Genomic DNA, 57,671 nt, shown 5'->3' on the forward strand with positions numbered 1-57,671 from the left:
AATACGAATGCTCAATTCTAATTATTTTGAAGATCAGATTAATGATAATTTAAAGTGGAAAACCGAGGAATCAACGCCATAAATAAAAGGTAAACTCTATATTAGGATTATTATCCCTCACAAACATAATATAGAATTCTAAAGGAAATTAATTTAAGTCAGGTTCTTTTGTAACTCTGCTTCTTATATCACGCCTGAACACTTCAATAGTCCATGCCCATAAAATATGACCTAAAGTTTCAGAAAATAGTTCAGCTGCGGGTAAATTCCAAATGGGTGGTGCCAACTTAAATAAAGGCAATGCAATACCGTGAAAAGCAATAGTGATCACAATACCAAATAATGCCCCCTGCCATAACTTTATTTTTGGACAAATTTCTGCTGCAAAAGCATACAACATCGCAAAAAATATTGAGAACAAGTGGTGAAAGCCACAACCTGCAAAATTAATCACATGGTTTGAGTAAGAATAAACCCAGTTTTGTGCCTGAAATCCAAAATCTTGTAATAATTCAATAGGAGGGCTTGCTCTATCTGCAGTTCTTGGTGGTAATGGAATTTCTGCACCAAATTTAACTAAGCTTGATACATTTCCGCCTAAAAAGCCAGCCCACAAAGCAGCTCCATATCTTCTATCTTTTTTGTTTGTAAAGTTTATCATTATTAATATGACCTATTTAAAGTATGTTATTAGAATTTTAAATCCTTTAAATCAAAAAAATAATTCACTCTAACTTATAAATTTTTTGTAAGGTTAAAGTTTTAAAATTTATTTTGAGGTACCTTAATTTCTTCCCTTATTGTTATATTTATTTTTTTGAGAAAACTATATTTTAATGCATCAAATTTACTGTTTAAGTTTGAAGAAAGACTAAAAAAGATAATGTAAGACAAAAAATTTTAGTATGACTTAGTTAAAGTTACGGAATAAATTAGTGAAAAGTGTTGCTATAAAACCGAAACATCTCAAAAAAAAAGAAAGATACACTATATTATTTGAAATATCAACTTTAAATTTTTAATTGATTTTTAACACCATGATTTTAGATGAGAAATGATTTTTGAAAAAAATTCATTTCATAGGGTTACCGAGCTAAACCCTATGAAACAAATAAAATTATACTATTAAATATTATTAATATTTAAAATAGATGCTGTTTCAGCACGGACTTTTTTACATAAAGCATCATCTTCAATTAATGATTGACCATAAGAAGGAATAATCTCCTTTAATTTTGATAATTGTTGTTCTGGACTAATTAAATCAGAAAAACATTTTTCAAGGACTTTAAGGGCAATCGCTGAAGCTGTTGATGCGCCTGGTGAAGCACCCAACAATGCTAGCAAAGAGTTATCTTTATCACTTACTAACTCTGTACCAAATTCCAGCTTACCACCCTTTTCAGGATCCGGCTTTATAATCTGAACACGTTGGCCAGCAACCTCAACACGCCAATCTTCATTTTTCGCATCTGGGAAAAAAGTTCTCAATAATTCCATTCTTTCCTCATTGCTTTCTAAAACTTGCCCTATTAAATATTTAGTCAAATCCATGTTTTCCCAACCTGCAGACATGAGAGGCATCATGTCTTTTCGATCAAATGATCGAAATAAGTCAAGATATGAACCATGTTTTAAAAATTTTGTAGAAAAACCTGCAAATGGCCCAAATAATAGTGACTCTTTACCATCTATATGTCGTTTATCTAAGTGAGGAACTGACATCGGTGGTGAACCTACTGACGCTTGTCCATATACTTTAGCATTATGTTGTTTACATATTTCTTGATTATCTGTTCTTAACCAAATACCACTAACAGGAAAACCAGCATAAGCTTGACCTTCTGGTATTCCAGATTTATGAAGTAAATTAACTGCAGCACCTCCTGCTCCAATAAATAAAAATTTGGATTTAATTTCTGTAGTATGACCACTTTCTAAATTTTTAACTTTTATTGTCCATGTTTTATCATCATTTTGTTTTAAATCTCTTACTTCACTGTTAAATTCACTATTAAAGTTCTGACTATTTTGAAGTATATTTAATAAAAGATGAGTCAAGGAGCCGTAATCTACATCTGTCCCTGTTTTCATTCGTGTCATAGCAAGTGGCTCGTTATTTTTTCTATTGTCCATAACTAAAGGTGCCCAATCAGAAATAACTTTTGGATCTTGCGTAAACTCCATTCCATAATAACAATGATGGTTTGTTAGAGTTTCATATCTTTTTTTCAGAAATGCTACATCCTTATCACCTCTTACAAAGCTAAAGTGAGGGACGGGATGAATAAAGCGTTGTGGATCGTCTATTTTTTTATTTTTAACTAAATAACTCCAAAGTTGTCTTGATAAATCAAACTCAGTATTAACCTCTAGTGCTTTAGTTATATCAATAGTTCCATCTTCTTTTTCTGGTGTATAATTCAATTCACATAACGCTGCGTGACCTGTCCCTGCATTATTCCATGCATTTGAGCTTTCCTGTGCCGCTTGCCCTAATCTTTCATGCATTTCAATTTTCAAATTTGGGTTTAATTCTTTTAAATAAACGCCAAGTGTTGTACTCATTATCCCAGCACCTATTAAAAACACATCCACTTCTTTTTGATTTTTATTTAAATTGTTCATAATTCAATCTCTCTTTTATCTTAATTTATTTAAAATTATGCGGTCTATTTTGTGAATAATATTGACCCAAATTTTTTATTTTATTTTTATTAATAGAATTTAAAATGTCATCCAATTGGCTCCCATCGTAAATATCAATTAATATTAACTCTTTGTTATGACTTGAGTACCTAACCTCAACGCCATTAATGTTTTCCAAAAATCTCTGTTCTTCAACGTTTTTATTTTCAATAACTAATGATGTTACTTTTTGGCCAGTTGGCTTAATAGAAAAAGAACTCTCTGGTTTACCAAACAAAACAAACTGCATTAAGGCTTCTTCATTTGGTGCTACCATGCTTGTCTTTAAGGTAGATAAATTATATTTTTTACCCGTATTCACGCTTGCTGATGCTGCAATATTTTTATTTTTTAAATCTGAAACCGTTTTTGCCGCTTTCGCTGAGCTGCTATCAGTAATCACTTTCAAGTCGGAGTGTTCCTTAAAAAAAGTCTTACATATTGCTTGTGCATAAGGGTTAACATGGATCGTATCAATATCATCAATATGTGCACCTTCTTGACCAAGTAAAGCAAAATGTAGTGGCATAAACGCATCCAAATAAATTTGTAGTTTTCCTTCATAAAATTGTGATATAAATTCATTACCATTTTTATCACTCAAAAAACCTATACCTGAATTCCACCATGGAAGCCATGCAAAATCCACTTCTCCAGTTTGTATCATAGGGATTAAATCTCCCAAATCTTTTACAAAGATATGATTGAATGAAATTTCTGTTAAAGCTTGTTTCAGCGATGTTTCACTAAAGGTCCCTTCTGGACCGAGCACTGCAATATTCATTATTTAAGTCCTGTCATATTTTTAGGTACTACGATTCGGTCAAACTCAGCTTCCGTTACAATATTTAACTTTAACGCCGCCTCTTTAAGAGTTGTATTATTCTCATCAGCGTAATGAGCAATTTTAGAAGCTTTGTCATAACCAATTTCAGGTGAAAGTGCTGTCACTAACATCAATGAACTATCAACATAATTTTTTATTTTAGGTAAGTTTAAACTCGTACCTTCAACTAGAAATTTGGTAAAATTATTCATACCATCAGACAAAATACGAATATTTTGTGCCATATTATTAATGATAAGTGGCTTATATACGTTCATTTGAAGATAGCCGCTTGCGTTAGACATCGAAATAGCGTCACTATTACTCATAACTTGTATCGCAATCATTGTGAGTGCCTCTGCTTGAGTTGGATTAACTTTTCCTGGCATAATTGATGAGCCAGGCTCATTTTCCGGGATTAATAATTCATGAAATCCAGCTCTTGGTCCGCAAGAAAGTAGTCTTATATCATTGGCTATTTTAAATAAAGAAGCTGCTAAATTTTTTATACTCAGAGATAAACCGTTTAAAGCATCATGTGATCCCTGATATGCAAACTTATTCTGAACCTCTTTAAAAGATAAATTAGTCATCTCAGATATAATTTCGCAAAAATTTTTACCGAATGTTTTGGTCGTATTAATTCCAGTTCCTACAGCGGTTCCACCAATTGTTAAAAGTAATACATCTTTTAGAGCAAAATTAATACGCTCAATGTGCTGTTCTAAAATGAAAGCAAACCCTGACCACTCTTGTCCAACAGTTAATGGTGTAGCATCTTGCATGTGTGTTCGACCAATTTTGACAACTTCCATCCAATCTTCAGATTTTTTACTTATTGCATTTTTCAAATATTCCAACATTGGTAATAACTTTTCTTGAGCATTTTTAACGGTCGCAATATGCATTGCAGTTGGAAAAGTATCGTTAGAAGATTGACTCATGTTGACATGATCATTTGGATGCACTGGAGTTTTACTTCCTAAAGGCGTATTCATAATCTGACAACAACGATTAGAAATGACTTCATTCATATTCATGTTAAACTGTGTTCCACTTCCAGTCATCCAAACGTGTAAAGGAAACATATCATCATGTTTTCCAGCGATAATTTCATCGCATACCTGACAGATTAAATTTTTGTTTTCTTCTGAAAGATGTCCTTCACGAAAATTTGCTTCTGCTGCTGCTTTTTTTAACAAAGCATAAGACTCTACCATTTCATGTGGAATTAAATCATTCCCAATACTAAAGTGTTCCAAGGATCTTTGAGTTTGAGCACCCCATAATTTATCATCAGGGACTAATACTTTTCCTAAACTATCTTGTTCTTCACGCATATTTAATTACCTACAAATAAGTTAATACTAAAAAATTCAATATTATTAATGTTTAATTTATAAACCTAGTTCAAAACTAAGTTTGAGTGACTAAAATTTAACCATAAAATGAATTTGTCTCAATAATTAAAGTGATAAAGTGATAAAGTTGTACACTTAGTGATAAAAGTTATATAAATAATTATGTATTACTATATGATTTATCTATAATTATTTGAAATCACTCTGACCATTGGTAAAGATGTGTCACATAATTTATAATTTATTTTGGGGATTAAATAGATATAAATGGGACAAAATTAGACCAATTTAGGACGATTATGTTTTATAAAAAGATTAAAACAGCGAATGAGGGGAATGGATTGTATCAAATATATAGAAAAAAAGGTTGGAATCTTAATTGGACATTGTGCAATTTATCTTGCATACTATTCTTAACTGGTTGTACACCCACAATTAAGGTTGTGACCGACGATAAACCGATTGAAGTCAATTTAAATGTAAAAGTTGAACATGAAATTAATATTAAAGTTGACAAACAAATTGACTCATTAATGGATAATAAAAATATTTTTTAGAGGAGTATTTATGAGAATTTTTGCCATTATTTTAATCTTGTTTTCACTAAATGTTTCAGCCCTATCCTTGCAACAAGCAAAAAATCAAGGTTTAATTGGCGAAATGAATAATGGGTATGTTGGAGCTGTTCAAGCAAACGTACCTTCAAGTGTTAAACAACTGATTAAGCGTACAAATGATCTAAGAAGACAAAATTTTTCAAAATTAGCTCAACAAAATAATTTATCAATAAATCAAGTTGCGAGTCAGTTTGCTCAAAAAGCCAAGCAGAGACTGACAAGAGGACAATACTATCAATCTGGAAATGGAAGTTGGACAAAAAAATAAGCCTTATTCATTAATTTCCATTTTTCTTTAATATAGATTGTAATTGATTTTTTAAAAAAACCTTGGGTGTTACCCCCAAGGTTTTTTTAAATTGATAAATAAAAGAACTTGATGTTTCATAGCCTAAATCGTAAGCTATATTTGTAACAGAAGTTCCTTCTAAAAGAGCTCTAAATGATAACATCAAATAAAGTCTATTTTTCCATTGGCTATATGTCATTCCAGTTTCTTTTTTAAAGAGACGTGACAGTGTTCTTTCACTCATACCAAAATGATTTGCTAAATAAGCCAAACTTCTTTTTTCATGAGGCGCCTTTATAATCATATCTGTAATTTTCTGAAAGGTTTTATTTTCATATGTTTGCAGACAAAAAGGACTAGATTTACTAATGTTTAATTCGTGGACAAGTAATTCAAATTTTTTCAAACATATCAACTCATCTCGCACTTCTTGATTTTCATCAATTAAATCTTTCATCAAAGCAAGACATAACTCGTTAATTAAAATACTAGTGGGCTTTTTACTTAGAATTGTGTTTGGTTCTTTGAAATATAGATTAAATCCTTTGGTTCCGCCAAACATTTGGCCTTGATGCATGATGCCCCTTGGAACAAATATCGCACTACCGTATGTAGCTATAAATAAAAATTGACCGCATTCAAGGAAAATATTTCCTTCTAAAGGAACAAACAAAGAATCCACCTCGTGAGAATGAAGGTCTTTTTTATGGTCAGAATCGAATGCAAAGTTTCTGTAAGAAAACAAATTTGGAATCATTAAAATAAAGTAAAACAAAAAATTTAAAAAAAATTATATCATAATCAAAGAAAATTAAGGTATTTTTAAAACAAATGGATTGATAAATCTCTCAACGTTAACAAAATATTCATTGTAAATTGTTTATATTTTGTTGGTATTATAATTTTTTATTTAGAAGTAACAAAATTGTCATTTTTTCGATATAAATTGTCATTAAATAGAAAGAATAAAAAACTTCATATTGTTAAAGTTTTCATACTTTGATTTATAGGAGTTTTATAAAATGATTAAACATGATAATAGATTCTTTTTATTCGTTATTGCTTTATTTTGCGCAATGCCATCGCTTTCAGTTTATATTTACTTACCAGCAGTTAAAAATATTGCTGAAAAACTAAATACAACTAGCTCACTTGTTAATCAATCTACATCTTTATTTATGATTGGCTTTTGTTTAGCTATGGTTTTTTGGGGAAGTTTATCAGACAGAATCGGACGTAAAAAAACATTAACTATCGGTTTGTTTTTGACTGTTTTAGGCTCTTACCTTTGTACCCGTAGTAATAATTTAGAGTTTTTTGCCGTTGCAAGGCTTATTCAAGGATTTGGGATCTCTTCAGGCACAATTATTGGCATGTCAATTGTAAGAGACCATTTTAAGGGAAACGTTTTAACTTCTTCTTTGGCTTCTATCATGTTAGTGATTGGTTTTTCTCCTATGCTCAGTCCTAGTATAGGATCAGCCATCATGTACTTTTTTAATAATTGGCATTACATTTATTATGCAATCAGTATTTATGCAATAGTAAATATTTGTTTATGTCTTTTAATTAAAGAAAGCCACCAACCAAGTCAAAACAACAAAACATTTATGGATGAAATAAAGGCTTACTCAGTTCTTTTTAGCAACAATAAGTTTATATTATATTCCTTATGTTCAGGACTCGCTTTTGCATGTTATTTCGCTTATGTTTCTATTTCATCTACAGTGATCATTGGAGTTTTTCATTTTTCAAATAGTTTCTTTTCACTATGCATACCATTTAATATCTGTGGAATGCTACTTTCTAATTTTCTTATTAAACGTCAACTTAAAAAAACAGAGGAAACTGGATCTTTAATAATACTTGGTTTTATTTCATCCATTTTAGGAATTACAATCTGCGCTTCATCTGGTTATATATACTTAACTGTTTACGGAATGATTTTAGGTATGTTATTCATCACCTTTGGTATGTCTTTATTTCAAACATTATTTACATCAAAAGGGTTAAGCTATGTTAAAGAAAATGTGGGAACAGCAAATGCCATTAATAATATTTTTAGATTTGGATTAGCAAGTGTAGGTGCTTTTGTTATCAATCAGTTTGATGGTATATTCTTAATGAAAGCATTACCTACTCTTCATGTAATTATTCTTTGTATAATTTTAACATTATTTTCTATTATTCATAGAAAATCTCAAAAAGTAGATATAATCCTCAATTAAATTCATGCAATATGTGTGACCATTAAAATAGAATTATTAACAATTAAAAACAGCTTAGTTAGGTCTCACTAAGCTGTTTTTAATTTGAAAAAATTATGATACAGAATCAAATTCACTTATAAAAAGATCCGAATCAACATTGTCAAACTCATCAACTATGGGCTCATCAGCATCTAATGGAATAATTCTGTCATTTGAATATACTTCTAATTGTGGGGTATTATTTAGTGAGGGTTTGCTTCTATCTTCATTTAAAATCTGACTATTATTAGCTCTGAGGGAATTATTAATATCTTTTATTTTTAGCTCTGCTAAAACAAACGCGTGATAAATTCCATCTATTTCAACAATTTCTTTTTTAACTATCTCATAATTAGATGCTGATTGTGAGCTATTCTGATTCAGATCATCTGAGGTATAGTTTATGACTTTACTTATTTTTTGCCTCAATTTAATTTGAGCATTATCCTGACTTTCTTCCAAGGCTATTCTCAATTGTTTGGATTCCCCCATCCCAACTGCATAAATTGCTTCCGAAGTTGGTTGGTGTTTAGTCGTCACCCACTTGGGTATATCGTTATTAAACTCTTGATCTGTATTTAATGCATTATTTCGATTAGGGGCTGGCTGATAATCAATTTTATTATTAGTTGTTTTATTGGTATAATTGTTATTAGGACTATCCGGATAACCATAATATTGATAAGTGTGTGAGATTTTTTGTGGACGTGTGTCTTCTGTGGAAGTACAGCCAGAAACAAAAAATAAAAATAATAAAATTGAACTTGTATTAATCCAACTCATAATCCAACCTTAAAAAATACTGTTTTAAATATGATTTAAGGTTAGTTTTCATTTGAATTATCGCTAATATTAACTCCTAAAAATAAAACAGGAGTCAAATTTTTTTGTACACTTTTAAGATACCCTAAATAATTTGAGTATTTTGTTTTGCAAATTTACTTAATTGAATAATTTCTTTTTTAACTTGTCCAATTGTTTTTGCATCCTTTTTAAAAGGAATATAATAAATTGTTTTATATTTAATCCATAAGCCATTTGAATCAAAATAAATTAATTTGATGTTATTTTCATTTATTATGTTAATTTTGAAATGAAATAAAATTAACGCTATGAGTGTATCACGGTGCTCATTATTCATATGATCGACAATCATATTTTGCTCCTCAATATCTAAAAATTGTTTTTTCTTCATCTCAGCCACTTCTAACCAATAAGCTTGTGCAAAGCCACCAATAAATCTAATTTTTTTCATAGAAAATTTATAAAAATTAAAGTCATGAAACTGATCATAAAAGCCACTGCTTTCTGGAAAAAATATTTCATAAACAATTTTTTCTTCAAGAGGATCCTGAATATTATCAATTTCACCCAGAATTGTTACTCTTGCTACTTCTTGTGATAATGTCTCCGTGAGTCGGTCTATAATTGTCAATGATACTCGGTTGTCATTAAGAAAATTTTGAGTATGTTCAGCAATACTACTTAGTAATAAAATAATGTTTCCTTCAAAGTCAAATGCATATCTAACAAATGAGCCAAAAGGATAGCCTGGATCCATAACTGAGTTTGTGTTGAGAGTACCTTGAAGATTTCCTCGAATAAGATTTAAACATTTATAATATGCTTTAGAGTTTTTCATGAACAACTTCCTTAATATTGATTATTAGAATGACTTTCTAATATTGAAAAATGTTATAATTTGAAAATTAAATTATAATAAAATGTACTGGCAATTTCTTTTAAGGTTTAAAAAATGAAAACCCAATGTTTAAAATTTACTTTTTTTATCATTATGTTATGTAACCCTTTAATAGCTATTTCTGAACCATCTAAAGTCGTAAAAAATTCTGAGGTTCATACTGACATTCAAACACATAACATACACAAAGAGCAAGATTTAAAAAAATTTGTTTCAAATTATTATGTGAATTTTTATAACAATCGGTTTAATGTAAAAAATCTAATCCAGGATCAATTAGTTGAAAAATTTGAATACTGTGTGAATGACAATTGTTCACTTACGCAAAGTAACGAACAACTAATCAAACAAATAAGTCTTCATCGACATACACTTTTGAAAGATAAGGCATATATTTCTGGCTTGACAATAAATGAGCACAACAATACGATCGATTCAAAATATTTACTTACAACCTACCATCGCGGAAAGCCCACTACTTTTTTTGTCTCAGACTCATGGTTTTATAATGATAAACATAAGTTTACAAAAGTCATAAAAACTTTTAAAACTATTACAGTAGCAAGTAATTTAAAAAAAAACAGAATGCAGTATCAAAAGATTATAGGTGACTTTTATCAATCTTTTTTTAATAAAAATATCCAAACCAAAACTCTTGCAAAAAAATATTTTTCAACACCCTTTACATATTGTAGTAACTATCAATGTACAACAAGTTATAGCCTTCAAGAACTCTCTAATGAAATTGCTAAAGAAAGAAAAGTTTTCATGGACAAAAAAACTTCCATTATATCAAAAAGTATTTCAATTCATGAGAACGACATTACCTCTATGTTTCTCGTAAATAAAATAATTGATGGAAAGAAAACTAAATTTAAAATTACTGATATTTGGTCTATGGATTCAAATAAAAAACTTATTTCATTGAATCAACATATTATTAATCAAAAGTACGCTAAAAGTATTGGCTTTTCATCAATTAACTCTCGATTAACTCATTTTGCTCAAAATTATTTTGAACAGTTTTATAATCCAAGTGTTAAATCAAATCTTCTATCAAATTACTTTTATGCTGATGATGTGTCGATTTGCAAAAAAGATGGCTGTCAAACAGTTGAAGCATCAAAAAAATTAGTAGACCAGATAGTAAAGGAAAGAAATTTACTTTTTGACAATATGACTCAAGGAGTGATCCAATCAATTACAACAAAAAAAATTATGTCAAAACTATCATTCTTAATACAAAAGTTGAAAATAATAAAAAAGTTAAATCACTCGTCACTTATACTTGGGTAGTGAATGATAATTTGAAAATTGAAAAAGTATCAATCACAACAATAGTACAATAACATGATAAAGATTAATGCAGATATTGGCGAAGGATTTGGATGCTGGAAAGCGAATGATGATGAAAAAATCATCCCATATCTTGACTATGCTAATATTGCCTGCGGTTTTCATGCATCTGATCCCGACATTATGTCTCGTTGTGTTTTTCTATGTAAAAAGCATAACGTCATAATAGGAGCTCACCCTAGCTTTAATGACAAATTAGGTTTTGGAAGACGCTTGATACCTCATAGTATTCATCAAATTAAAAATTTATGTATTTATCAAATTGGTGCATTAAGTTATATTTGTAATTTTCATCAAACAAAATGCAGTTTTGTTAAACCTCATGGCGCACTGTATCATTTAATGATGGAAGATCTATCAGTATTTATAGCTTTAATTGAAATAATTAAAGGTATTGACTCTAACTTAAAATTGATGATATTGAGCGGTAATAGTAACGATAAATATCTAAAAATTGCAGACTCTTTTGGCGTTCAGCTTTTGTTTGAATCTTTTATCGATCGCATCTATTTAAATAATGGAAATTTAAAATCTAGATCTCAAGAAAATGCTGTTATTACTGATGTCGATATCATGAAACAACAATATAGAAATCTATCTGATGGATTTGTAATGTCAGATAACTCTAGAAAATTAACAGTTAATAGTCAAACTGCTTGTTTACACTCAGATAATCCAAACGCTCTTAACTTTTTAAAGTCATTAAAAAAACATAACCTTTGAACAGCCAAGAGCATTTACAAAATTATACTTAAATAGTTAACTTTTCTCATAACGACTCAAAGAGTCAACTACTTCAAGTAAGCTATCTTTAGTCGGATGAGTCTTTAAAGTGCTCAAAAATTCATTCATTTTTCAATTTTAATGTTGGTGGATTGCCCAATTAATAATTTTTCATAACCAGATTCTTTAAGCTCTTCTTTTGAGTAAAATAGTTCCTCATACATTTTTTCGCCTGATCTTAAGCCTGTAAACTCAATATCAATATCTTCATAAGGCTTTTGACCTGATAATTTGATGACTTGTTCAGCAAGCTCTACAATCTTCACCGGTTTACCCATTTCAAGAACAAAAGTTTCTCCTCCTACACCAATCGCGCAAGATAAAATAACTAATAATGATGCTTCTGGTATTGTCATAAAAAAGCGTTCAATGTTTTTATGAGTTACCGTAATAGGTCCGCCTTGCTTAATTTGCTTTTTGAATAATGGAACCACACTTCCCGCTGAGCCAAGAACATTCCCAAACCGAGTTACCATAAATTTGGTGTGCTCGCTCGTTTGAGCATTTACATACAATTCAGCAACACGCTTTGTTGCACCCATTACATTCGTTGGATTTACAGCTTTATCAGTTGAAACAAGAAGAAATCGCTCCACTTTATATTTCATACTTAAGTCTACAACCTGTTTAGTTCCAATAACATTGTTTTGAATAGCTATTTTAGGTTGATTTTCAAGTAAAGGAACGTGTTTATAGGCTGCAGCATGAAATACTATATCAATGCTATTATTGTCAAACACTTCAGTTAAAGCTTTGATGTCTGTTACGCTAGATAAAACAAACTTTAAATTAGCACTTCCTTTATAATTACTGAATTCTTTTTCAATTAGATAAAGATTATACTCACTATGATCTAAAATTATTAGGTTTTGGGGAAAACTTTTATCCAATAATTGACGACAAATTTCTGAACCAATTGAACCAGCCCCACCCGTAACAAGTATCGTTTTATGTAGATAGGATTTTTCCAATTTATTTGAATTTATAAAAATTTGATCTCGTCCTAAAAGATCTTCAATTTTGATTTCTTGAAGATCAGTAACTTTAACACCATTAGTTAAATCTAAATATGAGGGTAAAATTTTTACCGGAAGACCTACCTTAGATATCTCTTGATACAAAGCTTGTAATTCAGCTCTTTTCAGTGATGGAATGGCAATTAAGATTTCATCTGCAGGATAATTAACTAAAAATCTTTTTTGATTAATCATGGCAATAGGCCCAATAATTGTTTGATTATGAACCTTTTTTCCATGTAATGATTTATTGTCATCCAAGATTCCTAAAACTTTATAAGGTCGATTATGTGCATTATTTTCACGTAAAAATAAACTTGCACCATCACCGGCACCAATAATGATAAGTTTTTTTTCATACTTTTTTTTACGACTAGCTATGAATTGTCTGTAAAAAAACGACCTGCTAAACTAATAACTAAAGTTAATATTGGAAAAAAGAAAACTTCGGAGCGAGAAACTGTATTTAATCTATCTACAATAAACTCTATTGCAAAAAAAATGAATGCTCCAACTATTACAGAATAAATGTTACTTTTTAAATCTTCTACGGAAACGGTTTTCCATAATGATGCGTAAGTCCGAAATATTTTAGTAGAGATACTAAATGCAATGATTACAAATAATATTTGTAATATATTAAGGCCAACATGTTTTATTCCAACAAGTTCTTGGACAATAACCCACGAAAGAATAGCCGAAAAAATATCATAGGCAAATACAATCCACGCACTTTTATTTTTGATTAAACTTATTTTCATTGTTATTTTTATTTACTCCCTATTAAAAGTTTCTAAAGTGGAAATTATAGATTAATTATTTGATGGCATCACCACTACCCTTACCCAGGCCTGTCAATACAATATATCTAAAATAAGTTTTGATAGACATATTTTCAATCATATTAGCATCAATCTTCGCAAGTTTCTCAGGCTCTGACATATCAATATTATTAATTTGTGCTAAACCAGTAATGCCAGGTAATACATTATAAACGCCTAGCTCTGAACGCTCATTTATTAATTCTTTTTGGTTAAATAAGTTAGGTCTTGGACCTACAAGACTCATATCTCCTTTTATAACATTAATTAATTGAGGTAATTCATCAAGTTTTGATTTTCGCAAGAAATTACCAAATGTAGTAATTGATGATGAGGATGCAAGATGTGTTGCCACTGACTGAGTTCCGACTTTCATGGTCCTAAACTTCATCAGTATAAATGGCTTTTGTCCTTTACCAACTCGTTCTTGTAAAAAAATAGGTGAGCCATTACTGTAATAATAATTAACAACTAAAATTATTAAAGTAAATGGTAAGGTAACAATAAATATCGGTATCGATAAACACAAATCAAATAATCTATATTTCAACATTAATCTTCTCTTCCTTTTTAAACTTTAAAAGAGTTTGCTCCATAGTGAATTTGGGTTGCCATCCAAGTAAATTTATAGCTTTAGAGCAGTTAACTTCAAAATTTCCAAATAATTGCTCTGTTAATCTTTTTCTAGCAAGAATGAGGCCTAATAACTTAAAAATAAAATAGGAACTGGTAATTGTCTTGTTTTTTTTCCAAAAACACCATTAATTCTATTAGTTAGTTCTTTTGTTGATATTGATTCATTATCTGATATCAAGAAAGTTTGGTTAGCGACTTTATCGTTGAAAAGGCATAGTTCAATAAAATCAATAAAATTTAAAACCGATAAATAACTACGAGAGTTATGAGCCAAGCCAAAAGGTAAAATAGGAAGCTTTTTAACAAGTTTAACAAGGGTTGTAAAGTTACTTTTAACTCCATTTCCATAAACAACTGGAGGCCTAATAATAACAAAATCCATATTAGACTTTAATGCAAGAGATTGTAAACTCTGTTCAGCTTTATATTTAGAAGTAGCGTATGCATTAGCTGGAAATACTTTATCCTTCTCACTGAATGGTTTTTCATTCGTATTGTTCCCATTAACTAAAGCTGTACTTATGAAGATAAATCTTTTAACACCTGCACTAGCAGCTTCTTCAGCAAGTTTCAATGTACCTTTAAAGTTTATCTGTTCATACTCTTCTTGATTGGTTTGTTCACTTTGTGCTATTCCGGCAAAATGGACTACTACATCAACACCATCGAAGGCTCCTTGCCAATTGGTATTGGTATTTAGACCATCAATTTCAAAAACATCATTGAAATTATTTTCTTTATTTTTTCTTACTACGCAACGCAGATCAAATTGAGTGTTTTTTACAAATTCACCACCAATAAAACCTGTTGCGCCAGTTACTAGTATTTTCATTATACACATAACTCCTAAGTTTAATTAAATACCACTGTTTCTAAATTAAATACACTGGTTATGTAACATTAACGAGTATTTTATAAGTTTATTTAATACATAGTTTGGTTGTTCAAAATTTTATTTATTATATGAATTCCAATAAAAAAAACAATTATATTTATTTGAAAATAGTCATTTTCACTCATTCTGAAGATTTATTTGTATCTTAATTAACCACTCTTGAACATAAATAACTTTAAAAAAATATATTTATAACTAACTTTAAATTTTATTAAAAAAAACAACACTCACATATAAATATTCTTTCTTAAATAACTTAGAAAGAATCTTAATCCACTTATTATATTTGTAAATACCATAATCATGGTATGAAATTTTAAGATTTAATTTTGTATAAATTACTTATATTTTATTATAATCAAGTTACGAAATATAAAAAATAACCTTTTTAATGGATCAAAATAATAAGTTACAATTTTATAACTTTGAACAATTATCTGAGAATTCAGTTTTAATAGAATTTTCAACCAACATAACTAAAAATCAATCAATCCTTTTAAATGAACTTTCAAAAAAACTAGTTAAACTATTTCAAACACAACTTGTTGAAATTATTCCTTCTCATAATTCACTTTATATAGAGTATAAACCTTTACTCATTAAAACACAGCTTATAAAAGAAACCTCAATAAAATTATTAAGTAACCTCAAATCAAAAGATAATAAAATTAGAAAGCATCGAATTCCAGTATGTTATGACAGAAGGCTCACAACTGACATAGAAGAAATCAGCAAAGTACTCAAAATACCAACCTGTGAAATTATCAAATTACACCTTTCTCAAAATTACTTTGTTAGTGCCCTTGGATTTATGCCGGGTTTTGCCTATTTATATGGTCTAAATACTAAGCTGAACATTCCAAGAAAAAGCACACCAGCAAGGCAGGTTTATCCTGGCAGTGTTGGCATTGCCAATGACTTCACCGCTATTTATCCAAGTTTTTCTCCGGGTGGTTGGTATATAATAGGGCTCACTCCATTCAAAATAAAATCAATACTAGACGATAAAAATAGTTTTTTTCAAGTTGGAGATGAAATCAATTTTTATCAAATACCATACAAGGAATATAAATATTAATTATAATTATGTACTTATGTCCTATTTATGGAACATTCGACATGTTCTAATGACTTTATAAATCATTTAAATAATTTGATTTATATTTAAATTATATTGTTAAGGACATGATAAAATGAAATATAAAATTATAGGACTTAGTCTATTGTTTGGTTTATCTTTGCCAACATTTTTAACTGCCGAGCAACAAGAGTTAAAGAAAGAACATCAAGAAAGTAACCTGCTTTCTCCTTCATTAAAATCTTATTACGAGTCAATTGAAACTTTACATAAAGGTCTTCACAAAAACCTCTATAATAAAATTTTAAAAAATGAAAGTGTCACCACATTAGCTGTACCCAAAGAAAGAATATGGCCGACAAATGGAAAGATCATGTATGACATCCATGGTAATATCATCGCTCCAAGAGTCCAAGTTCTCATGAGCACTTTGATTGCAACTCAAAATACTACTGATGGCCGAAATGATATCAATAGATTAATGAAGTTAGTAAACCAAAGAAAGTATATTACAGTAGCGCAACTTAACAAACTTGATGGTGGTGCAGTATGGTTGACTGTTGCTGGAAAATTAAAGCAAAGAATGTTAGACAGAAAGTCAACTTGGGATCAAAAACTAAGTAATAAGTGTCAACAAATAAGTCCAAACTCTCATACAAAAAAATTAGATGATAATCCTAAAAACCCATGTAATATAATAGCATCTTTGGTAGGTATGTATAATCCTCATGTAGAAGATGGACAAGATTATAAAGGTTACACTGGATATGTTAACCATGTTATTACATTTTGGATTGATAAAGATGCAGTTGTACGTCCAAATAAATTTCAATCGATAGATAATCCAAATCCAGGTGGATTTGAGGTTGTAGAAAAAAATAACAATCTAAGTCCTCTAAAATTTGATTTTAAAAATTCAAAGATGAATACAAAATGGCTTTCTCCAATCACCCAATCAGTTAACAAAAAATTTGAAAGTTACGGTCAATGGTATCAAAACTGGGCTAAAAACTCATTTGCAAGTCTTGATGAAGATTATGCATGGCCTTTCCCTTGGACGGGATATGGCTTTACTTATGATTGGATACATTCTCAACCAGGACATGATTCATTAAGAAAACAACTTCAAAAAGGTATTGGACTTGCGGAATTTATTACTGTTCCGACTCATAATATTGATGAGCAAGGGACAAAAAATAAAAGTGCTATTGAATTTGCGAAAAGACATTATGTTGTTTTTGCCGATCAAAATGGCCAAGCACTTGTTCAACCTAGACAACAAACATTAATATCAGAATATTTAAAATCGTAAGTTACATTATATTACTTAACTCCTCAATACAAGAAATCTTGGGGAGTTTCTAATACAGAAATTTTGAAAATTCATGTATTTATTCCGCTCATTTATAAACGTGATATGGAATCCACAATAAGTTAAAAAAACTTACATTAAATCAAGCATAAAGCATTTATGGTTTATATTCATATAATGAGTATCATAAAATTTAATAATAATGCACCATTTGTAACCATCAAAGATTTAGGCCGATTTAACTCAGGGAAGTATGGCTATTCTCAATCTGGTGCTTTGGATTTATATTCGTATTGTATGGCAAACTCTCTCTTAAATAACCCTATTAACGCCCCTGTACTTGAAATCACTCATGGCAACTTAAAACTACTCTTTCAAGAAAAACATACACAGATCTCCATTACTGGAGCAGATGTTTCTCCACACACGGATAATACCCCCATAAAAATGTGGTCCAATATGATCATGAAACCTAACCAAGAGTTAACTTTGAACAGCCCTAAACAAGGTCTAAGAACGTATATTGGTATTAAGGGAAGTATTGAAGTCAATAGGATATTGGGGAGTGTATCCACATCAGCTAGAGATAATTTGAATCATTTGATTCATAAAGATATCAATCCATATGGAGCATTTATGAAGGGAGCATTATTAAAAGTTAAGACGACAAGTTTTGCCTCCCTAAAAAAAATAGCACCGGATAAAATACCTACCTATCAAAACCATTGGAAAGTTGGGGTTATTTTAAGAGAGAGCTATCTATCTAAATCTGAATCTTATTCTTTATTTAATTCACAGTTTAAAGTTAGCAATCACTATAATGCAATGTCTATTATACTAGAAGGTAAAAGCATAAAGATTAATCAAAAAATTATCTCTCATGGAATTCCATTAGGAGGGATTCAAATACCTCCTAATGGTCAACCTATTATTTTAATGCATGAACATCAAACCATTGGTGGTTATCCAGTCATAGGTTGTGTCTGTAAATTAGATTTACAAAAATGTGCTCAAGCTAAAACAGGTGACACCATTATATTTTATCCAAAACCTTTAAAACAGGCACAAAAAGAATTCTTAGAATTCCAAGAAAAATGGCTCATGCCTTAATATCTTTATTTATTTGTTTTTTCTTCTAGCTCGAACATTCGATGCTAAGGTCTTCAACAATTTTTCAGTGTCATCCCAACCAATACATGCATCTGTAATACTTTGACCATATTGTAATTCAACACCTTCTTTTACGTCTTGTCTCCCTTCGACAAGGTTACTTTCAACCATGACACCGAAGATATCCTCATTACCAGATGCTATTTGATGACCCACATTTTCTGCAACAGTTAGTTGCTTTTTAAATTGCTTCTCGCTATTTGCATGACTAAAGTCAATCATAATCTTTGTATTTAAACCAGTTTCTTTGAGTTCTTGTGTTATTTTCTGAACATCTTCCTCATAATAATTTGGTTTTTTTCCACCTCTTAAAATGATATGACAATCTTCATTTCCTTTTGTTTCAACAATGGCACAATGTCCAAACTTCGTTACTGAAAGAAAGTGATGCGGTGAGTTTGCAGAGCGAATAGCATCTGATGAAATTTTAATGTTACCATCTGTTCCATTTTTAAAGCCAACTGGACAAGACAGTCCAGATGCCAACTCCCGATGCACCTGTGATTCTGTGGTTCTAGCACCAATTGCACCCCAGCTAATTAAATCATCTAAATACTGTGGCGTGATCATATCTAAAAACTCAACTGCTGTAGGCATTCCTGAATCACATAATTCCAATAATAGTTTTCTTCCAATTTTAAGACCATCATTTATCTGAAAACTGTTATTCATGTATGGATCATTAATCAAGCCTTTCCAGCCAACTGTCGTCCTTGGCTTTTCAAAGTAAACACGCATTACAATTTCCAGATCATCTTTTAATTCATTTCTCAATTGAAGCAACTTTTCTCCATATTCCCTTGCTGCAACTGGATCATGTATAGAGCATGGCCCAATAATTACCAATAAGCGATCGTCCTTATTATTTAAAATATTGTGAATTGCCAAACGACTGTCAAAAACTACTTTGGAGGCATTTTTAGTTGAGGGGATGCTTTCTAAAATAGCAACAGGTGGTAAAAGTTGTTTAATTTCTTCTATTCTTAAATTCACAGTTTTGAACATTTCTCTTCCTTTGTACTAGTTAACAAGTACAGTAAACCATTTCACTGATACATGTCAAGTGTAATATTTGATTGATATGCTTTTATAAATAACTTAACATAAAATTTATCAATAATCAGTCCTACAATAGAAATATATTTAAATGAAAATAATAGAGCCCCTTTTTTCAAAGAATATACTTCATAGAGATGATAAAATTCGGAACTATGAACAACTTGAACGAATGAAGCTTTTGCAAAAGAGTAATTGTTTCTTTGTCTTACTATATCGAGGTCAATTTGTTTTCAATGGGACAACACAAGATTATATCTTTTCTAACCAAGCCTATTATCAACAATATTCGACACCAAAAGATGAGATCATTTATTTAGGCACTTTTCAAAATCAACACTATTTTGTGACAATACTTGATTTTTTAGTTCATACGAATCAATTAGATGATTTAAAAATGATCACTGAAAATATAAATATTGATAATGAGCATTTAAGTATAATGGCACAAGCTCTTGGAATTGCAAACTGGAATCAAACACATAAGTTTTGCGGTCAATGCGGTTCATTAAATCAAAAACAACACTTTGGTTGGAAAAAATATTGTACAAAATGTAAAAAAGAACATTTTCCTCGTCTTGATCCCGCTGTCATTATGCTTTTAACCAATGACAAAAATGAAGTTTTTTTAGGATCCGGCGTGCGTTTTCCTGAAAATCGGTATTCTCTTTTAGCTGGCTTTATGGAGCCTGGTGAAAGCATTGAGCTAGCTGCTATTCGTGAAGTTTATGAGGAATCTGGAATTCGAGCTACTTTTAAAAGTTATCTTAAATCACAACCATGGCCTTTTCCTATGGGGCTTATGATTGGTGTCCACCTGACAACACATCAACAAAATTTTAAATTGGATACAAATGAAATTCGAACTGGACGTTGGTTTACCAAAAGTGAAATTTCCAATTATTTTAAAGAAGAAGCCGCTGATTTTAGTTTACCCTCAACATATGGTATTGCTCGAAATATTTTACATGCTTGGTCAATTGAAAACACATAGTTATCTTATAATAAAAATTTTTGAATAAAAACTTAAAATTATTAAATTAAAAAAAGTGACTTTTGATTCAGTCACTTTTGATTTTAAATCAATCTAATGGTCATTTTGTAAAAATGAAAAGTCTGATATTAACTTTGTTGATCTATCACCATTTTGGTATTTTGAACTTGTTGATTACTTTTAAAACTTGGATGATAACACCAATTATCATTAGGAATATCTGTCAAATTGACATCTCCGAATAGCATTTCTCCAAGAGCATCATTTTGATATTCTGGTTCATCTGGTGGAGGTGGATTATTAACATCCGGTAAATCTAGTACGTATACCCTTGCACACATACTATAATCCTCAGGTGTTGATAATTTAGAGACATGAGAAATATTAATTTTTGACCAATAATTATAAGTGTGGCGTTGATAAAAATTTTCATTTATTGAGTTAGAGTTTTTTGACTTTGTGTCTGACACACCATCAAAATCACCCATATAGTTCTGCCATAACCCCATACCATAATTAGTAGAGTGTGTCCCAATTATACCCTGCTCTTCTTCCCACTCTTTAGTTTGCCCTTTTTGAACTATATCATTATCACTATCTTGATTCATCCTTACAATATAAACACCGTCGATATTTATATGACTTTGTCCCCTATTAAAACCATACTGTCCCAAATCAATGGGCAAACCATCAGCACCTGAAATTAAAGTCATATCTTTAAAAGATTCACCTTCTGCCATTGTTTTGATATTATCATCTGCTACTTGATACAAGGTATTTTCAATTGTAGAATATCGACCTGCAACGGCAGCTGCGTCTGTTTGGCCCAACCAATTTCCAATTTGCGTAAAATCATGTAAATAGACAGGATAATCATTTCTTGTATCTGGATCTAAGTAATTATTTGGATCATTATTTTCTTGATAATTTAAACGAACATTTGATTCATTTCTTGAATAGCCATTAGCAACAGTGATACCACTCACATCAATTGATGCATTATTTTTTAATTCTGTACGATTTATAGGATCGTTAGCATATCTAGTATAACTGTGAATAGCGGGCTTTGGAGTATATTGACTCGATAAGGCTAATTGATCTGTATATAAAACAAGTGCAACTTGCTCCATATCATGGTCTTTATCTGTCCCATCTGTATTCACCCACTTGGAGTCTGTTCCCATTTGCCCATATTTATCACTCATTTCGAACAACGGTTGCGTTAATATCCCATGTCCATCAACGATAATCTGGTGTGTTGTCGTGTAAGTACTCATACCTGATTTATGGTCTAATGTTTCTTGTAATTGACATTTATTACTTACATTTGAAAAATAAGTCTCAAGTTTGGACCAAGGTAATACGACTCCTTTGTCTTTTTTCCAATCATTAATGGCATTTTTACAATCAGAAGATGCCATTATATCAGGAGCATAATCATGATAATCTGAGTTTAAAACTATATTACTCGCTTCTCCTTGAGAGCCCGTTTCTACGCGAATATGAAACGGATTGTTATTATCTTGATTTTGATGGTTTTTAAACCAATTATAAAGAGAACCCACTAAATGAATATGGTCATTACTATCAACTTCAAAGTGAGGGTTTTCGTAATTCGGACACTGAGACACATCATTACCTTTGATAACGCAGCTATAAGTATTATCTGGCTTTATCTGATTTTCTGCACCATTTATATTTATCACAAACATATCATAAGGGTCGGCTGTTATTGACTTGCTCAGAAAATCATCCTTGGAGCATTGATTTGAATCATGAAAAGGAGTTGCAGTAATATGCATGCCTTCATTAAACGTTTGTTGACGCTGGCTTTGATTTAAAAGTTCTTGTAAATTTATAGGTTCATCAATATTTTGAACTTTTTGAAAGTTAGCATATTGAATCAACAAACAATTATACAAACCATCTGTTCTTGGAGTCACTTCCTGTGTAAAAGTATTATAATGTTGGTTTCTAAAATGACCCTTAAGTTTAAATATCATATCGTTTGTAATTTTATTATCTTTTAAATTAACATTAAATAACGTTACGGTTCTTAAATCATATGCTTCTAAAAGACCGGTTCCAGAATTTTCGTCCGGTCCCCATGCACCTTGATTTTCAAGATTCGTATCCTGCGTAAAAAAAGCAGTTCCATCTTTAAAAGAGTTTTGATTATCTCTAAAAACTAAGCTGACGTCTCCGGATCTTTGACCTTTCCCCTCAAATTTAGGAATATTTTGAGGATCTATCATATGTGGATAGAGCGCAACATCTGATTCAGCAACCACAGATCCATTCATTGAAGCTTTAATATGGACAGAAGATTTATCTAATAATGGGAAATCATCTTTTAATTTTAGGTTGGAACCATTTAAAATTGTATACTGACGTCCTGGTCCTGATATACTAAATTGAGCTTTTGATGAACTAGAAGAACTTGTCAAAGAGTTTCTTGTCTGTTCAACTCCTAATTGCGTTGAGTCACCAGGAGACAAAGGTGCATTTGTACCTGTGATTGTGTATTCATTTGGTGACGAGTTTGAAGAATCACCCCCACCACATGCTGTTAATATTAATGTTGAAGCTATATATATAGCTGAAAAAATTTTTTTTTGTTGAAAATATTTCATTATTAATTCCATAATAGTTGATATTTTCTTCAAGATTATATTTATTTAAAAATCATTAGTATAATTAATAGTTGTTATATATCATTAGATAAGATAATTTTGAGCATTTAACACATGCTTTATTATTTTTATAAACTTATTTTATATTTTTTATAGTGGTAACAAGTATGACTTTTGTCCTATACGATAAAAACAAACTGAATTAAACTTAACGCATTGTTTTTATTAAACAATTTGTTAAGATGTTTTGACTTTATTTGATTTTTTTTTTTAAATATCCAATTACACAACTAACGGATTAATTTTTTGCTGAATGAATGTTGAATAACATGAAAATAATTAACTTGATTCATATACACTTTTCATGAGATTTAAATCTATTTATCTAAAATGTTTCATAATCTGTAACAAGATGACATTGTTTAATTTTATTTATTTTTAATTGCTCAAAAATTTAGCTTTTTTTATGTAAGTTTTTCCTGACACGTCAAATTTAAAATAAAATTCAAATTGTTTCATTTTTAAATCTTTATATTTGGCGATTGCCATTATGGGCAATTCGATAGAAGCACCCTTCACTAATTTAAAATGTGTATGACCTTTTAAAATTAATTGATGCGCACTTGACGTCAACACTAAATCAAGATCTTCTTTAGTATTATTTACATATTTTATTTTGTAAAAATTCTTAATGAATTCATGGTTTTGGTTAACAGTTTGTGTATTTCTATCATTTTGAATAAAGATTTCTATTTGTTTTTGATTAGAAACGGTAAGACCTATAAAAATACTTGCTATCAATACGATGACAATAGCCGAATAAACACCTTTATTTTGAAAACTTTTAGTAGATTGATTAACACTTGCATATTTAATCAAATCGATCGGTTTTTTTATATTTTTCATAACTTTATTACATGCGTCAACGCATGCGCCACAATTAATACAGTTTTGTTGAAAACCTTCTCTTATATCAATTCTTGTAGGGCATACTTTGATACACATTTTACAATCAATACAATCATTTTTTCCATCGGTAAGATTGACTCTTGAATGATCAAAATAAACAACTTGAGTTTTATCTGAAATCATAATGGATTGAAACCGCGCATAGGGACAAATATATTGACAGAATTTTGTTTTTAAATGAGATGATAAAATATAAATCAAGATTGCTAAAAAAAAGATGATCAAAAAAATCTCGTAGGCGTGATCTGTAAAGAAAAATAATAAGTGATATATGGGATAAAATAGACCCAAAATATGAAGCGACGTTATAATTGATAAACTAAAAAGAATGATAAATAAAAGTATATCGTAGCAAAGCTTTTGCCAATAACTGGCAATTTTTCTTCGAATTATTTTTTTTAATTTATTTTCAATTGCTTGCGTTACAAATACACCAATTGTTTGTGGGCATAAGAAACCACACCAATAACGACCTTTTCGAACTGTTAATAAATATAATAAACACCCCAATATAATCAAAACTAAAGGAATGATTTTAAGAAAACCTGGATTAATCATCAAAATATAAAGCTTTGGAGACATCTTAGAAAAGTAAAGGTTTAAGAGCCATGGTAAGCTAAACAATATAAACAAAACAGCTAGAAAGCTATATTTTCTAAATTTATAATAATGACCTTTAACAAAAATAAAGCTGGTTGATTTATTGAACATCTATACCAATAGCTAAAGTATTTGTTTTAAGTATAAATGTTCTTAATAGAGTTGGAGAACTCGTAAATGATTTTGTTTACGAGTTCAAAAAATTAATAGGAGATTTTCTCTTTAACTTTTCCTCTAAAGACATAATAGTTATATCCGGTATAAAGTAGTAAAATTGGAAACATAATGACAGCAGGTATTAAACTAAACTTAAGTGTCGTTTCAGATGAGCTTGCTTCCCAGTATTTCAAGTCATATGGAATTAAATATGGAAAGATATAAATAAACAAACTTAAAAATATCATAACAAACAAACCAACCGTTGACCAATAAGGGAAAATGTCATTTCCTTTATTAATACTTAACTGGAGAAGAACAAAAAAGAGCAAACAGCACACGCCAATTCCGGTTAAAATAATGATTCTTAAAAAAGAAAGATTGACTTCAGCTCTTAAGAGCGTAATCAAAATACAGATTAAACCAAAGATTAATAAAAGATAACTACATCTTTTGGATATTAAGCGTGTTTTATCAAACAAATCTCCTTCTGTTTTTAACATCAATCGTGTCGCACCCAAAGTCATATAACCCAACACTAAAGTGATGGCAGCCATAATTTTAAGCCCCCAACCTTCAGTTGCAAAGTGGTGGGTTTCATATCCAATGATGACTTGTCCGGCAAGATAGCCGTGTGCTAAACCAATTAAGAGTGATGAGACTGCAAAAAGCTTATCATAAAAACCTTTACCTTTCTTAGTTTTTAATCGAAACTCAAAACAGACCCCTCTGAAAATAAGAAGGACTAAAAGAAGTATTACGGGTAGGTAAATTTTTGGCATCAAATAAGCAAACGCTATTGGAAACATTCCATATAATAAAGCACCACCACATACTAACCAAGTTTGGTTTCCATCCCAAACTGGTAAAACAGCACTAAACGCAAGATCTCTTTGGTGTTCATTTAAAAATGGACAAACAATACCGATACCAATAACAAAACCATCTAGGATGATGTACATCACGAAACTAAAACCAATGATGCACATCCAAGTAAACTCTAAACTATGCTCCATGAGATTTTCCTTCTTCAAGTTGGCTTAAAGTTGAATGCTCTTTTTCGTCAGTTCCGGGCTCGAAATAACCAAAAGGCATTCTTTCATGACCGATTTCTTCAGGCCCATGATCTAATATTCTAAATAAATATCTAAAATAGAATATTCCAAAGACGATGAAGTAAATCAATATAATAAGTAATAAGGAAATCAAAACTTGAGAGTAGGATAATTCACTCACCGCATCTGCAGTTTTGAAAAATCCATTAACCATCCACGGCTGCCTACCTACCTCTGCCGTAAACCAACCTGCAATAATTGCCACAAATCCAAGAGGTGCTATGGTTATCATGCCACGTAAAAGCCACTTAGAAGACTCTAATTGGCCACGTATCATTTTATAAAGACCTACTCCGTAAACAAATACAGCCAATAGTCCAATACCAACCATAATTCTAAACGTCCAAAATACAATTGGAACATAAGGTCTTTCATCTTTAGCTACAGATTTTAACCCTATTAATTCACCGTCCCACTCATGAGTATTGATAAAAGAAGCTAGTTTGGGGATTTTTACTTCAAAGTAATTCTTTTCATCTTCTTGACTTGGAAGAGCAAATAAAATAAGAGGAGCGCCATTTTGGGTTTCCCAGTTTCCTTCCATAGCAGCTGTTTTAATTGGTTGATTCTCATGAATCACTAAACCCACTCTATCTCCCATATACACTTGCAACAATGAGATAAAGAAAAGTGCCGGTATTGCAAAATGAATACATGTTTTTGCATAGAGACGATGTCTATTTTTCAAATAATACCAGGCAGAAGTCCCGATAATAATCATAAGTGTACTCATAAATGCTGCCAAAACCATGTGGATATAACGATCCCAAACAGATGGGTTTAGAATCACCTCTTTCCAGCTATTCACAACAAAACTGTTATTAACAAACTCGACGCCGGTTGGTGTTTGTAACCATGAATTTGCTGATAAAATCCAAAATGCTGATAACAGAACACCTAAAAAAATAATCACAGTAGAGCCATAATGAACATATTTATTAACCCTTTTCCAACCAAATAACATAATACCAAGTGCACCAGCTTCAATGAAAAAGGCAGTTAAAACTTCATACACAAAAAGGGAGCCTAAAACAGGTCCCACTGTTTCGGAAAATCCAGCCCAATTCGTACCAAATTGAAACTCAATAACAATTCCGGAAACAACCCCCATACCAAAAGTAAGCGCAAAAACTTTCACCCAAAATTTTGTAATGATAAGATACAATTCTTTTTTAGTTAATAAGTACATTCCCTCGGTAATTGTTAAAAATCCGGCAAGACCGATACTAAAGGCTGGAAATAGAATATGAAAACTGATTGTGAATGCAAACTGTATCCTAGAAAGTAGCTCCATATCCATAAGTGACTCCTCTGTTTATCTAGCTTAGATGAATTAATTATAACATACTAAATTGCAAATGATTTGTAATATTATATTCCAAAATATATGACTCAGTTAAAAATTAAGTTATAATCCTAACATATTGTTTATTAACAAAGATTAGGAGTTTAAATTCCTTATGAGTGTATTGCTCTCAGATATTGATTCTTTTGAATTAGATCCAGTTGAAAAAGAAATGATCCAGCACCCTCTTTTTACAGGTATTATCCTGTTTTCACGTAATTTCTATGATTTGAAACAATTAAAAGCCTTAACAACAGAAATTAGAAAAGTAGTCAAAAAACCTTTTTTGATTACAGTCGACCAAGAAGGCGGTTTAGTACAAAGATTTAAACAAGACTTTACTCCCATTCCTGCTGCATATTTATACCACCAATTAAAAAATGGAAAAGAACTTGCGAAGCAAGCGGGTTTTATCATGGCTTCTGAGTTAATGTCAGCCGGAGTGGATTTGAGCTTTGCTCCCGTTCTTGATATTGGTACTCAATCGAAAGCGATTCAAACTCGATCTTTTGGAGATTCACCTGATGAAGTTTTAAAATATGTAAAGCCTTTTATTTTAGGCATGAAAAAAGCTGGAATGTCTGTTACTGGCAAACATTTTCCGGGTCATGGTAGTGTGGTGGAAGATTCTCATTTAAGTACTCCAATTAACACCAATCAAAATATCTTTGAATACGATATCCTCCCTTTTCAATCTCTGATTCAACAAAATTTAATAGATGCCATCATGCCCGCACATATAATTTTCGAAAAATATAACCAACTTCCTGCTTGCGGATCACCCTTTTGGTTAAAAGATATCCTTCGAAAAGCCTTAGATTTTAAAGGTGTTATTTTTTCTGATGATTTAAATATGAATGGAGCTAATATACTTGGGGATTTTGTCCAAAGAGCAGAAAAAACTTTAATGTCTGGTTGTGATTTGCTATTACTCTGTAATAATCGAAAAGAGACCATTAATTTACTAGATAATTTTAAACCATCACTTCATTCAAACTGCGAAATATTAATGGCGAATCAAAATAAACAAGATAAAAATTTATTAAATAACCTGAGTTGGAAAAAAATCACATCTGATTTTAAGTCACAAATATCAATCTAATTAAAGGATTAGTAGAATACAAAATAACAGTTAAATCAGGTCACTTTTACTATTGAAATTAAAAGAAGATAAAGTTTTATTCATTCTTCTTTTAATATCACTCAATCGATTTGGATTACCCTCTAACATTAGTAAGTCTATATAAGCTAATACTTAAAATAAAATAACTAATTATAACGACCGTACTGGTCAATAAGAGTAAAAGCCATGGATGGATACTAAAGTGCTGAATAAAAAAGTGTATCAACGTAACAATTAAAATAAAAGAGAATGCACAAGCCAAATAAGAAGATTTTGATAACATCCTTGTCATTTTATTGGATTGATAAAAATAAATTTTAAATACATATAATAAAAATAGTATCATCCCAACAGAGCAAAAAGTTCTAAAGATTGCATTATTAAAATGACAGCCAATTAGAATCCACCCATTTTCTAAACAATAAAAAAAAGAAAACAATATGAACCCAAAAAAGCCGTACTTAAAATCAATTTTATCAAACCATTTATTTTGATAAGAAATTATTCCTAAATAAAAAACTGACGCATACGTAGGAAAATATTTAATATTGTACATACCCAAAAAGTCATTATTGCATTTATAACTCAATAATAAAGCAATAAAATTAAATGGAATCATGAAAAAGCAAAAAAATAACATATGAGTATAAGTTGGTAAAGGTAAACAATGGTTTTTGTTAAAGCTTTTATTTTTAGAAAATTGACTCCATATCAATGTAAAAATAAGTAGCATCCAGCAAAACCATGATGAACCTATAATATTTTTCCATTGTAAATTTACTAGATGATCAAATAACCAAACCTGATAGCCTATAGAATCATTTTGTTTTGAGATATGGTAGTGTATATAATTGACAATAAAGATGGTAAACAGGATCACACTGCCTAAACGAATTATTTTATCTTTATTAAATAATTTTTGCCCTTTTTTTAAATAAGATGGAATTACAAAATAACCCGATATGAGAAAAAAAAAGTCGATAAAAAAGTTTGATCTAAAGATGAAACATTATCAAAATTCTCTTTGTATTTGGGATACATCTCTTGTGTATAAATGAATACATAATGCATCATCATTACAATAGTTAATAACCATTTAATATTATCAAGATAATGTATCCTAGTTATACTATTTTTCCCCATAAACCTATTTCGATTTGCTAAAAGAGTGTCGTTGATTAACTTTATGATGAAAAAAAATTGCTAACAATATATTTGTGATATATGTATGTTTTTTTGGTCTAGGATGAAGACTTTGGGAATAAAATTATGATTTTGGGATAGAATATATACAACTTTATATCCAATCATAGGTTTTTATAAATGAAATTAGCTACCAGTGAGTATGCAAATCATTTAATTAAATTAGATTAATGGTTAAACCTAAAGGTTAATAATGATTTTTATGTGTGATTTTTTAATTTAGAGTCAAATTTTTAGGAGAATATTTTTTATATCGTAACTTGTCAAAGCCAATAATCTTTGAGAAAACTTTAGATAAAGCAAATTTAACTTTATCTAAAGAACCTTTAAGGGTATTGTTTTGCTTCACATTTAGTTAAAGATTAAGCTCAGAGATATATTTTTGGGTTTCATTACCTTTCAAGCGAAACTTTAAAGCCAATAGAGAAACAAATATACAAAATAATGCAACTATCCATAAATCAGCATTAAAACTCAAAACTGACAACCCATGGCCAAATGATGATAAATATGAAAGTCCAAGTATCCCAATAAAATAAATCCAAACCCAAATAGACTGCTTGATATGAAGAGATTCGCGTTGATTCTTTGGGCTAAAAACTCTATTCAGAAAAAGAACAACAATACCCACAGCTAAAGCAATGGCAAGTTTTTTTAAAGTATCCCAGCCTGTCCATAAAATTAATAAGGTACAAATATAAAATGCAAGCACAGACCAAAGTCGACCGAATGGTAGTTTAAATGGTCTTGCTTGATTTGGTACTTGATATCTTAAAGCTAACAAACAAATCGGACCAATCGCATATGTAATAGCCATCAGGGAGGTCAGAAAAGTCATCATCTCCTGCCAACCCGGAAATGGTGCGAAAAAAAACATACCGATAATAAAGCTTATTACGATAGCAAACCAAGGATTACCCTGTTGAGTCATTAAAGAAAAAAAGCCCGGAAGATACCTACTTTGAGACATACCATATAATAATCTTGCCGAACCACTCATGTAAATTAAAGCTGCAGCCATAGGTCCAATAACAGCACCAACATACAAAATAGGAAGAAGCCATCTTTGATGGTTTTGCAAAATAATAGCTGTTAACGGACTTGAGCCATTAGTTAGCTTGAGGTTATGCCAACCTGAGTCGATATTAGATATATTTACCGATGATAAAAATGAACACTGAAGAATTATATAAATTAAAATACAAAGACTAATCGAACCAATAATTGCGATAGGCAAAGCTCTTTTAGGATTTTTTGCTTCACCCGCCATTTCACAAGCTTGTTTAAAACCGTTAAATGAAAAGATCACACCCCCAGTTGCAATAGCTGTTAATAAGCCTTGTGTCCCATATGGTGCAAAGCTAGATGATGCTGCATGTATAATATGATGTGGTTGATAAGTGTAAGCTAATAAAACAAGCGAAATAAAAATTGGAATTAAAATTTTTAGGGCAGTTAATACATTATTAGCCTTTATTAACCATTTTAAACTATATATATTTAACACACACATAATAAACATTAACACCCCAGCCACAACATAGCCCATTGGAGATAAACTATTCATTGGTGTGAGCATGTTAGGAAAAAAATAATTCAAATATTGCATTAGAGCTTGGACTTCAATTGGTGCTAATGAAATATATGATAGAAGTATAATCCATGAAAAAATAAATCCGACAAGAGTTCCATGTGTAAATTGTGGTATTCGGGTGCTAGATCCGGTCAAGGGCAACATAGTTGTTAGCTCTGCATAAACAAAAGCAACAAACATGATTAATAAACCCCCTATTAACCAAGATAAAATTGCAGAAGGTCCAGCTATTTTTGCTGTATTAAAAGAAGAAAACAGCCAACCTGAACCTAATATGGCGGTCACTGAAGTAAAAAGTAGAGATATTGAAGAAACTGAGCGCTTGTCCATAAATTTTTCTAATGAATTGATACAAATAATTTATGCATGCTACTTTAATTCTAAATTTATGAAAAGAAAAAAATTCACAAGCGTGATCTATGATTTATTTTAATTTTTTTGATAGCTTAATGATTTTAACTGAAAAAAAAGTTCGGTCACAACTAATACTTATGACCGAAAGGCTTTGGGACTTATTTAGATTAGATATTTGTTAACTTGTTTACAGCCATCTTTTTTCTGTCGTAAAACTAACTGATAACCATGTATTAGAACTTTGGCGTTTAAAATGCGTCCATATAAGCTGTCTTACTCTGTCTTGACGTTTCATTGTCCACTTTTTATCATTTTTAACTAAAAAATTAACTTCCAAATCATACTGTCGACCAGTTTTAGCAAGATGGTGAGTATATCCATCAAACTTCAATTTTTTACAAAGCTGTGACAAATAACTATCCACCTCTTTTTGATAATCATCTTTAGGAGCAACCAATAAAACTTCTTTAATATTACGTTTTAAGATTTTGATTGGGAAAACAGCTGCGCTCACTGCGATGATCATAACCAAATATGAATCCATATGGGTAGTAAGGTGACTTAATTTAAGCTTATCAAAGATTACAACTAACAAGAAGCCAAACAAAATAGTTGTACTTAATAATGAGTCAATTAACCACTCTTGAGAGTCACAATAGACCAGTTCTGATTTCTGTTTTTTTGAAATACGATATTCAATAAAAAAAATTGTAAATGAAAAAAAAGTTGAAAATAACGCAAAACAAACTGCTAACTGAAGATTGATTGGTTCTTTTTCTTTGAATAGATCTAAAAATCCAGAGGTAAAAGCAAGCACGCAGGTTAACAATATAAATATGCCATTGATGACATTCATAAGTGGCTCTAAGTGTGCGTAACCAAATTGAAAAAGACGATTGTCAGGTTTTTTTAAAAGAATAGATATATACAAGGTTAAGCCAGTCATACCCATACTTAAAAGTGAAAAAATACCATCTAAAAAAATTGCTTTAGAGTCTGAAAGGTAACCAAAAATTAGACCTAACATACCCATTATAACGGTACCAAGAAGAGAGAGTTTCAATGCAAATTGCTCTGTCCTGCTACCATGGCTGGACGCCATAAATCCTCCATAAAATAAAAAATACAATTTTATTCTATGGGAAACAATTTATAAAATCAAATTTAAACTCTTATTTTTGCGAAGAAAATTGAAATATTACATAAACTTTACAAGTAGATAGGAAAAACCAGCAAAGTCATTTTGCTGGTTTTTAGTCGTTTTAACCATTAACTTGAGAGACTTCTGTGACAGCAACCGTTTCTCCAGCCATCACATCTACTCTTCTATTTAAAGATTGTCCTTCCATTGTTTTATTAGTAGCTATAGGCTTATTATACCCATCCGCACTAATAGCAAGTCTATTTGAATTAACTTTATATTCTGTTTGCAGATAATTTGATACAGCTTCTGCTCTTTTCATTGACAGCTTTTGGTTATAATCAGCTGAACCAGTCTTACTAGCATAGCCAGTTAATTTAACATTTATATTTTGATTACTTTGTAATTGACTGCCTAATGCGTCTAACATTTTTTTATCTTGCTTGGTTAAAGTTGCACTATTATTAGCAAAATTAATATCAAACTCAATAATGGCTTGATCAACTGATGTTGTAACAACTTCTGTTTTTTGTTGTTTTAATTTGGGGAAATTAATGTGTGTTTTTACATGAGAGTTAATATCGTAGTTAAAGTTTGCTGCACTTGCAAATCCAGCGAATGCGATAGCTGTAGCTATAATAGCAATTTTTGTTTTCATCTTAATGTCCTTATGATTATGAGATTTCCAATAAGTCTTGTTTTTGCCCTAACAAGAAATTATCAATATACTAATTGATTTATAAAAAAAAAAAAAGATCTATATCACTATTTTTTAATTTTAAATTAAATTTAAATACTATTATATCAAAAATATTTTTCTAATCGCTCTATCAATTGTGCTTTTGTAAATGGCTTTGCTAAATAATCATCCATCCCAGATCTAAAACAAGCTTGAATTTCTGAATTCATAACACTTGCTGTTAATGCAATTATGGGTACCTTATCCATAAACTTTGTTTTTTCTAATTTTCTAATAGCCTTGGTAGCCTCAAAACCATCTAAAATAGGCATCATACAGTCCATTAAAATAATTTTTATGTTGGGTATTTCACTATACATTTGAATGGCTTCTTGACCGTTTTCTGCAACTATAAAATCAAACCCCGCATTTTTTAAAATCAAAGTAGTCACTTTCTGATTAACTAAATTATCCTCAACCACCATAATCAAAGCTTTACTCTCATTATTATCTAATTTGTTGAATGCTTTATTTCTCGTGTCAAAAGAATTTTTTTGTAAAATAAAATTTCTAAATTTTTCACCAAGAATAGAGGAATGATATACTGAATGAAATTCTTTGATACTATTTTTTATATTAGCTTTTCTATCAAGAACAATAAGCCTTGGTATTTTTATATTCTCAGTAAATTTAACTTCGGCATCATCTATTAAAAGAGTTGTATATGATAAATAATCATTGGGTTTTACATCCTTTAACGTCTCAACCACTTCATAATTTGCGCATAGTATTTTAAGCTCATGAACAACTTGACTCAGTAGATTTTTATTAGCAAAGCATAATAGATAGATTGCTGTATTTTTTTATCTATCTTTTTTCCCATCAAGTTTTCTTTAGGATTACTTTCTAAAGGAATGAATACTTTAAAGGTAGTTCCATGATCTTTCTTTGATTTTACTTCAATTCTTCCTTTCATCAACTCTATAATCTGTTTTGAAATAGCTAATCCTAATCCAGTTCCACCATATTCTTTAGTTATTGAGTTATCGCCTTGATTAAACGGTTTAAAAATATCTTGAATTTTCTCATCATCAATACCAATACCAGTATCTATAACTTTAAGAATTACCATTTTATTTTTTTTAAGTAACTCAATATTTATTCCTCCTTTTGAAGTAAATTTAATAGCATTTGATAATAAGTTAATAATGATTTGTGATAAACGATGATGATCGCTGTAAATTTTTACAGGTAAGTCTTTGTCCATAAATATATTTAATTTGAGCTGTTTCTCTTTTAATTGAGAAAGCATAATATTTATATTTTCATAAATTAAATCCGTAAAATTAAACTCTTCTTTTACTAATTCAACATTTCCAGCCTCAATTTTTGATAAATCTAAGATATCATTGATCAAAATTAATAAGTGTTTTGATGATGAGATGACGGTATCTAAGTATTCTTTTTGATTTCTCTCGAGAGATGTTTCAAGCAAAACTTCTGTCATACCAAGAATACCGTGTAGTGGTGTTCTTATTTCATGAGACATATTCGCCAAAAAGTTACTTTTTGCACGATTCGCTTTTTCGGCTTCATTTTTAGATCTAAGTATTAATTTTTCACTTTTTCCCACTTCCATTATCAGTTGATTTAATTTATTAGTGAGATGATTAAACTCATCTTTTCCAGCAAGCTCAAGTTTAACGCCATAATCATGAGTTCTTTCAACAAATGCCAAACGATTGTTTATATATTTAAGAGTTTTAATAATTCTTCTGGTTAAAGCTAAAATAATGACAACAGCTATGAAGATAGACAGTAAAAGTATAACATTTAAAAGCCAAAGAATTTTCTTCAAAGATTCAATCTCTTTAATCACTTCATCTGTTATCTGTTTTTCAACAGAAGTGACTACTTTTTTTAAAACATTAAACCTAGATTGATATTGATATATATCCAAAGCTTCGGGTGTGTGAGTGATCTCACCTTTCAAATATTGATTTCTGAGTTTAAAACTGGCAACAAATTCAGGCTTTTTGAATGCTTCTAAAAACTCATTGATAAATTTAGCATCAGTAGACGAACCAACAAATCTCTCAATATAATATTCTTGAATATTGATCAATTTTTTTAATTGTTCAATGTTTTCAGGTGACGTATGATCATGATTGCTTGTAAAGCATTCAAAAATATACCAGTTTTCTTCTTGCGCCCAATACATCAACCATCTTAATTGGTTAAGGGAGTTTATATCTCTAATTATTTTTGAAGACTCAATAGACTGAGGGACCAACTCATTTAACAAGATGGTTTGTTCAATAATTTCATTTCGCCATTGACTCCAATCATTTATATTGTTGATATTCAGGTTTTTAGAGTCTGTCATAAGAGCAATGTATTCATTAAGGTTAATTTGATAGTTATTAACACTTCCTTTTAAAAAATCATTAAAATCATTGAGTAACTTTTGATTTTTGAATATTAAATTTTGATAATTGTTTTTGGTTATAACATTTAGTCTAATAGCATGTGTCAACTCACTAAATACATTTAATTTATTGTTAAATGTCATTGTTTCTTCAATAGTATTGAGTGCAACCATTTCCTTATTAATACTTCTGTAACTAATAAAGTAAAAGCCACCCAATAAAAATATAATAAGAACTAAGATAATTAATAATCTTGTTTTAATTGAGAAGTTATTAAATACTTTCATGCAAAATCCTTTGCGTTTTGAAAATAATAATCTAACTTAATTATAGACATTAGTATTAATTTTATTAAATCTTTCTTTTAATTCAATGGATTGCCATGAAAAGAATTTTTATTATTTTATTGTGTTTCACAAATTTTTATTTGCATTCTGCAAATATAAAGTTTGGTGTATTTACACTAAATAAAAATATACCTTTTCTATCGAAAAATAAGGTGAGACTGATTTATAAAGGACAGATTAAGACGTTACCAAACATCGGAGTTATTAAACTGGTAGATCTTCCATCTGGATCAAAGGATAAAAAAGAATTCTACGAGAATCTTTTAAAAAAAACCGAAATTCAGGTTAACAGGTACTGGACCCAACTTGCCTTTTCGGGAAAAGGGTTTCCACCCTATTCTCTAAACTCTAATCAAATGCAATCTATTATTAATTGGCTTAAAAAAAATCCAAATGGTATTGCTTATTCAAGATTAGATCTCATACCAAAAAGCGCAAAAATTCTCTATGTAGTTGAGGACAATTCATGATGAAAAAATTCTTTTTAACTTTTATGCTCTTCTCAACGCAAGTGATTTCAATAGAGATTGGTGATACTGATTTTTCTGTAAGTGGCTTCGGTAATACATCAGTAACCACTTCTAACAATAAAAACCCTCTAATCATAAATAGGGATATTACAGATGAAACATGTTTTAACTGTGATACAACTTTAGGACTTCAACTAGATTATACACCTGATAATTGGTTTAGATTTTCAGCTCAAACAGTTAAACCACCCCAAAACCCCTTTTCAGAAGTAGATATTGAATGGTTATATATAGCTGCCCGTTTATCAAATAAAACCGAACTTCGTGCAGGAAGGTTAAGATTACCAGTATTTATGGCTTCACCCTATTATTATGTTGGTAATTCATATCTTTGGGCAAGGCCTCCAACGGAGGTGTATGACAGTCTTTTTGGCATTACATCTTTTGATGGGGTTGAACTGCTATGGAATGAATCTTTATCTGATAATTTAGTATTGTCTATTCAACCCTTTTTAGGTTACAGAGATACATCTTATGAAAATGGGCTCTTAGAAACAAAAATTAGAGCCAATAACGTTGTTGGTTTAAATTTAGGTTTATCAAGTTACTCCTATAAAATAAACTTTTCATATGTATATACCAATGCAAATTTAAAGCAAATTTCACAAATTAATGTTTTAAATTCACCTGAGAGCAAAATTATTTTAAATTTATTTAGCCTTGGCTTTGAGTATGAATTTGAAAAGTATAAAATTCAAACAGAATTTAATATTGATAGTGAGTTTTTTAACTGGTATACCACGCTATCCTATAACATGGAAAAGCTTACACCCTATCTGACTTATGCTGAAAGTCATCAACTCAGAAAATCGAATAGTGTAACAGTAGGTAGTCGATATGATATCTTACCAGAGTTATCAATTAATTTAGAATATGAGTATTTTAAAAATTATGGCGGAGATTATATATTTTTTGGACAATATTCATATCCTCAGTCTTTTCTTCCAGAAAAATCAAGTGTAGATGCATCATTATTTACTGTAATGCTCAACTTCAGTTTCTAATCTATAATCATAGTAACTGTAGCACTCGAGATAAAAATGAAATCATCTGATTACAAGAGATTGCCTGAGTTAAAACAGTGTGAGTTAATAAATACAAGGCTTAAATCTCTAAAAAAGAAAACCAATCTATTTTTTTTAAATCTCATATCCTCAACAATATTATTGCTGGAAATGTTAAATTACCTATTTATTCTTTTTCTATAGGAAGTATGTCTATTGATAGCCCGTCAATTACTTTTATTGGTGGGATACACGGCCTAGAAAGAATTGGTTGTCAATTAATTTTATCTTTTTTAAATGGACTGATCCAGAAATGTTATTGGAATTCAGTTCTTTTGGATAGTTTAAGAAAAATAACTATCAATTTTATCCCGATGGCAAATCCAGCGGGTATTTATTTTAAAAGAAGAGGTAACATCCACAATGTGGATTTAATGAGAAATGCCCCGATCGATAGTAAAGAAAAAACAGCTTGGTTAGTTGGAGGACACCGAATTTCAAGCTATCTCCCTTGGTATAGAGGAAAAAAAAATGTTATTGAAATTGAAAATGAAACAATAATAGATTACGTGAAAAAATATTTGTTTCCTCGCCCTTTCAACTTAATTCTCGATTGTCATTCGGGATTTGGTTTACACGATAGGATTTGGTTTCCATACGCTAAAAGTAAAAAATACCCCATATCAGACATAGGCAAACTTTTTTATTTACGTAAAATGTTTTTTTTAAGTCATCCACATCATAACTATATATTTGAACCACAGTCACAACATTATCTATGTCATGGTGATTTATGGGATTATTTATATGATTTATCTCAAAGTAGTAATAGAATAATACTTCCACTTACTTTAGAAATGGGCTCCTGGGCATGGATAAAGAAAAATCCATTGCAAATTTTCAATAGCTTGGGTTTTTTTCATCCTATTAAAAACCATAGAATAAAAAAAGTTATAAATAATCATAATATTCTTTTTAATTTTTTAATTGATATTGTAATGAACTATAGCAACTGGTATGAAAATAGTCATTTACCACTATATAGAAAAAAGGCAATGACAAAATGGTATAAATGAATGAAGGTAACATTAGTTCTCTTAAGAGGTTTAATGCGTGACAAACGACACTGGCGTAGCTTTATATTAGCATTAGAAAAACACAAACATTTTAATGTTTTTTGTATTGATTTACCTGGTACAGGAGAGCTTTCTCACATAAAATCACCTTCAAATATAGAAAGTTGTGCTAAGTATCTAAATAAAAATATTCCTCATTTTGGTATGCCCGTTTATATTATTGGTCTTTCAATGGGGGGAATGGTTGCATCAGAGTTTATGAAAATACAAAATAAAAATAGAATTTTTGGGATTTTTATCATTAATAGTAGTAATGGTGCATTTAATAAATTTTATCAAAGACTAAATTTTAAAAGTCTTTTATTAATACCTTTTTTTCTAATTCTAAGTGCTAAATATCAAGAAAAATTAATAGCTTATTTAACTTCTAATAATTCTAAAATTGTACAAAATGAAATTCAATATTGGTTTATTTATCGAAAACAAAGAAAAATCACGACCTTAAATTTTTTAAGACAGTTATATGCAAGTTCTCATTATAAACAATATTTAAAACCCTCAGAAAATATTGTTTTTATTGGCTCAAAAAAAGATCGCTTAGTTAATTTTAACTGTACAGAAAAATGGGCTAAAGCTTGGCAATCAAAATATTATATACATGAAACAGCTGGACATGATATTCCCTTAGATGATCCCATATGGTTAATTAAGATTTTACAATCAGAATACATCAGACTCAATAAAGATTAAATTAATGTGATTTTCTGTTTTTTAATTCAAGATTAATCAATTTAATTTGCTCAATAGATTCCTGAAATTTCTTGCAATTTTTGTCTTGTTCATTACTCCAAGAAACTTCTTTTTGATCTTTCTGACATTGCTCTTTATAAAATTTTGCTTGTGATACTAATTTAGTTAACCTCAAATTTAAACTTTTAGTGCTCTCGGATTCAATCTTCTCGAATAAGGAGACATTCATCACTTTAGTTTTCGTTGAGGTTTCTGTTGAAACTGGTTTAATAGCCTTTTTGGGTTGATTCTTTGTGTCTTTTGGTGCTTGGGGACAACTTGTTTGGGAAACTTGTTTTTTTAGCTCTTCTATTTTTTTTGTTAATTGTTCATTTTCATCTTTATAAGAAGATAAAGTAGATGAATCTTTTTTAAGCTCACTCAAAAGATTATTATTCATCAGCTCTAAGTTATTATATTTATCATTCAACTTTTTTCGATTTTCTATTAAATCATCTTTATCTTTTTGTAAAGATGCTATTTGTGCATTATATTTTTCTGAAATAGAATAGGATTTTTCAGATTTTATGAAAAACAAAATCAAAATACCGACAAAAATACCGAAGAAAAAAAACAACACATTACTCAGATTAAGCTTTTTCAAGTAAACTCCAAAATAAATAAATTTTCTACAATTTTATTAAACTTAATCTGTTTTATCAACTATTAAAAATGTTATGACTTAAATTTTACATTTAAGTTACTCATTGATTTGGATAGTAATTTAGCATAAAATTAACTTAAACGACTAAAGTTAGCCTTACCATGAAATTAGATGATTTAAATTTATTTAGAATAATTGTTGAAAATGGAACTTTTACAGCAGCTTCAAGAAAAACACAAATTCCAGTGGCAACCCTTACTAGACATATTCAAGCACTTGAAGATTCGCTCAATATCCGACTTTTAAATCGACATGCTCGAAAACTTACATTAACAGATGCAGGAACAAAGTTTTACAATGAGACCAGTCCATTGATCCATTTAGCTATTGAAACTGCTGAAAATATTGTTGATGAGTTTAAGGGCGCTGCTGGAAAGATTAGAATAGGGGCTTCAACAAATTTAGCAAATAATTTTCTTGAAGAATTATTATTTGAGTTTTTGAAGGAACATTCATCAATTTCAATTGACCTCCAAGTTTGTAATGACAACGAACAAATGGACGTGATGGATTGGGATGTGATGTTCACTACCGGTTCAATGAAAGACTCCTCATTAATCGCAAGGAAAATATTTACTTCTAAACTTATTATGGTTGCTAGTCCAAAATACCTAGAAAGCTCTAAACCAGTTAAAGAGCCTATTGATTTACATCAGCACCGACTACTTAAGCAAAAAAACAGAATTAGATGGTCTATTGAAAATAAGGATTTGAATCAACATGTTGTTATTGCCGGCAAACCAAGTTTCGTAAGTTCTGAAATGAATGCAATTAAATCAGCATGTCTTGACAATACCGGAATTGCATTGTTACCAGATAAGTTTTGTTATGAAAGCCTAATAAACAAACAGTTAATCCAAGTTTTGCCAGAATGGTCTCAAAATGATATTGAATCCTATATTGTTTATAATCACCGTGAAAATCAACCACAAAAACTTAAACTTTTCATTGATTTTGTTATTAGATATACTCAAAAACGCAAATTGGATTAGAGTAAGAACTAAATCTTTTCATCACCGATCGCAACTTTCACAGCTTCTTGAGCATGGACATAATTAATATTAATTATGTCCATTTCACTGTTAATTTTTTTAATACTATTTAATATTAAATTATCATTGGTGATGATTGTTTTCACATTTACAGCTAAACAGTTATTCACCATTTTTGATAAGATAGTATCGATTTCAAGTGTTGATAAGTCTTCCTTGAATAACTCACATCTTAAAACCTTTGGAATGATATGAGTCTTTATATTAAATTTTGATTGGAGCTGATTAAGATAATAACTATTTTCCATTAAATTCCTATCCCCTATAAAGCATACCTTCTTTACATTGATATGCTGTAGGTTGTTTGCTAATGCATCAACCAAACTTAAGACTGGAATATAAATAGATTTTTGAATTTTATTTTCAATTTTATGATTAACATCAGAACTTATAATTAAAAAGTCAGCACCACCTAATTCAATGAGTTTAGAAATACCAATTAAATAATCGATTGCTTCATCCCAAGAATCTTTCTCAATAATATTTGATAAATGTTCATAATCAATGGTTTGAATACATAACCTTGCTGAATGTTGGATGCCTACAGAGTTGACTACTTCAGTATTAATATTAGTATAGTATTCTAATGTATCTCTCCAATGCATGCCACCAAGAATACCTATTGTTTTCACAGCTTTTCTCATTTTTCATTAACATACTTAAATAATAGTTAAGTTATAATAAAACTAAAATTTGTTTTGGTATTAGTTATTAGTTTATGATATTTGTATAAATAAAAATTCACTAATTAATTGAATTTATTAGAAAAAAAAATTTTTATAAAAAATCTTATTAATGAGAATTATCATCTTTGTTCGGGTTGATTCCTGCTGTAAGGTTAAATTTCATTGCTTCTTCAAAAGACCATTCCAAAGGAATAAGGTCTTTTTTATCAACTAAAACAGTAATTCCAGCGATTTGATAACTTAGCTGATACAATACAGGCACAAGCTCTTTTTCCATATTTAGTGCATTGATTTGTTTTGGCGTTTCATCAGACATTAAAAAACCAACCATGTAAGTTCCATTAGACTGCCTTACTAAAACAGTTTGCCTTTGGTTATGTTCATCTTTATTATTAATCAGTGAGGTGAAATCTTTTATGCTATTGTAAACAATTTTAATTATAGGAAATTTTATAATTAAATGTTCAACTTTTGAATAACACCATAATATTGGGCTAAAAGAAAAAATCAAACCAAAAATTATCAATATGAATGAAGTTATTACGAACCCTTCTCCAGGAAAAAGTGAATGGATATGAATTGTCTTTAGCAACATTAAACCTACATTATTAAATGCAACAAAAATGGAATAAAGAATCCATATTAAAATTACCATTGGTAATAAATTAATTAACCCTGACCAAATTTTTTTTATCATACAAAATGCCCTACTTTTTAATTTCAACAATACAAAACTTTAGAAAAAATTTATATAGAATAATTTTATTACAAATGATATAAAAAGAATGAATTAAATTTAAAGGATTATTTTAATGATAACAAACGTTGAACCTAAAAGTACAAATAAAATTCAGATCATATTTAATAAAAAAATGCTTTCAATGTTACTTTTAGGTTTTTCATCAGGTATACCTCTTCAAGTTACAGGGAACAGTATTCTTCTATGGTTTTCCCAAAATGGTTTTTCTATAGAAAAAGTTGGATTTCTAATTTTATTATCATCACCGTATTCATACAAATTTTTATGGGCACCTTTTATAGATTATTTGAAGCTGCCTTTTCTAGATAAACGAAGAAGCTGGATTATATTAACTCAAATTTTATTGTTTTTAGGTTTCCTATCATTTGCCTTTTTAAATCCACAAATTTCACCTACGGTTATTATCATAATAGCGATTGGCGTAAGCTTTTTTTCTGCGACGCAAGATATAGCTATTGGCGCCTACCAAGTTGAAGTTTTAGATTCTAATCAAAGAGCTTTAGGGAGCTCCTTATACGTTTTAGGTTATAGAGTAGCTATGTGGGCCTCAGGAGCAGTATCATTAATAATTGCTGGCATCTATTCTTGGAAATTGGCTTTTTTATTTACAGCATTTTTAATGATTTTTGGAATAATTGGATTAATCATTGCTCCAGTCATAAAAAACAGTGAGGTGTTAGAAAGAAAAACATTTTTAAATTCTGTTTACTTACCATTTAAAGAGTTTTTAACTAGGGTTGATTACAAAACAGGATTAATCCTGCTTTTTATCATTATTACTTATAAACTATCCGATCAGATAGCTTTTGCTCTGAATACAATTTTTTTTACTAAAGGTTTAGGCTACAGCTTAGTTGAAATCGCTATTGCTTACAAGACAACCTCTCTATTTGCAAGTATTGCTGGAACTATAATTGGTGGTTTGTTGATGACAAAATATAGCTTATTTAGATGTTTCTTTACCTTCTGCATTCTGATGGCTATTGCTAATTTATTATACTATTCACTAGCATTAATGGATAAAAACATTTCCTATTTAACCTTTTGTGTTTTTATTGAATATTTTATTGGAGGCCTTGGAACTTCGGCTTTATTGGCAATGATATTAAGTTTATGTAATAAATCTTTATCCGCAACTCAAATGGCTTTGTTAACATCTATAGACTCAATTGGTAGAACTTCATTAGGTGGTTGGGTAGGTCTATTTGTTGCGAACTTTGGCTGGGCTAATTTATTTTTAATGAGCACATCAATAGGGCTGTTTATTAGTTTCATAATATTCATTTCCAAAAAATCAATAGAAAAAATGACGTTCAAATAATTTATAGAATGGAGGATTAGATTCATGGAAGATATAAATGTTTTCAATTTAACAAATGAAGACAACATAGTTAAGAATAACAATAAAACGAACCCAAATATTAAAGATAACATTCACATTGGCCTCGTTAAAGATTTATTTTATGAAGAGCTAATTATTATTAATAATTATGAGTCTAGGGATGTATCTTGATTTAAATTATGTTTTTGAAAAAGTCTATAAATAGTCGCTCTGGAAACCCCTAGTTCTCTGGCAGCACTCATGATTTTACCATTATGCCTTTCCATTGCTGAGCATAAAATCCACTTTTCTAAGTCATCTTTCGCCTGTTTTAAACACGCTCCTAAATTCGATGATGACTCTGAAAGATTTAAATCATGAGCATCAATAGAATTTTTGCTTGATGTAATGCTGACACTCTTAACTTTCTCATAAAGTTCTCTGACGTTTCCTGGCCACAGATATAAGGCCATATTTTTTTTTGCTTGCTCAGTAAAACTTGAGGGGATTGCATTGTATTTCTCTTTAAACTTTGCTAAAAAATATTCTGCTAATAAAAGACTATCTTGTCCTCTAGCTGTCAATGTTGGCACTTTGATTTCAATGAAACGGAATAAATTATATAGCCTCTCATTTAGAATGTTTGAAAATTTAAATGAGGATAAATCTTGTTTCGACGTAACAAATAGTCTTATTTTAGAATTTGAATATTGTTCTGTTAAATTAGATAAAAAATTGTAAACTTCATTTAATTGTTGATTTTCAAATTTATCAATATCATGAATCAAAATGTCTATTGATTCCTTAATATCAGCAAAATGATTTATATCATTTTTATCCATCAAAGAATCATGTTTAATATGAATTAATTGATTATGTTTAGTTTGCGCGATTTTGAAAGTTTCTAGGGCAAAAAAAACTTTCCCAACACCAGAATCCCCAGAAAAAAAAACATTTAAATCAGTATCTGAAATTCGGGAAATTAAGTTTTTTATCTTAAGTGTTGCCTGTGAGTTACCAATTATATGTGAATCTGAGTTGGTTTCTGATTCGGTATTGTTCTCTTTATTGCTTAGACTGATACAACCAATTTGATGTTTTATCATCAACTCCATATATTTGTATGGTATTGGGAGAGTAAAATAATCAATACAATATTCATATATGAACTTTGATATTTTTAAGTTTTTGGTCTGTGATTGGTTTAAAATTACAAGCCAACGAATACCATACCATTTTTTAGCTAACCTAGTAATTGATTGAATGCTAAAATGATCACGACTCAAATCAACTATACAGATGACCTTGGTACATATTTGGAACTGTTTTTCAAGTGCACGTAAGTCAGAATAATATTCGACGTTACATTTCAGGTAATTAACATCAGGTATTTTCAATTCATTTTTCTTACCTAATATAAAAATATTATTGAAATGATTCATATGTAACATCTCGTTACTCCATTCATTCAATTAATTTTTGTGGTCATTTAAAGATAGCATTAAAAAATAAAATTGATAAATTAATCTCAAAATTTGTAAAATTACTGCTCAATTTTGGATTATTTATTGGTAGATTAATACACTATGGCTTAAATTATGCTTATTATTTATATAAAATTCATAATAACCTAGTTATCATTTAGTTATAGGGTTTTGCTGTTTTATTCATGACATTAAAAGCGTTCTCTAAATCAGCTTCTAAATCTTTAATATTTTCTAAACCTATATGAAGTCTTATTAAATTATTTGGTATATATGATGAAGAGTTGACTCTAATTTTTGAAAAATCAGTAATGGGTAGAACCAAGCTTTCATACCCGCCCCATGAATAACCTATTTTAAAAAGACTTAATGCATCAACAAAAAAGTGAATTTTATCTTTATACTCATCCATTAATTCAAAACTAAATAATCCAGAAGAGCCACTAAAATATTTTACAAAGTTTTCGTGGCCTAAAGCACTCTTCAAAGCTGGGTGATAAACTTTTTTAACTTCTTTTCTTTTAGAAAGCCATTTTGCTATGATGAGCGCGCTTGCTTCGTGTTGTTTAAGCCTAACATGAAGAGTTCTTAAACCTCGCGCAGCTAGATAAACATCATCTGGCGAAACACAATTTCCCAATAAATATGCATGATGTTTTAACTTGTTCCAATGCTTTTTATTGGCAGAGGCAACACCCATCATAACATCAGAATGTCCAACAATATATTTTGTTGCTGAATGAATTGATATATCTATGCCAAAATCCAGAGGTTTAAAAAAAAGTGGCGTCGCCCATGTGTTATCTATCATGGTAATAAGTTTATATTTTTGTGCAACTTTAACTAATTTAGAAATATCTTGAATTTCCATTGTAAGTGATGATGGTGACTCTAAAAATAATAAAGTGGTATTTTCTTTTATGTAAGATTCGATATCATCTGAAACTAGAGATGGGTAATATGTTACAGAAACACCTAAGTTATTTAAGATGACATTACAAAAATCTCTAGTTGGTTCATAAACAGCATCTGGAAGAAGTATATGTTGTCCTGTTTTAACAAAAGATAAAATAGATTGCGTTATGGCTGAAGTCCCGCAAGGAAACAGAGTAGAGCCGCTTGCATTTTCTAATTCTCTAATTGCCTCTTGAAATGCAAAATGGGTATTTGTACCTCTACGGCCATAAAAAAGTTTATAATCATCCAAGTTTTTTGTTGTATCATTTTTTTCATTTACAGAGTCAAAAACAATGGTAGATGCTCTTGAAACTGGTACATTCACAAGACCTTGAGTCCATTTCTTATCTCGACCCGATGTAATGACTTTCGTGCTGTCTTTCATGATAGTGGATGTCCTTAAAATTATAAAACTCACATAAAATCAATATGATATATTGATTATAATTGAAATGGTTATTAATTCAACTCCCCAATAATTGTAACCTCTTATTGAGTAATTCTTTTAATAAAAATTTGTCATTTCATATAATAAAGTTCTATGAGTAAATGTTTGTACATCTATATCTTACTAAAAAATTTTACAGACAAAAAAGGCTTTCAATAATATGAAAGCCCTAATAAACGTATTGAAAGTTTATACAATTATGGATCAGCTGAAATTTCTTTAGGCATATAATGCACTGGCTTTAGCTTTAACAGCTCAGGGAGAGTCGTCCCCACAGAGATAGAAGACCAGGTCCCTGTTAAAACACCAACAAACATAGCTATAGCAAATCCATGCAAGCTACTCCCTCCCATAATCCATAAAGCAATAATTGTAATTAAGGTCGTACCAGATGTAACCATAGTCCTTGAAAAAGTTGCTATCACAGCTTCATTGTTTAAAATTTGAGTATCTCCTGTTGGATTTGCCCTCAATGTTTCACGCAATCTATCAGCAATAATAATGGAGTCATTTAAAGAGTACCCTAAAACGGCTAGAACAGCTGCTAATTCTGTTAAATTAAACTCCATCTGTGTAATTGCAAAGACACCAAAAACTAATATCACATCATGCGCAAGAGCAAGTAAAGATCCTGAAGCGAGACGCCACTCAAAACGATAGCTTAAATAAGCCATAATAAACAGCATACAAATAAGCCCAGCAATAAAGCCTTGTTGTTTCATTTCATCGCCAAAGGAGCTCCCAACAACTTGAGTCTGTATGATTTCAGTTGGACCAATATTATCACTTAAAATTTTAGCAAAATCAGGGGTTTTTTCTGTTGATGTAGGCTGATATCTAAAATTCCACTTTCCAGAAGAAGAGCCTTCTTGAACTCTAACTTCCTGGTCTAAAATCGGGTCAAGAACATCTTTTAGTTGCTCCGATGTCACAGAACTATTCGTTGAGATATCAACACTCATACCGCCAGTAAAGTCGATTCCCCAATTAATTCCTTTCATTCCTATGAAGACAAAAGACAATACCATTAACGCTATGGAGAAATAGCTAGTCAAATATCTACATTTTGTTGCTGTTTTCATATCTATTTTCATAAACGTTAATCCTATATTTTTATATCTCTTCTAGAATCTTTTCCCCACTTCAGGTTTATAATAGCCCTAGAAGTAAAAATCCCACTGAACATACTTGTCAAAATACCTAAACCTAATACTAAAGCAAAACCTTGAACTGGACCGTTACCTATTGCATACAAAACAACAGCAGTAATGAGTGTTGTAAAGTTGGAATCGAAAATAGTACCAAAAGCTGACTGGAAACCTCGGTCAATAGCTTGTGCTAGAGTTCGTCCCTCTCTCATATTATCTTTAATTCTTTCAAAAATAATAACATTGGTATCAACAGCCATACCGACCGTTAAAACTATTCCAGCTATACCAGGCATAGTTAAAATTGAGCCAGGCCATAAACCTATGAGCCCTATCAAGCATATTATATTCACAACAAGTGCTAAATTAGCAACCCAACCAAGCTTCCTATACCAAAGAAGCATAAAAACAAGTGTCATGACCATACCTAACACTAGCGCAGATAGACCATTTTTAATGTTTTCTGCTCCTAATTGCGGACCAATTGTTTTTTCTGAATCCACCAAAACTGGAGCTGATAAAGAACCTGCTCTCAACAGTAAAGCTAAATCTTGTGCTTCTTTAGGTGAATTAATTCCTGTTATTTGGAATCTGCTAGCAAAACGACCTGCAATATTTGCAACATTAATAATTCTCGTCTTTTTAACCATATTTCCTTTTGCATCGATTCCATAATCAACATAAGCAGTTGCCATAGGCTGACCAATATGATCTCTTGTAAACGCAGACATCGTATCACCGCCTTCAGAATCCAAGACTAGATTTACTTCTGGTTGTCCATTTTGTGAATAACCAGAGCTAGCCGACTGAATACTTGTACCGGTAATAACTGGTGTATTGCTTACTGTTACAGGTTGTTTGTCATTGTTATAGAGGACTTGACTATTTTCACTGCCATTTGGTACAACTTGATAAAAATATAGTGATGCAGTAGCTCCAATTATTTTTTTAGCATCTGAAGGGTCTTGGACACCAGGTAATTGTATTAAGATTCTACTAGTGCCTTGTATCTGAACATTAGCTTCAGTAATACCCAATTGATTAATACGATCTCTCATAATTGTTAAATTTTGTTTAACAACCTTTTCAGTCATACTTTTTTGAGCATTTGGCATTAATGAAATATTTAATGTATTATCAGGTAAATTTTTAACACTCCATTCAGGATAATTCTTTGCCATCATTTCTTGAACAGCAACTTCTGCTTCAGGTACTTGATACTGTAACGTAAATGAGGTTGGAGATTCAGTTTTTGTTCTTACATTTAAACCTTCTTTATTTAAAGTCTGCTCTAAATCATTTCCTAAACGTTCGCTTTTTTCTTTAAATACGGAATTCATATCAACTCTTAAAAGAAACTCAACCCCACCTTTGAGATCAAGTCCAAGTTTTATCGGATCAAAACCCATATCTAAAAGCCATTTGGGAGCTGCTGGAACGGATGCCAGGGCAACACGATTTTCACCATATTCTTTAGCAAGAATAGATTTGGCTTTAGTCTGTTCATCTCTATTTCTTAAAACGACAGTGATAGTATCACCAGTATCTGTTATTTTGGTTGAATCTATACCATCTGATTTCAGTTGATTTTGAATCTTTAAGATCGGGATATTTGAATTTCCATTTTCTTTAATTTGAACTGCATCATCAAAAGAATAAACATTTGGTAAAGCACTAAAGAACATTATAATGACGACGGCCACTACAATTAGATATTTCCATGCAGGATAATGGTTTATCCTTATTATGTTTTTTTGTATTTTTTTACTCATTTCATTTTCCAAAAATATTTAATTTTAAATTTTTTTTACAATCTTTTTTCTATATAACTGTGATTATGTAGGATGTGTGTAAAGAGCGTTGAAAATGATATTGTGTCGAATAAACTTTTTTTAATTTGATAAAAGCCAAGATCTTTAGATGTTAAACTTTGATTACATCTTTTTGAAAGACCTTTCAAAGTCATTATCTCAACAAGTGAATAATGGTTTAAAAAATTAGAATTATGGACATTTTCATTATTTTTAATACTTAAATATTGTCCTTCGAAAGAACTCTCTGTTTTAAGGTACAGATTTGGCTGAGAATTATTTAATGATTGCTTAACTGGTTTTACTTTATTAAATAATCTTAATGCAGCAGCTTCATTACTAACATAGATAAAAATAAAGAAAAAAAATAAATAACGCAACCTTATAATCCCTGAATATTAAAAAGGTTTATAATATGCATTATTTAATTTTCAATCAAGTGAAATTGATTGATAAAATCAAAGTTAAATATTTTTTTAGTTTTAATTTAGTTTTTTAACTACATTCACTAAGAAAATCAAAACAGGAACCTCTATAAGTGGTCCAATAACTGTTGCAAATGCTTGAGGCGAGTTAATTCCAAAAACGGCTATAGCTATAGCAAGAGCTAATTCAAAATTATTTCCCGCAGCTGTAAAAGCAATGGAAATATTTTTTTCTCTCTTTATCCTCAAAAGTTGTCCTAGACCATAACTCAGAAAAAACATAATAAAAAATATAAAATTAACGGAATTGCAATTAATATAATATCAATGGGTGTTTGAGTGATTGCCCTACCTTGAAGAGCAAACATTAAAATAATTGTATAAATTAATGCTAACGGTGCTAAAGGTGACACTAATGGAATTATAAATTCGTTGAGCCACTTTTCATTTTTAAATATTAGGGAAAAATATCTTGTCATACCAGCAAGAATTAATGGAATACCAAGAAATATTACAACATTTTTAAAAACCAATACTAGTGAGATATTTATATCCACTCCTAAAAAACCCATTTTTGATGGTAAATAGCTGATAAAAAACCATGCATATCCACTATAGAAAAAAATTTGGAAAACACTATTCACTGCTACCAAAGTAGCACCCCACTCTTTATTACCATCAGCTAAATCATTCCATACCAATACCATTGCAATGCATCGAGCAATACCAACTAATATTAATCCGACCATAAACCCTGGATAATCTCTTAAAAATGTAATTGCAAGTAAAAACATTAATATGGGACTAACAACCCAATTTAATACTAATGATAATGACATCGATTTCTTATCTTTTATCACTTTTTTTGTAAGAGAATACCTAACTTTCACTAGTGGAGGATAAATCATTAATATTAAACCAATGGCTATTGGGATGTTAATATTTCCGAAACTAAATTTATTCACCATAATATCTAAATGACTTACGTTATTTCCAAGGGTAATACCAACTATAATAGAAATAACAATCCAAATAGTTAGGTATTTTTCAAAAAAGTTTAATGATTTCATTTTAATAGTCTCTCATATATGTTTTTTCATATACATGATACATATGAAAAAACATATATGTCAAGATTAAAATATTTGGACGCTCTATATGGAAAATTTTTAAATTTAATAAAATTAAAAATTATGATATAAATTTTTTTTACACAGAGATTAAGACTTAGGAGTTTCAATGAATATCGGGTTTATTGGTCTGGGTACAATGGGATACCACTTAGCAGGATACCTTTCAAAAAGTACACATAACATAACAGTTTATAATAGAAATGAGAATAAAGCTCAAAAGTGGCTCAGTGAATACACAGGCTCTAAAGCTTTAACAATTTCTGACTTAGCAAAGGAATGTGAAGTCATATTTACTTGCGTAGGGAATGATAATGATTTAAACGAAGTAATTTTAGAAGTTTTAAAAACAGCAAGACCAAACACTATAATTGTTGATCATACCACCACATCTTTTCAAATGGCCAAGCATGCCAATAATTTATGCAATAAAAATAATTGTTCTTTTATTGATGCCCCTATATCAGGAGGTGAACAAGGTGCAATCAATGGGAATGTCACAATCATGGCTGGTGGAAAAGATAAAATTTTTGAACAAATAAAACCTTTACTATCTTTTTATTCCAATAGCATTGTGCTTATGGGAGACAATGGTTATGGTCAACTGACTAAAATGGTAAATCAAATATGTATTGCTGGTATCCTTCAGGGTTTATCTGAAGGACTTTCACTTGCAAAAAAAGCAAATCTAGACATAGATAAACTCGTGAATACGCTCAAAAATGGTGCGGCAGGTTCATGGCAATTAGAAAATAGAGCCAAAACCATGTCAAAAAATCAATTTGATTTCGGTTTCAAAATTGACTGGATGAGAAAAGATTTAGGTTTTTGTTTGGACTATGCAAAACAAAATAATCTAGAATTACCTCTGACCAAACAAGTCGATGAACATTACGAGCTATTACAAAACGAAGGCTTTAATCTCATGGATACATCTGTTCTAATTAAACAATTTGATAAATAAATACATGTCAAATACTTGGTCTTTATATGTAAAGATATAACATTTTAGTAAGATCAAGTATTGATAATTGTTGCATGCAAAGAGTCTAAAACTTAGGATTATCCTTTTTATACATAAAGTCTCTAAAATTTTTTCATTTCGCTGACCTTAAATTTACACTTCATTTACATAACTAACTCTTTTGATAAAAATATGTAAATAAATGTAAATCTAATTGATAAATTTTCTTTTCAAAATAGAATAAAACCATGTTTTAAATATCAATAAAAAATAAGTATAGGAAAGTACAAATGAAAAAATCTATTGTTTTGATAAGTTTACTGTCAGTATTTGCAGTTTCTTCTGTTGCAAATGCTGAAAAAATCAAGTTAGCCGGACCTAATGGCAAAATCGTAATAGGAAATCATGGCGTAAAAATTGTTGGAAATGATTATGATAGACATCACCATCACCATAGAGAACATGGAAAAACTGTAATAAAAAAAGAACATTGTAATCATCATAAATGTGTAACAAAAAAAGTTGTTAAAAAATATTAATTGAGGATAATAAAAATGAAAAAACTATTAATTTCTTTGGCTGTTATTTCAGCATCAATAATAAGTGCAAATGCTTCTGCAAAACATGTTACTGAGCATGTAAAATATAGATGGCACCATGGTGTTCACGAAAGAATTATCGTAAAAAATGTATGTAAGCATCACTATCATCAATGCAAGAAAGTAAAGCGAACTCAATACCTTAATCGTAATTGGCCAGATAAAGTTGTTGTCATTAAATAACTCTTAATCTGAAACCCTAAAAAAAGAGCTATGCCAGGCTCTTTTTAAACCCTAAATTATTTTATTATTCTAGACCGTTTTTGCTGTCTTAGGAGGTTCTTGTGTTTAAAAAAATTTCAAAAATTATAGTAATTAGCTCGATTTTTGCTGTCATTTCTTCTTCTGCAATGGCTGATAGTTTTAAATTTGTATTAAGAGATCATGGAAATAAAATTGCAATTGGTGGTGGTGGACATCATCACAGGCATCATCACAGACATCATCACGATCATTGGAGACATCACGGCAGAACAGTCGTAAAAAAACAACATTGTAACCACCACAGATGTGTAACTAAAAAAGTCATTAAAAGATACTAAATTAGGAATTAGACACAATGAAAAATAATTTAATTAAGGGAATCCTTATTTTCGTAGGTATATCTTTTTTGAGCGGTTGTGTGGTTGTGGATAAACGTAATTGTAAACATCATCGTTGTCACTATCCTCATGGAAAAATTGTTATTAAAAACTAAGTGTAGGAGGTATTATGAAAAAGTTATGTTTAAGTGCAGCCGCAGTTGTTGCTTTATCTATCACATTTATAGCGCCTTCTTATGCCGATGGATTTAGATTTGTCTTTCGAGACCATGGTAATAAAATAGCAATTGGTGCTGGTGGCTTTGGTAGGCACCACCACGATCATGGGAGACATCACAACGATCATTGGAGACACCATCATGATGATTGGAGATGGCACCACAGGCATCATTGGCATCATGGTGGACATGGTGGACATGGCGGACATGGTGGACATGGTGGACATGGTGGACATGGTGGACATGGTGGACATGGTGGACATGGTGGACATGGTGGACATGGTGGACATGGTGGACATAACGGTGGCGGACACAATGGCGGACACAATGGCGGACACAATGGCGGACACAATGGCGGACACAATGGCGGACACAATGGCGGACACAATGGCGGACACAATGGCGGACATAATGGTGGACACAATGGCGGACATAATGGTGGACACAATGGAGGACATAACGGTGGACACAACGGCGGCCATGACGGGAAAAAGCCAAAAAAAATAGTCCAAAATTAAAAATTTAAAAAAACCTCTTCTTAAATGAATGAGGTTTCATTTAAGTAATTTATAAATTATATTAATATATAATTTATAATTTTAAAAATTGAGAACATGAAAAATTACTTCAAATTAAAGTCTATCTATAAAAAAATCAGCAAATTTAAAAATATTGAGGCTATAATGCACTGGGATCAAGCAACAATGATGCCTTCCGGTAGCAGTGAAGCAAGAGCTGAGGATATGGCTGAATTATCACTTCATATTCATCAATTATCAAAAAATCCAATCATTCCTGAACTAATTGATCTAGCATATAATGAAATCAGCACTTCTGAAGAACAATCTTGTTTGAATGAAATTAAAAGATCGTGGAGTAATTCCAATATCTTAACAGATGATCTTGTTCAAGCTAAAGCTCTTGCTGGTGCAAAGTGTGAACATGCTTGGCGTACTCAACGAGAAGAAAATGACTGGATTAGCTTTAGTCAAAACTTTAAAACTGTTGTTGAACTATCTCAAGAAGAGGCACAAATTAGAGCTGAAGCACTGCAAACAACTCCATATAACGCTATGTTAAATCTCTATGAACCAGGCATGTCCACAAATGAACTTGATAATATTTTTAACAATATCAAATGTTGGCTTCCAAATCTTATTAATCAAGTACAACAAAAACAGCAAAACGAACCCTATATCAAGCCAGAAGGCACCTTTCCCATTAAACAACAAAAAGAAATGGGATTAAAAGTTATGAAAACACTTGGGTTTGATTTTAATTCAGGCCGACTCGATATTAGCCTTCACCCTTTTTGTGGTGGAACGTCTCAAGATATTAGAATTACAACAAGATATGATGAAAATGATTTTATTCAATCCTTAATGGGTATTATTCACGAAACTGGTCATGCAAGATATGAACAAGGACTACCACAAAAGTATCGAGGTCTTCCCGCTGGACAAGCAAGATCAATGGGCATTCATGAGTCTCAATCTTTATTTTTTGAGATGCAAATAGGTCGTAGTAGTGAATTTATCAGTTATTTAGCACCATTGGCACAAAATATTTTTAAGCAGAATAAACAAAAAATTTTTACTAAGGATAATCTAAAAAAAATCTATACGCGGGTCCAACCAGATTATATTCGTGTAGATGCTGATGAAGTCACATATCCTGCTCATATTATACTCAGATATGAAATTGAAAAAGATTTAATGAATAAGAAAGTTTCCTATAAAGATATACCAGAGATCTGGGATTTGAAAATGAAAAAATATCTTAATTTAAGTACCAAGGGAAACTACAAAAATGGTTGTATGCAAGATATACATTGGACGGATGGATCTTTTGGTTATTTTCCAAGTTACACTTTAGGAGCAATGTATGCAGCACAATTTATGGCTACTATAAAAAATCAAATCGATGTCAATGAATGTCTATCTCAAAAAAATTTAGCACCAATTTTTAAATGGCTTTCAAAAAATATATGGGAAAAAGGAAGTTTATTGGAGACAAATGATGTAATTATGCAAGCTACCAATGAATCTTTAAACCCTCAATATTTTAAAGAGCATCTAGAGAGCAGATATTTATGATATAATTATCGAATATTTATAGAGTATGTAAGAAAATTATAAACATAATGATATGATAAAATTCAAATGAATAATTATTAAGGTATAAACTTGGTCACCGGTAAAGTTAAAAAATTACAGTCTATTCTAAAAAACACTCAAATAAATTATTTTATGCCTTTAAATGACGAGTCTATAGATTTAAAACAATATTTTGATAAAAAAATTCGCCTGTCTTTTACTGGTAAGATATTTTGTGCTAAATGTAATCGACTCACTAAAAAAAGTTATTCTCAAGGTTTTTGTTTTCCTTGTATGAAAAAACTAGCTTGTTGTGACATATGTATAGTCAAACCTGAATTGTGTCATTATGATAAAGGTACCTGCAGAGAGCCTCATTGGGGTGAAAAAAACTGTATGACAAATCATATTGTTTATTTGTCTAACACTTCTGGATTAAAAGTTGGTATTACTAGAGGCACGCAGATACCCACACGTTGGGTTGACCAAGGCGCAATTCAAGCATTGCCTATCATTGAAGTAGCAAATAGACAGCTATCTGGCTTGATTGAAGTGGAAATTTCAAAGTTCATTTCTGATAAAACAAATTGGAGAGTGATGTTAAAAGAGGAGCCAGAAAAACTTAACTTAAAACAAATTTCAAAAGAAATTATTTTAAAAATCCAACCTAAACTTGATGAGTTAAGGCAAAGTTTTGGTGATAGTACAATTAAGATTTTAAGTGAAGAAATTGTAAACCTTGATTTTCCCGTAAACCAGCATCCAAAAAAAATTAACTCGCTTAACTTTGACAAAACACCTATAATTGAAGGGGTTTTAAAAGGAATTAAAGGTCAATATCTTATTTTTGATAATGGCGTATTGAATATTAGAAAATTTTCTTCATATGAAGTTAATTTTGAAGAATTAAAGCCAAGTGATTAATAACTTCCTTTCAAATAATCTCAATTAAATAGAGAAATATTTAAAACTATGAATAAAGACTTTAAAACTAATCAAATCTATTTGATTGCCTTTTTTGCCATAATTTTTTTTACCTTAATCGGAAATTTAACTCGAGGACTATGGAATCCAGATGAAGCTAGAGTAGCTGGTATCATCCAACATATGATTTCATCAAATAATTTCGTAGTCCCAATTTTAGGTACTGAACCTTTTATGGAAAAACCCCCTTTTTATGGGATTCTAGCAGCATTTTTTATGAAATATTTTAATTTTGGTGCTTTAGAAACATTACGTCTTTTTAACAGCTTTTTGATTTTGTTAACACTATACTTCTTGTTTAAATTAGCTGAAATCTTAATGGATTCAAAAAGAGCATTATTAACCATCATAATTATGGGTACATTTGAAGGATTTGTAATGCAATCCTCTTGGATTCGAGCTGATATAGGTCTTTCACTTTTTATTATGATTGCTTTTTGGGCTAT

At 30.3% G+C, this 57,671-nt stretch carries 57 protein-coding genes and 1 pseudogene (2 of these 58 only partly in view); 27 read left to right on the forward strand and 31 right to left on the reverse strand.

Going from position 1 to position 57,671, the window contains the following annotated elements:
* Window positions 1-82: the final stretch of an intermembrane phospholipid transport protein YdbH family protein gene (locus CF386_RS10360; RefSeq protein ID WP_089074361.1), read on the forward strand. It extends 1,868 nt beyond the left edge of the window; only the last 82 of its 1,950 coding nucleotides appear in the window; its start codon lies off the left edge, out of view; it ends in the stop codon at window positions 80-82.
* A gap of 66 nt (window positions 83-148) precedes the next feature.
* On the opposite strand, the gene CF386_RS10365 is transcribed toward CF386_RS10360, so the two are convergent.
* From CF386_RS10365 to CF386_RS10380, 4 genes are all read right to left on the reverse strand, one after another.
* Window positions 149-661 (reverse strand): YagU family protein, encoded by a 513-nt coding sequence (locus tag CF386_RS10365; RefSeq protein ID WP_089074362.1) that lies wholly within the window; start codon window positions 659-661, stop codon window positions 149-151.
* Window positions 662-1,125: 464 nt separating this feature from the next.
* Window positions 1,126-2,628 carry a malate dehydrogenase (quinone) gene (gene mqo / locus CF386_RS10370; RefSeq protein ID WP_089074363.1) on the reverse strand — a complete coding sequence of 501 codons (1,503 nt, stop codon included), beginning with the start codon at window positions 2,626-2,628 and terminating at the stop codon, window positions 1,126-1,128.
* Between the two features lie 25 nt (window positions 2,629-2,653).
* Window positions 2,654-3,472: a prephenate dehydratase domain-containing protein gene (locus tag CF386_RS10375; RefSeq protein ID WP_089074364.1), complete on the reverse strand. Its 819-nt coding sequence runs from the start codon at window positions 3,470-3,472 to the stop codon at window positions 2,654-2,656.
* A complete protein-coding gene (locus CF386_RS10380) occupies window positions 3,472-4,854 on the reverse strand; it encodes a class II fumarate hydratase (protein WP_089074365.1) in 1,383 nt (460 codons plus the stop codon). The genes CF386_RS10375 and CF386_RS10380 overlap by 1 nt, the downstream gene beginning before the upstream one ends.
* A 320-nt stretch (window positions 4,855-5,174) precedes the next feature.
* Here CF386_RS10380 and CF386_RS10385 point away from each other — a divergent pair, with 320 nt between their 5' ends.
* Both CF386_RS10385 and CF386_RS10390 read left to right on the forward strand, forming a co-directional pair.
* On the forward strand, window positions 5,175-5,432 hold the full coding sequence (locus CF386_RS10385; protein ID WP_089074366.1) for a YnbE family lipoprotein: 258 nt from the start codon (window positions 5,175-5,177) through the stop codon (window positions 5,430-5,432).
* A gap of 10 nt (window positions 5,433-5,442) precedes the next feature.
* Window positions 5,443-5,760, forward strand: coding sequence for a YdbL family protein (locus CF386_RS10390; RefSeq protein WP_089074367.1), 318 nt, complete (start codon window positions 5,443-5,445; stop codon window positions 5,758-5,760).
* A 10-nt stretch (window positions 5,761-5,770) separates the two neighbouring features.
* Here CF386_RS10390 and CF386_RS10395 read toward each other — a convergent pair whose 3' ends face one another.
* A complete protein-coding gene (locus CF386_RS10395; RefSeq protein ID WP_158522383.1) occupies window positions 5,771-6,526 on the reverse strand; it encodes a helix-turn-helix domain-containing protein in 756 nt (251 codons plus the stop codon).
* Between the two features lie 277 nt (window positions 6,527-6,803).
* Here CF386_RS10395 and CF386_RS10400 point away from each other — a divergent pair, with 277 nt between their 5' ends.
* Window positions 6,804-8,009: a multidrug effflux MFS transporter gene (locus CF386_RS10400; protein WP_089074369.1), complete on the forward strand. Its 1,206-nt coding sequence runs from the start codon at window positions 6,804-6,806 to the stop codon at window positions 8,007-8,009.
* A 93-nt stretch (window positions 8,010-8,102) separates the two neighbouring features.
* Here CF386_RS10400 and CF386_RS10405 read toward each other — a convergent pair whose 3' ends face one another.
* Entirely contained in the window at window positions 8,103-8,813 is a 711-nt protein-coding gene (locus CF386_RS10405; RefSeq protein ID WP_089074370.1) for a hypothetical protein, read from the reverse strand.
* A 124-nt stretch (window positions 8,814-8,937) separates the two neighbouring features.
* Window positions 8,938-9,672: a DUF2470 domain-containing protein gene (locus CF386_RS10410; RefSeq protein WP_089074371.1), complete on the reverse strand. Its 735-nt coding sequence runs from the start codon at window positions 9,670-9,672 to the stop codon at window positions 8,938-8,940.
* A 114-nt stretch (window positions 9,673-9,786) separates the two neighbouring features.
* On the opposite strand from CF386_RS10410, the gene CF386_RS10415 reads away from it, so the two are divergent.
* Window positions 9,787-11,028: a hypothetical protein gene (locus CF386_RS10415; RefSeq protein WP_089074372.1), complete on the forward strand. Its 1,242-nt coding sequence runs from the start codon at window positions 9,787-9,789 to the stop codon at window positions 11,026-11,028.
* Window positions 11,029-11,082: 54 nt separating this feature from the next.
* Window positions 11,083-11,811 (forward strand): 5-oxoprolinase subunit PxpA, encoded by a 729-nt coding sequence (locus tag CF386_RS10420; protein ID WP_089074373.1) that lies wholly within the window; start codon window positions 11,083-11,085, stop codon window positions 11,809-11,811.
* 125 nt (window positions 11,812-11,936) lie between these two features.
* Here the strand turns inward: CF386_RS10420 and CF386_RS10425 are convergent, their stop codons facing one another.
* The 4 genes from CF386_RS10425 to CF386_RS10440 form a co-directional block, all read right to left on the reverse strand.
* On the reverse strand, window positions 11,937-13,148 hold the full coding sequence (locus CF386_RS10425) for a polysaccharide biosynthesis protein (RefSeq protein ID WP_089074374.1): 1,212 nt from the start codon (window positions 13,146-13,148) through the stop codon (window positions 11,937-11,939).
* Between the two features lie 116 nt (window positions 13,149-13,264).
* A complete protein-coding gene (locus CF386_RS10430; protein ID WP_089074375.1) occupies window positions 13,265-13,648 on the reverse strand; it encodes a hypothetical protein in 384 nt (127 codons plus the stop codon).
* A 55-nt stretch (window positions 13,649-13,703) separates the two neighbouring features.
* Window positions 13,704-14,261 carry a sugar transferase gene (locus CF386_RS10435; RefSeq protein WP_089074376.1) on the reverse strand — a complete coding sequence of 186 codons (558 nt, stop codon included), beginning with the start codon at window positions 14,259-14,261 and terminating at the stop codon, window positions 13,704-13,706.
* Between the two features lie 147 nt (window positions 14,262-14,408).
* Window positions 14,409-15,176: an NAD-dependent epimerase/dehydratase family protein gene (locus tag CF386_RS10440; RefSeq protein WP_158522384.1), complete on the reverse strand. Its 768-nt coding sequence runs from the start codon at window positions 15,174-15,176 to the stop codon at window positions 14,409-14,411.
* 454 nt (window positions 15,177-15,630) lie between these two features.
* Between CF386_RS10440 and CF386_RS10445 the strand changes: the two genes are divergently transcribed.
* The 3 genes from CF386_RS10445 (at window position 15,631) to CF386_RS10455 (ending at window position 18,739) form a co-directional block, all read left to right on the forward strand.
* The gene (locus CF386_RS10445; protein ID WP_089074378.1) at window positions 15,631-16,317 is read left to right on the forward strand and encodes a 5-oxoprolinase subunit B family protein; all 687 of its coding nucleotides are present in this window, start codon (window positions 15,631-15,633) and stop codon (window positions 16,315-16,317) included.
* 115 nt (window positions 16,318-16,432) lie between these two features.
* Window positions 16,433-17,629 carry a hypothetical protein gene (locus CF386_RS10450; RefSeq protein ID WP_089074379.1) on the forward strand — a complete coding sequence of 399 codons (1,197 nt, stop codon included), beginning with the start codon at window positions 16,433-16,435 and terminating at the stop codon, window positions 17,627-17,629.
* Between the two features lie 177 nt (window positions 17,630-17,806).
* Window positions 17,807-18,739 carry a 5-oxoprolinase subunit C family protein gene (locus CF386_RS10455; protein WP_158522385.1) on the forward strand — a complete coding sequence of 311 codons (933 nt, stop codon included), beginning with the start codon at window positions 17,807-17,809 and terminating at the stop codon, window positions 18,737-18,739.
* Between the two features lie 9 nt (window positions 18,740-18,748).
* Here the strand turns inward: CF386_RS10455 and aroG are convergent, their stop codons facing one another.
* Window positions 18,749-19,804, reverse strand: coding sequence for a 3-deoxy-7-phosphoheptulonate synthase AroG (aroG, locus tag CF386_RS10460; protein ID WP_089074381.1), 1,056 nt, complete (start codon window positions 19,802-19,804; stop codon window positions 18,749-18,751).
* Window positions 19,805-19,946: 142 nt separating this feature from the next.
* On the opposite strand from aroG, the gene nudC reads away from it, so the two are divergent.
* On the forward strand, window positions 19,947-20,849 hold the full coding sequence (nudC, locus tag CF386_RS10465) for an NAD(+) diphosphatase (RefSeq protein WP_089074382.1): 903 nt from the start codon (window positions 19,947-19,949) through the stop codon (window positions 20,847-20,849).
* Between the two features lie 128 nt (window positions 20,850-20,977).
* Here the strand turns inward: nudC and CF386_RS10470 are convergent, their stop codons facing one another.
* From CF386_RS10470 to CF386_RS10485, 4 genes are all read right to left on the reverse strand, one after another.
* Window positions 20,978-23,482 (reverse strand): hypothetical protein, encoded by a 2,505-nt coding sequence (locus CF386_RS10470; RefSeq protein WP_089074383.1) that lies wholly within the window; start codon window positions 23,480-23,482, stop codon window positions 20,978-20,980.
* 438 nt (window positions 23,483-23,920) lie between these two features.
* The gene (locus CF386_RS10475; RefSeq protein WP_089074384.1) at window positions 23,921-25,162 is read right to left on the reverse strand and encodes a 4Fe-4S dicluster domain-containing protein; all 1,242 of its coding nucleotides are present in this window, start codon (window positions 25,160-25,162) and stop codon (window positions 23,921-23,923) included.
* Window positions 25,163-25,254: 92 nt separating this feature from the next.
* The gene (locus CF386_RS10480; protein ID WP_089074385.1) at window positions 25,255-26,223 is read right to left on the reverse strand and encodes a cytochrome d ubiquinol oxidase subunit II; all 969 of its coding nucleotides are present in this window, start codon (window positions 26,221-26,223) and stop codon (window positions 25,255-25,257) included.
* Window positions 26,213-27,622 (reverse strand): cytochrome ubiquinol oxidase subunit I, encoded by a 1,410-nt coding sequence (locus CF386_RS10485; RefSeq protein WP_089074386.1) that lies wholly within the window; start codon window positions 27,620-27,622, stop codon window positions 26,213-26,215. Before CF386_RS10485 ends, CF386_RS10480 begins: the two co-directional genes overlap by 11 nt.
* Window positions 27,623-27,782: 160 nt before the next feature.
* On the opposite strand from CF386_RS10485, the gene nagZ reads away from it, so the two are divergent.
* Window positions 27,783-28,769, forward strand: a complete 987-nt coding sequence (nagZ, locus tag CF386_RS10490) for a beta-N-acetylhexosaminidase (protein WP_089074387.1) — start codon at window positions 27,783-27,785, stop codon at window positions 28,767-28,769.
* A 115-nt stretch (window positions 28,770-28,884) separates the two neighbouring features.
* Here the strand turns inward: nagZ and CF386_RS10495 are convergent, their stop codons facing one another.
* Both CF386_RS10495 and CF386_RS10500 read right to left on the reverse strand, forming a co-directional pair.
* The gene (locus tag CF386_RS10495) at window positions 28,885-29,793 is read right to left on the reverse strand and encodes an acyltransferase family protein (protein WP_089074388.1); all 909 of its coding nucleotides are present in this window, start codon (window positions 29,791-29,793) and stop codon (window positions 28,885-28,887) included.
* Window positions 29,794-30,348: 555 nt separating this feature from the next.
* Window positions 30,349-31,872, reverse strand: a complete 1,524-nt coding sequence (locus CF386_RS10500) for an APC family permease (protein ID WP_225971797.1) — start codon at window positions 31,870-31,872, stop codon at window positions 30,349-30,351.
* Between CF386_RS10500 and CF386_RS13180 the strand changes: the two genes are divergently transcribed.
* On the forward strand, window positions 31,766-32,020 hold the full coding sequence (locus tag CF386_RS13180; protein WP_225971820.1) for a hypothetical protein: 255 nt from the start codon (window positions 31,766-31,768) through the stop codon (window positions 32,018-32,020). The genes CF386_RS10500 and CF386_RS13180 overlap by 107 nt on opposite strands.
* Before the next feature lie 108 nt (window positions 32,021-32,128).
* Here the strand turns inward: CF386_RS13180 and CF386_RS10505 are convergent, their stop codons facing one another.
* From CF386_RS10505 to CF386_RS10520, 4 genes are all read right to left on the reverse strand, one after another.
* Entirely contained in the window at window positions 32,129-33,043 is a 915-nt protein-coding gene (locus CF386_RS10505; protein ID WP_089074390.1) for a cation diffusion facilitator family transporter, read from the reverse strand.
* Between the two features lie 160 nt (window positions 33,044-33,203).
* The gene (locus tag CF386_RS10510; protein WP_089074391.1) at window positions 33,204-33,740 is read right to left on the reverse strand and encodes an OmpA family protein; all 537 of its coding nucleotides are present in this window, start codon (window positions 33,738-33,740) and stop codon (window positions 33,204-33,206) included.
* A gap of 146 nt (window positions 33,741-33,886) precedes the next feature.
* Window positions 33,887-34,531: a response regulator gene (locus CF386_RS10515; RefSeq protein ID WP_089074392.1), complete on the reverse strand. Its 645-nt coding sequence runs from the start codon at window positions 34,529-34,531 to the stop codon at window positions 33,887-33,889.
* Window positions 34,532-34,575: 44 nt separating this feature from the next.
* The gene (locus CF386_RS10520; protein ID WP_089074393.1) at window positions 34,576-36,477 is read right to left on the reverse strand and encodes a sensor histidine kinase; all 1,902 of its coding nucleotides are present in this window, start codon (window positions 36,475-36,477) and stop codon (window positions 34,576-34,578) included.
* A 95-nt stretch (window positions 36,478-36,572) separates the two neighbouring features.
* Between CF386_RS10520 and CF386_RS10525 the strand changes: the two genes are divergently transcribed.
* The 4 genes from CF386_RS10525 (at window position 36,573) to CF386_RS10540 (ending at window position 39,897) form a co-directional block, all read left to right on the forward strand.
* Window positions 36,573-37,007, forward strand: a complete 435-nt coding sequence (locus tag CF386_RS10525) for a type 2 periplasmic-binding domain-containing protein (RefSeq protein WP_089074394.1) — start codon at window positions 36,573-36,575, stop codon at window positions 37,005-37,007.
* Complete coding sequence (locus CF386_RS10530) at window positions 37,004-38,071, forward strand: porin family protein (protein WP_089074395.1); 1,068 nt, start codon at window positions 37,004-37,006, stop codon at window positions 38,069-38,071. The genes CF386_RS10525 and CF386_RS10530 overlap by 4 nt, the downstream gene beginning before the upstream one ends.
* Window positions 38,072-38,280: 209 nt before the next feature.
* On the forward strand, window positions 38,281-39,147 hold the full coding sequence (locus tag CF386_RS10535) for a M14 family zinc carboxypeptidase (RefSeq protein ID WP_089074396.1): 867 nt from the start codon (window positions 38,281-38,283) through the stop codon (window positions 39,145-39,147).
* Complete coding sequence (locus tag CF386_RS10540) at window positions 39,148-39,897, forward strand: alpha/beta fold hydrolase (RefSeq protein ID WP_089074397.1); 750 nt, start codon at window positions 39,148-39,150, stop codon at window positions 39,895-39,897. It abuts the gene before it with no gap.
* A gap of 1 nt (window position 39,898) precedes the next feature.
* Here CF386_RS10540 and CF386_RS10545 read toward each other — a convergent pair whose 3' ends face one another.
* Window positions 39,899-40,540 (reverse strand): hypothetical protein, encoded by a 642-nt coding sequence (locus tag CF386_RS10545; RefSeq protein ID WP_089074398.1) that lies wholly within the window; start codon window positions 40,538-40,540, stop codon window positions 39,899-39,901.
* A 161-nt stretch (window positions 40,541-40,701) separates the two neighbouring features.
* Between CF386_RS10545 and CF386_RS10550 the strand changes: the two genes are divergently transcribed.
* Window positions 40,702-41,592: a LysR family transcriptional regulator gene (locus CF386_RS10550; RefSeq protein ID WP_089074399.1), complete on the forward strand. Its 891-nt coding sequence runs from the start codon at window positions 40,702-40,704 to the stop codon at window positions 41,590-41,592.
* A gap of 8 nt (window positions 41,593-41,600) precedes the next feature.
* On the opposite strand, the gene CF386_RS10555 is transcribed toward CF386_RS10550, so the two are convergent.
* On the reverse strand, window positions 41,601-42,284 hold the full coding sequence (locus tag CF386_RS10555; RefSeq protein WP_158522386.1) for an aspartate/glutamate racemase family protein: 684 nt from the start codon (window positions 42,282-42,284) through the stop codon (window positions 41,601-41,603).
* A 160-nt stretch (window positions 42,285-42,444) separates the two neighbouring features.
* Window positions 42,445-43,035: a DUF502 domain-containing protein gene (locus CF386_RS10560; RefSeq protein WP_089074401.1), complete on the reverse strand. Its 591-nt coding sequence runs from the start codon at window positions 43,033-43,035 to the stop codon at window positions 42,445-42,447.
* 115 nt (window positions 43,036-43,150) lie between these two features.
* Between CF386_RS10560 and CF386_RS10565 the strand changes: the two genes are divergently transcribed.
* Together CF386_RS10565 and CF386_RS12870 are read left to right on the forward strand one after the other, a co-directional pair.
* The gene (locus tag CF386_RS10565) at window positions 43,151-44,419 is read left to right on the forward strand and encodes an AmpG family muropeptide MFS transporter (protein ID WP_089074402.1); all 1,269 of its coding nucleotides are present in this window, start codon (window positions 43,151-43,153) and stop codon (window positions 44,417-44,419) included.
* 24 nt (window positions 44,420-44,443) lie between these two features.
* Entirely contained in the window at window positions 44,444-44,611 is a 168-nt protein-coding gene (locus CF386_RS12870; protein WP_158522387.1) for a hypothetical protein, read from the forward strand.
* On the opposite strand, the gene CF386_RS10570 is transcribed toward CF386_RS12870, so the two are convergent.
* The 6 genes and pseudogenes from CF386_RS10570 to arsB all read right to left on the reverse strand — a co-directional run bounded on the left by CF386_RS10570 (window position 44,587) and on the right by arsB (window position 51,762).
* Complete coding sequence (locus CF386_RS10570; RefSeq protein ID WP_158522388.1) at window positions 44,587-45,861, reverse strand: VpsR-related response regulator; 1,275 nt, start codon at window positions 45,859-45,861, stop codon at window positions 44,587-44,589. The genes CF386_RS12870 and CF386_RS10570 overlap by 25 nt on opposite strands.
* Before the next feature lie 199 nt (window positions 45,862-46,060).
* Complete coding sequence (metC, locus tag CF386_RS10575; RefSeq protein WP_089074404.1) at window positions 46,061-47,245, reverse strand: cystathionine beta-lyase; 1,185 nt, start codon at window positions 47,243-47,245, stop codon at window positions 46,061-46,063.
* Window positions 47,246-47,505: 260 nt separating this feature from the next.
* Window positions 47,506-48,402, reverse strand: coding sequence for a protein translocase subunit SecF (secF, locus tag CF386_RS10580; RefSeq protein ID WP_089074405.1), 897 nt, complete (start codon window positions 48,400-48,402; stop codon window positions 47,506-47,508).
* 11 nt (window positions 48,403-48,413) lie between these two features.
* Complete coding sequence (gene secD, locus CF386_RS10585) at window positions 48,414-50,228, reverse strand: protein translocase subunit SecD (RefSeq protein ID WP_089074406.1); 1,815 nt, start codon at window positions 50,226-50,228, stop codon at window positions 48,414-48,416.
* 35 nt (window positions 50,229-50,263) lie between these two features.
* Window positions 50,264-50,647 (reverse strand): hypothetical protein, encoded by a 384-nt coding sequence (locus tag CF386_RS10590; RefSeq protein ID WP_089074407.1) that lies wholly within the window; start codon window positions 50,645-50,647, stop codon window positions 50,264-50,266.
* 102 nt (window positions 50,648-50,749) lie between these two features.
* A pseudogene (gene arsB / locus CF386_RS10595) lies at window positions 50,750-51,762 on the reverse strand (ACR3 family arsenite efflux transporter).
* 169 nt (window positions 51,763-51,931) lie between these two features.
* On the opposite strand from arsB, the gene CF386_RS10600 reads away from it, so the two are divergent.
* From CF386_RS10600 to CF386_RS10635, 8 genes are all read left to right on the forward strand, one after another.
* Window positions 51,932-52,786 carry an NAD(P)-dependent oxidoreductase gene (locus CF386_RS10600; RefSeq protein WP_089074408.1) on the forward strand — a complete coding sequence of 285 codons (855 nt, stop codon included), beginning with the start codon at window positions 51,932-51,934 and terminating at the stop codon, window positions 52,784-52,786.
* Window positions 52,787-53,076: 290 nt separating this feature from the next.
* Complete coding sequence (locus CF386_RS10605; RefSeq protein WP_089074409.1) at window positions 53,077-53,325, forward strand: hypothetical protein; 249 nt, start codon at window positions 53,077-53,079, stop codon at window positions 53,323-53,325.
* Between the two features lie 15 nt (window positions 53,326-53,340).
* The gene (locus CF386_RS10610) at window positions 53,341-53,568 is read left to right on the forward strand and encodes a hypothetical protein (protein ID WP_089074410.1); all 228 of its coding nucleotides are present in this window, start codon (window positions 53,341-53,343) and stop codon (window positions 53,566-53,568) included.
* 101 nt (window positions 53,569-53,669) lie between these two features.
* Window positions 53,670-53,927, forward strand: coding sequence for a hypothetical protein (locus CF386_RS10615; protein ID WP_089074411.1), 258 nt, complete (start codon window positions 53,670-53,672; stop codon window positions 53,925-53,927).
* Window positions 53,928-54,096: 169 nt separating this feature from the next.
* Entirely contained in the window at window positions 54,097-54,663 is a 567-nt protein-coding gene (locus CF386_RS12875; RefSeq protein WP_158522389.1) for a hypothetical protein, read from the forward strand.
* Window positions 54,664-54,759: 96 nt separating this feature from the next.
* On the forward strand, window positions 54,760-56,241 hold the full coding sequence (locus tag CF386_RS10625; protein ID WP_089074412.1) for a carboxypeptidase M32: 1,482 nt from the start codon (window positions 54,760-54,762) through the stop codon (window positions 56,239-56,241).
* Window positions 56,242-56,325: 84 nt separating this feature from the next.
* Window positions 56,326-57,165, forward strand: coding sequence for a DUF2797 domain-containing protein (locus CF386_RS10630; RefSeq protein ID WP_225971798.1), 840 nt, complete (start codon window positions 56,326-56,328; stop codon window positions 57,163-57,165).
* Between the two features lie 48 nt (window positions 57,166-57,213).
* Window positions 57,214-57,671, forward strand: the beginning of a protein-coding gene (locus tag CF386_RS10635; protein ID WP_089074413.1) for an ArnT family glycosyltransferase. 1,210 nt of this gene lie beyond the right edge of the window; only the first 458 of its 1,668 coding nucleotides appear in the window; the start codon lies at window positions 57,214-57,216; the stop codon falls past the right edge of the window.

The sequence above is a fragment of the Paraphotobacterium marinum genome (assembly GCF_002216855.1).
GTDB classification, from domain to species: Bacteria; Pseudomonadota; Gammaproteobacteria; order Enterobacterales; family Vibrionaceae; genus Paraphotobacterium; species Paraphotobacterium marinum.

Excerpts from the sequence above, each read along its gene's own strand:
- CF386_RS10365 (WP_089074362.1), bottom strand. The coding sequence starts at position 661 with ATGATAAACTTTACAAACAAAAAAGATAGAAGATATGGAGCTGCTTTG.
- mqo (WP_089074363.1), bottom strand. The coding sequence starts at position 2,628 with ATGAACAATTTAAATAAAAATCAAAAAGAAGTGGATGTGTTTTTAATA.
- CF386_RS10375 (WP_089074364.1), bottom strand. The coding sequence starts at position 3,472 with ATGAATATTGCAGTGCTCGGTCCAGAAGGGACCTTTAGTGAAACATCG.
- CF386_RS10380 (WP_089074365.1), bottom strand. The coding sequence starts at position 4,854 with ATGCGTGAAGAACAAGATAGTTTAGGAAAAGTATTAGTCCCTGATGAT.
- CF386_RS10385 (WP_089074366.1), top strand. The coding sequence starts at position 5,175 with ATGTTTTATAAAAAGATTAAAACAGCGAATGAGGGGAATGGATTGTAT.
- CF386_RS10390 (WP_089074367.1), top strand. The coding sequence starts at position 5,443 with ATGAGAATTTTTGCCATTATTTTAATCTTGTTTTCACTAAATGTTTCA.
- CF386_RS10400 (WP_089074369.1), top strand. The coding sequence starts at position 6,804 with ATGATTAAACATGATAATAGATTCTTTTTATTCGTTATTGCTTTATTT.
- CF386_RS10405 (WP_089074370.1), bottom strand. The coding sequence starts at position 8,813 with ATGAGTTGGATTAATACAAGTTCAATTTTATTATTTTTATTTTTTGTT.
- CF386_RS10410 (WP_089074371.1), bottom strand. The coding sequence starts at position 9,672 with ATGAAAAACTCTAAAGCATATTATAAATGTTTAAATCTTATTCGAGGA.
- CF386_RS10415 (WP_089074372.1), top strand. The coding sequence starts at position 9,787 with ATGAAAACCCAATGTTTAAAATTTACTTTTTTTATCATTATGTTATGT.
- CF386_RS10420 (WP_089074373.1), top strand. The coding sequence starts at position 11,083 with ATGATAAAGATTAATGCAGATATTGGCGAAGGATTTGGATGCTGGAAA.
- CF386_RS10430 (WP_089074375.1), bottom strand. The coding sequence starts at position 13,648 with ATGAAAATAAGTTTAATCAAAAATAAAAGTGCGTGGATTGTATTTGCC.
- CF386_RS10435 (WP_089074376.1), bottom strand. The coding sequence starts at position 14,261 with ATGTTGAAATATAGATTATTTGATTTGTGTTTATCGATACCGATATTT.
- CF386_RS10440 (WP_158522384.1), bottom strand. The coding sequence starts at position 15,176 with ATGAAAATACTAGTAACTGGCGCAACAGGTTTTATTGGTGGTGAATTT.
- CF386_RS10445 (WP_089074378.1), top strand. The coding sequence starts at position 15,631 with ATGGATCAAAATAATAAGTTACAATTTTATAACTTTGAACAATTATCT.
- CF386_RS10450 (WP_089074379.1), top strand. The coding sequence starts at position 16,433 with ATGAAATATAAAATTATAGGACTTAGTCTATTGTTTGGTTTATCTTTG.
- CF386_RS10455 (WP_158522385.1), top strand. The coding sequence starts at position 17,807 with ATGAGTATCATAAAATTTAATAATAATGCACCATTTGTAACCATCAAA.
- aroG (WP_089074381.1), bottom strand. The coding sequence starts at position 19,804 with ATGTTCAAAACTGTGAATTTAAGAATAGAAGAAATTAAACAACTTTTA.
- nudC (WP_089074382.1), top strand. The coding sequence starts at position 19,947 with ATGAAAATAATAGAGCCCCTTTTTTCAAAGAATATACTTCATAGAGAT.
- CF386_RS10470 (WP_089074383.1), bottom strand. The coding sequence starts at position 23,482 with ATGAAATATTTTCAACAAAAAAAAATTTTTTCAGCTATATATATAGCT.
- CF386_RS10475 (WP_089074384.1), bottom strand. The coding sequence starts at position 25,162 with ATGTTCAATAAATCAACCAGCTTTATTTTTGTTAAAGGTCATTATTAT.
- CF386_RS10480 (WP_089074385.1), bottom strand. The coding sequence starts at position 26,223 with ATGGAGCATAGTTTAGAGTTTACTTGGATGTGCATCATTGGTTTTAGT.
- CF386_RS10485 (WP_089074386.1), bottom strand. The coding sequence starts at position 27,622 with ATGGATATGGAGCTACTTTCTAGGATACAGTTTGCATTCACAATCAGT.
- nagZ (WP_089074387.1), top strand. The coding sequence starts at position 27,783 with ATGAGTGTATTGCTCTCAGATATTGATTCTTTTGAATTAGATCCAGTT.
- CF386_RS13180 (WP_225971820.1), top strand. The coding sequence starts at position 31,766 with ATGATTAATAAACCCCCTATTAACCAAGATAAAATTGCAGAAGGTCCA.
- CF386_RS10505 (WP_089074390.1), bottom strand. The coding sequence starts at position 33,043 with ATGGCGTCCAGCCATGGTAGCAGGACAGAGCAATTTGCATTGAAACTC.
- CF386_RS10510 (WP_089074391.1), bottom strand. The coding sequence starts at position 33,740 with ATGAAAACAAAAATTGCTATTATAGCTACAGCTATCGCATTCGCTGGA.
- CF386_RS10520 (WP_089074393.1), bottom strand. The coding sequence starts at position 36,477 with ATGAAAGTATTTAATAACTTCTCAATTAAAACAAGATTATTAATTATC.
- CF386_RS10525 (WP_089074394.1), top strand. The coding sequence starts at position 36,573 with ATGAAAAGAATTTTTATTATTTTATTGTGTTTCACAAATTTTTATTTG.
- CF386_RS10530 (WP_089074395.1), top strand. The coding sequence starts at position 37,004 with ATGATGAAAAAATTCTTTTTAACTTTTATGCTCTTCTCAACGCAAGTG.
- CF386_RS10535 (WP_089074396.1), top strand. The coding sequence starts at position 38,281 with ATGTCTATTGATAGCCCGTCAATTACTTTTATTGGTGGGATACACGGC.
- CF386_RS10540 (WP_089074397.1), top strand. The coding sequence starts at position 39,148 with ATGAAGGTAACATTAGTTCTCTTAAGAGGTTTAATGCGTGACAAACGA.
- CF386_RS10550 (WP_089074399.1), top strand. The coding sequence starts at position 40,702 with ATGAAATTAGATGATTTAAATTTATTTAGAATAATTGTTGAAAATGGA.
- CF386_RS10560 (WP_089074401.1), bottom strand. The coding sequence starts at position 43,035 with ATGATAAAAAAAATTTGGTCAGGGTTAATTAATTTATTACCAATGGTA.
- CF386_RS10565 (WP_089074402.1), top strand. The coding sequence starts at position 43,151 with ATGATAACAAACGTTGAACCTAAAAGTACAAATAAAATTCAGATCATA.
- CF386_RS12870 (WP_158522387.1), top strand. The coding sequence starts at position 44,444 with ATGGAAGATATAAATGTTTTCAATTTAACAAATGAAGACAACATAGTT.
- CF386_RS10570 (WP_158522388.1), bottom strand. The coding sequence starts at position 45,861 with ATGAATCATTTCAATAATATTTTTATATTAGGTAAGAAAAATGAATTG.
- metC (WP_089074404.1), bottom strand. The coding sequence starts at position 47,245 with ATGAAAGACAGCACGAAAGTCATTACATCGGGTCGAGATAAGAAATGG.
- secF (WP_089074405.1), bottom strand. The coding sequence starts at position 48,402 with ATGAAAATAGATATGAAAACAGCAACAAAATGTAGATATTTGACTAGC.
- secD (WP_089074406.1), bottom strand. The coding sequence starts at position 50,228 with ATGAGTAAAAAAATACAAAAAAACATAATAAGGATAAACCATTATCCT.
- CF386_RS10600 (WP_089074408.1), top strand. The coding sequence starts at position 51,932 with ATGAATATCGGGTTTATTGGTCTGGGTACAATGGGATACCACTTAGCA.
- CF386_RS10605 (WP_089074409.1), top strand. The coding sequence starts at position 53,077 with ATGAAAAAATCTATTGTTTTGATAAGTTTACTGTCAGTATTTGCAGTT.
- CF386_RS10610 (WP_089074410.1), top strand. The coding sequence starts at position 53,341 with ATGAAAAAACTATTAATTTCTTTGGCTGTTATTTCAGCATCAATAATA.
- CF386_RS12875 (WP_158522389.1), top strand. The coding sequence starts at position 54,097 with ATGAAAAAGTTATGTTTAAGTGCAGCCGCAGTTGTTGCTTTATCTATC.
- CF386_RS10625 (WP_089074412.1), top strand. The coding sequence starts at position 54,760 with ATGAAAAATTACTTCAAATTAAAGTCTATCTATAAAAAAATCAGCAAA.